Annotated in this window: 50 protein-coding genes and 1 pseudogene (2 of these 51 only partly in view); 31 read left to right on the plus strand and 20 right to left on the minus strand. The window is 66.2% G+C overall.

Annotation, left to right across the window (positions count from 1 at the left end):
* Positions 1-163, plus strand: the 3' end of a protein-coding gene (locus AAHS21_RS22960) for a nuclear transport factor 2 family protein (protein ID WP_342929946.1). The gene continues 218 nt to the left of window position 1, outside the view; 163 of the gene's 381 nt are visible here — the last part of the coding sequence; its start codon lies beyond the left edge, outside the window; its stop codon occupies positions 161-163.
* A complete protein-coding gene (locus AAHS21_RS22965) occupies positions 160-1,203 on the plus strand; it encodes a TIGR03857 family LLM class F420-dependent oxidoreductase (protein WP_342929853.1) in 1,044 nt (347 codons plus the stop codon). Before AAHS21_RS22960 ends, AAHS21_RS22965 begins: the two co-directional genes overlap by 4 nt.
* On the opposite strand, the gene AAHS21_RS22970 is transcribed toward AAHS21_RS22965, so the two are convergent.
* A complete protein-coding gene (locus tag AAHS21_RS22970) occupies positions 1,200-2,696 on the minus strand; it encodes a carboxyl transferase domain-containing protein (protein WP_342929854.1) in 1,497 nt (498 codons plus the stop codon). The genes AAHS21_RS22965 and AAHS21_RS22970 overlap by 4 nt on opposite strands.
* Before the next feature lie 141 nt (positions 2,697-2,837).
* On the opposite strand from AAHS21_RS22970, the gene AAHS21_RS22975 reads away from it, so the two are divergent.
* Entirely contained in the window at positions 2,838-3,857 is a 1,020-nt protein-coding gene (locus tag AAHS21_RS22975) for an LLM class F420-dependent oxidoreductase (RefSeq protein ID WP_342929855.1), read from the plus strand.
* 11 nt (positions 3,858-3,868) lie between these two features.
* Complete coding sequence (locus tag AAHS21_RS22980) at positions 3,869-5,089, plus strand: cytochrome P450 (protein WP_342929947.1); 1,221 nt, start codon at positions 3,869-3,871, stop codon at positions 5,087-5,089.
* Between the two features lie 7 nt (positions 5,090-5,096).
* On the opposite strand, the pseudogene AAHS21_RS22985 reads toward AAHS21_RS22980, so the two are convergent.
* Positions 5,097-5,648, minus strand: a pseudogene (locus tag AAHS21_RS22985) (zinc-binding dehydrogenase).
* A gap of 177 nt (positions 5,649-5,825) precedes the next feature.
* Here AAHS21_RS22985 and mdlC point away from each other — a divergent pair.
* The 7 genes from mdlC to AAHS21_RS23020 all read left to right on the plus strand — a co-directional run bounded on the left by mdlC (position 5,826) and on the right by AAHS21_RS23020 (position 13,198).
* On the plus strand, positions 5,826-7,439 hold the full coding sequence (mdlC, locus tag AAHS21_RS22990) for a benzoylformate decarboxylase (protein WP_342929856.1): 1,614 nt from the start codon (positions 5,826-5,828) through the stop codon (positions 7,437-7,439).
* A gap of 32 nt (positions 7,440-7,471) precedes the next feature.
* Positions 7,472-8,650, plus strand: coding sequence for a helix-turn-helix domain-containing protein (locus AAHS21_RS22995; RefSeq protein WP_342929857.1), 1,179 nt, complete (start codon positions 7,472-7,474; stop codon positions 8,648-8,650).
* A gap of 54 nt (positions 8,651-8,704) precedes the next feature.
* A complete protein-coding gene (locus AAHS21_RS23000) occupies positions 8,705-9,331 on the plus strand; it encodes a TetR/AcrR family transcriptional regulator (protein WP_342929858.1) in 627 nt (208 codons plus the stop codon).
* Between the two features lie 12 nt (positions 9,332-9,343).
* On the plus strand, positions 9,344-10,021 hold the full coding sequence (locus AAHS21_RS23005; protein ID WP_342929859.1) for a hypothetical protein: 678 nt from the start codon (positions 9,344-9,346) through the stop codon (positions 10,019-10,021).
* Positions 10,022-10,023: 2 nt separating this feature from the next.
* Positions 10,024-11,928 carry a YhgE/Pip domain-containing protein gene (locus AAHS21_RS23010; protein WP_342929860.1) on the plus strand — a complete coding sequence of 635 codons (1,905 nt, stop codon included), beginning with the start codon at positions 10,024-10,026 and terminating at the stop codon, positions 11,926-11,928.
* A 98-nt stretch (positions 11,929-12,026) separates the two neighbouring features.
* The gene (locus AAHS21_RS23015; RefSeq protein ID WP_342929861.1) at positions 12,027-12,467 is read left to right on the plus strand and encodes a VOC family protein; all 441 of its coding nucleotides are present in this window, start codon (positions 12,027-12,029) and stop codon (positions 12,465-12,467) included.
* Positions 12,464-13,198 (plus strand): SDR family oxidoreductase, encoded by a 735-nt coding sequence (locus AAHS21_RS23020; protein ID WP_342929862.1) that lies wholly within the window; start codon positions 12,464-12,466, stop codon positions 13,196-13,198. The genes AAHS21_RS23015 and AAHS21_RS23020 overlap by 4 nt, the downstream gene beginning before the upstream one ends.
* 3 nt (positions 13,199-13,201) lie before the next feature.
* Here AAHS21_RS23020 and AAHS21_RS23025 read toward each other — a convergent pair whose 3' ends face one another.
* Positions 13,202-14,359: a Zn-dependent alcohol dehydrogenase gene (locus tag AAHS21_RS23025; protein WP_342929863.1), complete on the minus strand. Its 1,158-nt coding sequence runs from the start codon at positions 14,357-14,359 to the stop codon at positions 13,202-13,204.
* Positions 14,356-15,582 (minus strand): cytochrome P450, encoded by a 1,227-nt coding sequence (locus AAHS21_RS23030; protein ID WP_342929864.1) that lies wholly within the window; start codon positions 15,580-15,582, stop codon positions 14,356-14,358. Before AAHS21_RS23030 ends, AAHS21_RS23025 begins: the two co-directional genes overlap by 4 nt.
* A 179-nt stretch (positions 15,583-15,761) precedes the next feature.
* On the opposite strand from AAHS21_RS23030, the gene AAHS21_RS23035 reads away from it, so the two are divergent.
* The 6 genes from AAHS21_RS23035 to AAHS21_RS23060 all read left to right on the plus strand — a co-directional run bounded on the left by AAHS21_RS23035 (position 15,762) and on the right by AAHS21_RS23060 (position 21,930).
* The gene (locus AAHS21_RS23035; protein WP_342929865.1) at positions 15,762-16,121 is read left to right on the plus strand and encodes a Rieske (2Fe-2S) protein; all 360 of its coding nucleotides are present in this window, start codon (positions 15,762-15,764) and stop codon (positions 16,119-16,121) included.
* Positions 16,118-17,164, plus strand: a complete 1,047-nt coding sequence (locus tag AAHS21_RS23040) for an amidohydrolase family protein (protein WP_342929866.1) — start codon at positions 16,118-16,120, stop codon at positions 17,162-17,164. Before AAHS21_RS23035 ends, AAHS21_RS23040 begins: the two co-directional genes overlap by 4 nt.
* Positions 17,161-18,324 (plus strand): amidohydrolase family protein, encoded by a 1,164-nt coding sequence (locus AAHS21_RS23045; protein ID WP_342929867.1) that lies wholly within the window; start codon positions 17,161-17,163, stop codon positions 18,322-18,324. The genes AAHS21_RS23040 and AAHS21_RS23045 overlap by 4 nt, the downstream gene beginning before the upstream one ends.
* A 136-nt stretch (positions 18,325-18,460) precedes the next feature.
* Positions 18,461-19,426 (plus strand): alpha/beta hydrolase, encoded by a 966-nt coding sequence (locus AAHS21_RS23050; RefSeq protein ID WP_342929868.1) that lies wholly within the window; start codon positions 18,461-18,463, stop codon positions 19,424-19,426.
* Positions 19,427-19,546: 120 nt separating this feature from the next.
* The gene (locus AAHS21_RS23055; protein ID WP_342929869.1) at positions 19,547-20,689 is read left to right on the plus strand and encodes an acyl-CoA dehydrogenase family protein; all 1,143 of its coding nucleotides are present in this window, start codon (positions 19,547-19,549) and stop codon (positions 20,687-20,689) included.
* The gene (locus tag AAHS21_RS23060; protein WP_342929870.1) at positions 20,686-21,930 is read left to right on the plus strand and encodes an acyl-CoA dehydrogenase family protein; all 1,245 of its coding nucleotides are present in this window, start codon (positions 20,686-20,688) and stop codon (positions 21,928-21,930) included. The genes AAHS21_RS23055 and AAHS21_RS23060 overlap by 4 nt, the downstream gene beginning before the upstream one ends.
* Here AAHS21_RS23060 and AAHS21_RS23065 read toward each other — a convergent pair.
* From AAHS21_RS23065 to AAHS21_RS23085, 5 genes are all read right to left on the minus strand, one after another.
* The gene (locus AAHS21_RS23065; protein WP_342929871.1) at positions 21,927-23,891 is read right to left on the minus strand and encodes a SpoIIE family protein phosphatase; all 1,965 of its coding nucleotides are present in this window, start codon (positions 23,889-23,891) and stop codon (positions 21,927-21,929) included. The genes AAHS21_RS23060 and AAHS21_RS23065 overlap by 4 nt on opposite strands.
* A gap of 160 nt (positions 23,892-24,051) precedes the next feature.
* Positions 24,052-24,483: an anti-sigma factor antagonist gene (locus AAHS21_RS23070; protein WP_342929872.1), complete on the minus strand. Its 432-nt coding sequence runs from the start codon at positions 24,481-24,483 to the stop codon at positions 24,052-24,054.
* Between the two features lie 155 nt (positions 24,484-24,638).
* Complete coding sequence (locus AAHS21_RS23075; protein WP_342929873.1) at positions 24,639-25,844, minus strand: amidohydrolase family protein; 1,206 nt, start codon at positions 25,842-25,844, stop codon at positions 24,639-24,641.
* Positions 25,845-25,920: 76 nt separating this feature from the next.
* Entirely contained in the window at positions 25,921-26,949 is a 1,029-nt protein-coding gene (locus AAHS21_RS23080; RefSeq protein ID WP_342929874.1) for a hotdog fold thioesterase, read from the minus strand.
* A 122-nt stretch (positions 26,950-27,071) separates the two neighbouring features.
* Complete coding sequence (locus AAHS21_RS23085) at positions 27,072-27,275, minus strand: hypothetical protein (protein WP_342929875.1); 204 nt, start codon at positions 27,273-27,275, stop codon at positions 27,072-27,074.
* A 458-nt stretch (positions 27,276-27,733) separates the two neighbouring features.
* On the opposite strand from AAHS21_RS23085, the gene AAHS21_RS23090 reads away from it, so the two are divergent.
* Together AAHS21_RS23090 and AAHS21_RS23095 are read left to right on the plus strand one after the other, a co-directional pair.
* Positions 27,734-32,038, plus strand: coding sequence for a cation-translocating P-type ATPase (locus AAHS21_RS23090; protein WP_342929876.1), 4,305 nt, complete (start codon positions 27,734-27,736; stop codon positions 32,036-32,038).
* 27 nt (positions 32,039-32,065) lie between these two features.
* Entirely contained in the window at positions 32,066-32,557 is a 492-nt protein-coding gene (locus tag AAHS21_RS23095; protein WP_342929877.1) for a hypothetical protein, read from the plus strand.
* On the opposite strand, the gene AAHS21_RS23100 is transcribed toward AAHS21_RS23095, so the two are convergent.
* On the minus strand, positions 32,554-33,999 hold the full coding sequence (locus tag AAHS21_RS23100) for an HNH endonuclease signature motif containing protein (protein WP_342929878.1): 1,446 nt from the start codon (positions 33,997-33,999) through the stop codon (positions 32,554-32,556). The genes AAHS21_RS23095 and AAHS21_RS23100 overlap by 4 nt on opposite strands.
* Positions 34,000-34,306: 307 nt before the next feature.
* Here AAHS21_RS23100 and AAHS21_RS23105 point away from each other — a divergent pair, with 307 nt between their 5' ends.
* Positions 34,307-34,705: an SdpI family protein gene (locus AAHS21_RS23105; RefSeq protein ID WP_342929879.1), complete on the plus strand. Its 399-nt coding sequence runs from the start codon at positions 34,307-34,309 to the stop codon at positions 34,703-34,705.
* 63 nt (positions 34,706-34,768) lie between these two features.
* On the opposite strand, the gene AAHS21_RS23110 is transcribed toward AAHS21_RS23105, so the two are convergent.
* From AAHS21_RS23110 to AAHS21_RS23130, 5 genes are read right to left on the minus strand one after another with little or no spacing between them, the layout of a single operon-like run.
* Entirely contained in the window at positions 34,769-36,268 is a 1,500-nt protein-coding gene (locus tag AAHS21_RS23110) for a class I adenylate-forming enzyme family protein (RefSeq protein WP_342929880.1), read from the minus strand.
* Positions 36,265-37,200, minus strand: coding sequence for an acyl-CoA dehydrogenase family protein (locus AAHS21_RS23115; RefSeq protein WP_342929881.1), 936 nt, complete (start codon positions 37,198-37,200; stop codon positions 36,265-36,267). Before AAHS21_RS23115 ends, AAHS21_RS23110 begins: the two co-directional genes overlap by 4 nt.
* A complete protein-coding gene (locus AAHS21_RS23120; protein WP_342929882.1) occupies positions 37,197-38,345 on the minus strand; it encodes an acyl-CoA dehydrogenase family protein in 1,149 nt (382 codons plus the stop codon). Before AAHS21_RS23120 ends, AAHS21_RS23115 begins: the two co-directional genes overlap by 4 nt.
* A 2-nt stretch (positions 38,346-38,347) precedes the next feature.
* On the minus strand, positions 38,348-39,463 hold the full coding sequence (locus AAHS21_RS23125; protein ID WP_342929883.1) for an acyl-CoA dehydrogenase family protein: 1,116 nt from the start codon (positions 39,461-39,463) through the stop codon (positions 38,348-38,350).
* Complete coding sequence (locus AAHS21_RS23130) at positions 39,460-40,524, minus strand: acyl-CoA dehydrogenase family protein (RefSeq protein WP_342929884.1); 1,065 nt, start codon at positions 40,522-40,524, stop codon at positions 39,460-39,462. The genes AAHS21_RS23125 and AAHS21_RS23130 overlap by 4 nt, the downstream gene beginning before the upstream one ends.
* 69 nt (positions 40,525-40,593) lie before the next feature.
* Between AAHS21_RS23130 and AAHS21_RS23135 the strand changes: the two genes are divergently transcribed.
* Positions 40,594-41,463: an LLM class flavin-dependent oxidoreductase gene (locus AAHS21_RS23135; RefSeq protein ID WP_342929885.1), complete on the plus strand. Its 870-nt coding sequence runs from the start codon at positions 40,594-40,596 to the stop codon at positions 41,461-41,463.
* Here the strand turns inward: AAHS21_RS23135 and AAHS21_RS23140 are convergent.
* Both AAHS21_RS23140 and AAHS21_RS23145 read right to left on the minus strand, forming a co-directional pair.
* The gene (locus AAHS21_RS23140; protein ID WP_342929886.1) at positions 41,426-42,145 is read right to left on the minus strand and encodes an SDR family oxidoreductase; all 720 of its coding nucleotides are present in this window, start codon (positions 42,143-42,145) and stop codon (positions 41,426-41,428) included. The genes AAHS21_RS23135 and AAHS21_RS23140 overlap by 38 nt on opposite strands.
* A gap of 6 nt (positions 42,146-42,151) precedes the next feature.
* Positions 42,152-42,985, minus strand: a complete 834-nt coding sequence (locus AAHS21_RS23145) for an FCD domain-containing protein (protein WP_342929887.1) — start codon at positions 42,983-42,985, stop codon at positions 42,152-42,154.
* Between the two features lie 116 nt (positions 42,986-43,101).
* On the opposite strand from AAHS21_RS23145, the gene AAHS21_RS23150 reads away from it, so the two are divergent.
* Positions 43,102-45,492, plus strand: coding sequence for a CoA transferase (locus tag AAHS21_RS23150; protein WP_342929888.1), 2,391 nt, complete (start codon positions 43,102-43,104; stop codon positions 45,490-45,492).
* Between the two features lie 11 nt (positions 45,493-45,503).
* Positions 45,504-45,695, plus strand: a complete 192-nt coding sequence (locus tag AAHS21_RS23155; RefSeq protein ID WP_342929889.1) for a ferredoxin — start codon at positions 45,504-45,506, stop codon at positions 45,693-45,695.
* Between the two features lies 1 nt (position 45,696).
* Here AAHS21_RS23155 and AAHS21_RS23160 read toward each other — a convergent pair whose 3' ends face one another.
* Positions 45,697-46,935, minus strand: a complete 1,239-nt coding sequence (locus AAHS21_RS23160; protein ID WP_342929890.1) for a cytochrome P450 — start codon at positions 46,933-46,935, stop codon at positions 45,697-45,699.
* Positions 46,936-47,079: 144 nt separating this feature from the next.
* On the opposite strand from AAHS21_RS23160, the gene AAHS21_RS23165 reads away from it, so the two are divergent.
* From AAHS21_RS23165 to AAHS21_RS23185, 5 genes are all read left to right on the plus strand, one after another.
* Positions 47,080-48,189 carry a Rieske 2Fe-2S domain-containing protein gene (locus AAHS21_RS23165; protein WP_342929891.1) on the plus strand — a complete coding sequence of 370 codons (1,110 nt, stop codon included), beginning with the start codon at positions 47,080-47,082 and terminating at the stop codon, positions 48,187-48,189.
* Between the two features lie 3 nt (positions 48,190-48,192).
* Positions 48,193-49,776: an AMP-binding protein gene (locus tag AAHS21_RS23170; RefSeq protein ID WP_342929892.1), complete on the plus strand. Its 1,584-nt coding sequence runs from the start codon at positions 48,193-48,195 to the stop codon at positions 49,774-49,776.
* 61 nt (positions 49,777-49,837) lie between these two features.
* Positions 49,838-50,263 carry a nuclear transport factor 2 family protein gene (locus tag AAHS21_RS23175; protein ID WP_342929893.1) on the plus strand — a complete coding sequence of 142 codons (426 nt, stop codon included), beginning with the start codon at positions 49,838-49,840 and terminating at the stop codon, positions 50,261-50,263.
* Positions 50,264-50,333: 70 nt separating this feature from the next.
* Complete coding sequence (locus AAHS21_RS23180; RefSeq protein WP_342929948.1) at positions 50,334-50,807, plus strand: MaoC family dehydratase N-terminal domain-containing protein; 474 nt, start codon at positions 50,334-50,336, stop codon at positions 50,805-50,807.
* A complete protein-coding gene (locus AAHS21_RS23185) occupies positions 50,804-51,250 on the plus strand; it encodes a MaoC family dehydratase (protein WP_342929894.1) in 447 nt (148 codons plus the stop codon). The genes AAHS21_RS23180 and AAHS21_RS23185 overlap by 4 nt, the downstream gene beginning before the upstream one ends.
* 3 nt (positions 51,251-51,253) lie before the next feature.
* Here the strand turns inward: AAHS21_RS23185 and AAHS21_RS23190 are convergent, their stop codons facing one another.
* Positions 51,254-52,726 (minus strand): aldehyde dehydrogenase, encoded by a 1,473-nt coding sequence (locus AAHS21_RS23190; RefSeq protein WP_342929895.1) that lies wholly within the window; start codon positions 52,724-52,726, stop codon positions 51,254-51,256.
* Between the two features lie 101 nt (positions 52,727-52,827).
* On the opposite strand from AAHS21_RS23190, the gene AAHS21_RS23195 reads away from it, so the two are divergent.
* Positions 52,828-54,180 (plus strand): secreted hydrolase, encoded by a 1,353-nt coding sequence (locus AAHS21_RS23195; protein ID WP_342929896.1) that lies wholly within the window; start codon positions 52,828-52,830, stop codon positions 54,178-54,180.
* Here AAHS21_RS23195 and AAHS21_RS23200 read toward each other — a convergent pair.
* Positions 54,163-55,314: an SRPBCC family protein gene (locus tag AAHS21_RS23200; RefSeq protein WP_342929897.1), complete on the minus strand. Its 1,152-nt coding sequence runs from the start codon at positions 55,312-55,314 to the stop codon at positions 54,163-54,165. The two genes, AAHS21_RS23195 and AAHS21_RS23200, sit on opposite strands and share 18 nt — an antisense overlap.
* Positions 55,315-55,609: 295 nt before the next feature.
* On the opposite strand from AAHS21_RS23200, the gene AAHS21_RS23205 reads away from it, so the two are divergent.
* Positions 55,610-56,329 carry a DUF1906 domain-containing protein gene (locus tag AAHS21_RS23205; protein ID WP_342929898.1) on the plus strand — a complete coding sequence of 240 codons (720 nt, stop codon included), beginning with the start codon at positions 55,610-55,612 and terminating at the stop codon, positions 56,327-56,329.
* 563 nt (positions 56,330-56,892) lie between these two features.
* On the plus strand, positions 56,893-57,671 hold the beginning of the coding sequence (locus AAHS21_RS23210) for a fatty acid synthase subunit beta domain-containing protein (RefSeq protein ID WP_342929899.1). The gene runs 8,440 nt beyond the window's last position; 779 of the gene's 9,219 nt are visible here — the first part of the coding sequence; the start codon lies at positions 56,893-56,895; the stop codon falls past the right edge of the window.

Consider the following 57,671-nt stretch of genomic DNA (forward strand, 5'->3'; position numbering starts at 1 on the left):
CGCCAATGACGATGGCGAGCATGTCGCCATTGTCTACGACTCGAAGATCACCACCATCGACGGCAACGAAACCCACATCGCCAGCATCGAGGTGTTCCGCGTGGTTGCCGGCCGGATTACTGAAGTCTGGAATTGTGGCTACCACCAAGGAGTTTGGAATTGACTGATCGTGTGCTCGGTGAATTGGGCTACTACCTGCTGGCCGGGGCCGGAGGTGAGGGCCCGGCGACGTTGATGGACGAAGCTCGCCGCGGCGAGGAGCTGGGCTTGGGCACCGCGTTCATCTCCGAACGCTGGAACGTCAAGGAAGCATCGTCACTGGTCGGGGCGGCCTGCGCGGTGACCAACCGGATGCAGATCGCCACTGCCGCAACCAATCACAACACCCGGCATCCGCTGATCACCGGATCGTGGGCGACCACGATGCACCGGCTGTCCCGTGGACGGTTCACGCTGGGCATCGGCCGTGGCATCGCCGCGATATATGGCGCGTTCGGCATCCCGGCGGTCACGACCGCACAGATGGAGGACTGGGCCCAGGTGATGCGCCGCCTGTTTCACGGCGAGCTGATCTTCAACCACGAAGGCCCGATGGGCAAATATCCGATCCTGTTCCTCGACCCGGATTTCAACGAGGACATCCGGCTCGCGCTGGTGGCGTTCGGACCCAACACCCTCGCGCTGGGCGGCCGAGCATTCGACGACGTCATCCTGCACACCTACTTCACACCGGAGACGTTGCAGCGCTGCGTCAAAACCGTCAAACGCGCGGCGGAGAAGGCGGGCCGCGACCCCGACAGCGTGCGGGTGTGGTCGTGTTTCGCGACGGTCGGTGACCATCTTCCCGAAGAGCTGCGGCTGAAGAAGACGGTCGCCCGGCTGGCCACCTACCTGCAGGGCTACGGCGACTTGATGGTGCAGACCAACGACTGGGATCCCGCTGTGCTGGAACGATTCCGGGCAGACTCCGTCGTCACCTCGATCGCCGGGGGGATCGACCACAAGGCCACGGCCGAGCAGATCGAGCACATCGCGACGCTGATTCCCGACGAGTGGCTGGAGCCCTCTGCCACCGGTTCGGCGAATCAGTGTGCGGATCGCATCCGCAAGGAGTTCGAATACGGGGCTGACGCGCTGATCATGCACGGCGCGACACCCGACGAGCTGGAGCCGGTCGTCACCGCCTACCGCGCGGGCGATTAGGGCAGAATCATCGTCCGGCTCACCGGCTGCGCGGCGGCCTGGCGGGCCGACAAACCCCGCAGCAGGGAAGCCAGCAACGCGTCGCGGGTCTCGCGGGGATCGATGAGTTCGTCGAATCCCATGCTTTCGGCCGACCGAAAGGATGCCTGCAACTCGGCGTCACGCAACTTCGCGGTGACGTCCTCGCCGGCGTGCGTCGCCCGGCCCAGCGCGGCCGCGCTCATCGCACCCATCGTCGCACCGGGGTAGGCGAAGGTCGCGGACTGGCTGTCGAAACCCAACAGCGACATGACCATTGAGCCGAACCCGTATGCCTTGCGCAGCGTCACATGCAGCTTGACCGTGGTGGCCGCCGTCTGGGCGGCGAACATCCGGGCGCCGGCGCGCAACACGCCGCTGCGCTCGGACCGGCTGCCGGGCAGCATGCCGGGGTTGTCCGCGAAGAAAACAAGTGGCAGATGGAATGAATCGGCCACCAGGATGAAATGCGCCGCCTTGTCCGCGGCGTCGGCGTCGATGGAGCCGGCGAGCACGTTGGGCTGGTTCGCAACGACCGCGACCGGATGACCACCGAGATGGGCCAGCGCGCAGATGATCGCCTTGCCATACTGCGGCTGAACCTCGAACCAGTCCGGCCGGTCGAAGACCACGTCGAGCACGGCGCGCATGTCATAGACGCGGCGGTTGTCGCGCGAAACGATGTCGAGTAGTTCCGGCGTCGGCCGTGGCTCGCTGTCTTCGTCGCGGGGCAGCGGGGTGGGGTAGGACCAGGCGCTGGGCGGGAAGTAGGACAGGTAACGCCGGATGTCGGCAATGACGGCCTCGTCGTCGTCCGCCAGGTTGTGGATCACCCCGCTAGGCAAGGCGGTGACGGGTCCGCCGAGGTCCTCCTTCGAAATGTCTTCTCCCGTGGACTCTTTCACGACCGGGGGTCCGGCGGTGAAGATCGCGCCGTGGGCGCTCATGATCCGGAAGTCGCATACCGGTGCCACCAGCGCGCCGTGTCCGGCCGAGGGACCCAACACCGCAGCGACCGTCGGAACCTTGCCCGAGCACTGCGCCTGGGCGAGCAGGTCGGTGGGGGCGCGGCCGTAGTGCCCCCCGCCGGGGCGGAAGCCGGCTCCTTCGAGCAGCATGATCAGCGGAGTCTTGTCGCGCAGCGCCAATTCGGCGATGCGGTAGCGCTTCGAGTTGCCGCCGGGCCCGATGCTGCCGGCCATCGTGGTGAAGTCCTCGGCCCCCAGCATCACCGGTGCGCCGTTGATCGAGCCCGAGCCCACGATCAGCCCGTCGGCCGCGACCTCGCCGCCCACCAGCGTGCCGATTTCGCGGAAGGTGCCCGGGTCGAGGAGCCGCTCGATGCGCGCGCGAGCGTCGAGCTTGCCCTTGGCGCGGTGCTTGTCGAGCCGCTCCGGGCCGCCCATGCCCCGCGCGTGCTGACGCCGACGGGCGAGGTCTTCGAGCGTTTCCTCCCAATCCGGGGGTTTTGTCATGCGTCAGTCCTACCTCTCGCGGATGCGATCGCGCGCGCCTGGTCCGATGTGGCGACCGGCTGCGCCCGGCTACGCCGCGCTCGCGATCATCACTCGATCTGCAGGGTCACATACTGGATTGCTTACTGTAAAGTTACCCGCATGCCTGACGGCCCCCGGCTCAAGATCGACGGCGGCATCCCCAACCGCCTCGAGCGCGTGGTGGAAGCAGCGGGCCACCTGGAACAACACGGTTACGACGGGGGTTGGACGGCCGAAACCAGTCACGACCCTTTTCTGCCACTGCTGCTGGCCGCCGAGCACACGTCGCGGCTCGATTTGGGCACCAACATCGCGGTGGCGTTCGCACGCAATCCGATGACCGTCGCCAACGTCGCATGGGATTTGCAGGCGTACTCCCACGGCCGCTTCATTCTCGGTTTGGGCACCCAGATCCAGCCGCACATCGAGAAGCGATTCAGCATGCCGTGGAGTCATCCGGCCCGCCGGATGCGCGAATTCGTCTCCGCGTTGCACGCCATCTGGTCGGCGTGGAACGGCGAAGCGAAGCTGAGTTTCGAGGGCGACTTCTATACCCACAAGATCATGACGCCGATGTTCACCCCGGAGCAGCACCCGTACCCGGTGCCGAAGGTGTTCATTGCGGCGGTCGGCGAAGTGATGACCGAGATGTGCGGCGAGGTCGGCGACGGCCACCTCGGTCACCCGATGGTTTCCCAGCGCTACCTCAACGACGTGACGGTGCCGGCACTGTTGCGCGGGGCGCAGCGCGCCGGGCGTAGTCGTTGCGATTTCGAGATCTCGGCCGAGGTCATGGTCGCGACCGGCGAGAACGACGCCGAACTGGAAGCGGCCAGCACGGCCGTCCGCAAACAGATCGCCTTCTACGGCTCCACGCCGGCCTACCGCAAGGTGCTCGAGTTGCACGGTTGGGGCGACCTGCACACCGAGCTGAATCGTCGGTCCAAGCAAGGCGAATGGGACGCAATGGGATCGCTGATCGACGACGACATGCTGGGTGCTTTCGCGGTCGTCGGTCCCGTCGACAGAGTTGGAGCCGCCTTGCGTAGCCGGTGTGCGGGCGTCGATCGCGTGCTGCCGATCTTCTACAACGCTTCCCAATCCTGTATTACCGCCGCAATGAAGGAGTTTCGCCAGTGACTGCAACGACGATGGACGACGCCGGAAAGTCTTTGGCAGATCCGTTGGCGTACACCGACGAGAAGCGGCTGCACACGGCGCTGGCTCACTTGCGTGCCACCGCGCCGGTGTCGTGGGTTGAGGTGCCGGACTACAAGCCGTTCTGGGCGATCACCAAACACGCCGACATCATGGACATCGAGCGCGAGAACATGAAGTTCACCAACTGGCCGCGCCCGGTGCTGACCACCACCGTGGGCGACGAGCTGCAGGCCAACGCCGGGGTGCGCACGCTGATTCACATGGACGACCCGCAGCACCGGGTGGTACGCGCGATCGGCTCGGACTGGTTTCGGCCAAAGGCCATGCGCGCGATGAAGCTCCGGGTCGACGAGCTCGCCAAGATCTACGTGGACAAGATGCTGGCCGTCGGGCCTGAATGCGATTTTGTGCAGCAGGTCGCGGTGAACTACCCATTGTTCGTGATCATGTCCTTGCTCGGCATCCCGGAGGCCGACTTCGCGCGCATGCTCAAGCTCACCCAGGAGCTGTTCGGAAGCGAAGACAGCGAATTCAAGCGCGGCACCTCGAATGAGGACCAGATCCCGGCACTGCTCGACATGTTCGGCTACTTCAACGAGGTGACGGCGTCGCGCCGTGAGCACCCGACCGAGGACCTGGCCTCGGCGATCGCCAACGCCCGGGTCGACGGCGAGCCGTTGTCCGACATCGACACCGTGTCCTACTACCTGATCGTGGCCACCGCGGGTCACGACACCACCAGCGCGACCATTTCCGGTGGCATGCAGGCACTTATCGAAAACCCGGACCAGCGCAGACGCCTGCGTGACAATCTCGACCTGATGCCGTTGGCCACCGAGGAGATGATCCGGTGGGTCACCCCGGTCAAGGAGTTCATGCGGACCGCCAACGAAGACACCACCGTGCGCGGCGTGCCGATTGCGGCGGGGGATTCCGTGCTGCTGTCCTATGTGTCGGGCAATCGTGACGAGGATGTCTTCGACGACCCGTTCCGCTTCGACGTGGGGCGCGAGCCCAACAAGCACCTCGCCTTCGGCTACGGCGTGCACTTCTGCATGGGTGCCGCGTTGGCCCGGATGGAAGTCAACAGCTTCTTCTCCGAGCTGCTGCCCAGGCTGAAATCCATTGAACTGAACGGTGATCCGGAGCTGGTCGCCACCACGTTCGTCGGCGGCCTCAAGCACCTGCCGGTGCGCTACTCGCTGGTCTGAGTCGGGGTCAGGGAGTCAGCACCACCGGCCCGGTGGTTTTACGGCCCTGCAGATCCCGGTGCGCTTTGGCCGCATCCGAAGGGCGTAATGCGCACTCGCCGTCACCTCGACGGTGCCCGTGGAGATCGCGTCGAATAATTCCCTGGTCCGCCAAGCGAATTCGTCGTGGCTGCGCACGAAATGCGACCTGAATGGTCTGGTCAGGTACACCGAGCCTGTTGCGTTGAGTCGCTGGGGGTCGACGGGAGGGACGGGCCCGCTAGCGGCACCGAACAGTGCCAGCGTGCCGCGGACCGCCAGGCTGGCCAGGCTCGCGTCGAACGTCGAGCGTCCCACACCGTCGTACACGGCGGCCACCCCGCCGGGAGCCAGCTCGCGGATTTTGGCGCCGAACCGCTGCGGGTCGATACAGCCCCGTCCGGAAATAGGTGTCGATGAAGTTGACGCCGATTGCCTCGGCCTTGATCAACACCTCACCGGCACCCGGTGACGGTGGTGAGATCTCAACGTAGGAGAGGACTTCCGGGCCGCCGAGTTCGCTGACTCGAATTCCATGCATGGCCACAGTGTGCGGCACTGGGGTCGGCCTGTCGATCTCGTTGTGCCGCGGCACAGCGGTCGCGGACCGGCGCTGTGCGTGATTACATCGACAGCGCCGGGCGCATCGGCGAGACTAGGTTGCGACGCACCGCGGTGACGTCCATGCCCTCGTGGATGAAAGAAAGTTGGGGAATTCATGACAACCGGGGAAACGATTCACAAGGTCACCTACGACTTGCTTCGCGAGTTGGGCTTGACGACGGTATTCGGCAACCCCGGTTCCACCGAGCAAACATTCCTGAAGAACTTCCCGGATGATTTTACGTATGTCCTTGGGCTGCAAGAGGCCTCGGTGCTGGCCATGGCCGACGGGTTCGCCCAGTCCACCGGCAAACCCACCCTGGTGAACCTGCACACCAGCGCCGGGACGGGTAACGCGATGGGCAGCCTGATGTCCGCCTACCGCGGCAACACCCCGCTCATCGTCACGGCGGGCCAGCAGACCCGGGAAATGGTGTTGTGCGAACCGTACCTGACCAATCCCAATGAGAATCTGCTGCCGTTGCCCTGGGTGAAGTGGGCGTACGAACCCAAGCGCGCCGAGGATGTACCCGCGGCCTTTATGCGCGCCTACACCGTCGCCTTGCAACCACCGGCTGGACCGGTGTACCTGTCGATCCCGCTGGACGATTGGGACAAGCCCGCGCTGGGGCCGGCGGTCGTTCGAACCGTCAGCCGCCGCGTGGCGCCCGATGCCGAACGGTTGCGGGAGTTCGCCGACCGAATCAATCGCGCGCAGCGGCCGCTGCTGGTCTTCGGTCCCGAGGTCGACCGCAGCGGCGGGTGGGACGCCGGCGTGGCGTTCGCCGAAAAGGTCGGCGCTCCCGTCCGTAACGGACCGCTACCCGACCGCGTGTCCTTCCCGGAAAACCACCCGCAGTATCGCGGCATGTTGCCGTTGACCATTGCCGGTGTCGCAGAGGTATTGCGCGGCCACGACCTGGTCGTGGTGATCGGCGCGCAGGTGTTCCGGTATTACCCGTACGTAGCCGGCGACTACCTGCCCGAAGGCAGCGAATTGTTGCAGATTACAGCCGATCCCGCACTGGCCGGTGCCGCACCGGTAGGTGACAGCCTGATCGGTGACCCCCGGTTAGCACTCGAACAACTGGTGCAATTGGTCGACCATCGTGGCGCCGCCGCACCCCCGGTGGCACCGGCCGATCGGGTGGAAATCGCCGACGCCGACTCGTCGCCACTGACTCCCGACGCGGCGTGGTCCACCCTGGCCACCGTCAAACTCGCGGATTCCCCGGTCGTCATGGAGTCGACGTCGACGATGGCGCAACAACTGCGCTGGTTGCCCACGACCCGCCCCGGTTCGTTCTTCGCGACGGCCAGCGGCGGCATCGGTTGGGGCGTACCGGGCGCGGTCGGTATCGCACTCGGCGATCGCGCTCGCGGTGTCAAGCGCAGCGTCATCGCCACGATCGGCGACGGCTCCTTCCAGTACTCGATCCAGGCGATCTATACCGCCGCCCAGCACAAGCTGCCCATCGTGTTCGTGGTGATGCGTAACGAGGAGTACGGGGTTCTCAAGGCGTTCGCATTGCTGGAAAAGACGCCGAATGTCCCTGGGCTCGATCTTCCCGGGCTCGACATAGCCTGCCTGGCAACGGGATTCGGATGTCGTGCCGTCAACGTTGACACCACCGCGAAGCTTGCCGAGGAGTTCAACACCGCGCTGACCGCCGACGGGCCCACGGTTATCGTGGTGCATACCAAGCCGCAGTTGGCGCACCTGGGCTGACCCGATTGCCCACGCGCTTCTACCTTTAACAGGTGAGCGCGGACAACACAGCTGAGCAGGTGTCGCTGATCGGGGCCGAGTTGGTCCGACGGACCGGCGAACTCGGTGCCTCGGTCGCCTCGGCGGTCCGGGCCGAGATTGACTTCTATCGGGACGCCGAGGTGGTCAGTCACGACGAGCTCGTCGAAAGCTGCACCGCAAACGTGCGTTTCATCTTCAGCGCACTGGCCCGGCCGCAATCGTTCGACACCACACCGGCCATCGCCACCGGTGAATCCCGCGCGCACAGCCGAGTGCCGCTGCCGGTGGTGATGGCGGCCTACCGGGTGGGCTCGCACCTCATCTGGCAAGCGCTCCTCGAGATCATCGAGTCCCACGCCGACGTCTCGCGGCGGGCGTTGCTCGCCGTGACCGAACGCATCTGGGAGGCGCAGGACGTCTACACCAACGCCATGACGAGCGGCTACCGCCGCCGCGCAACCCAACAGGCCGTCGACGACGAGGCCGAACGCGCGGCACTCACCGAGGCGTTGTTCTCCGGCGCGGCGGCGGCCGGCCACAGTCCATGGGAAATCGCCGACCTGCTCGGCCTGCCTACCCACGGCCCCTACGTCGTGGTCGCCGCCCGCACCCCGAACCTGGGCAAGCACGCTCTGCCCGGCATCGTCGACAAGCTGCTCAGCACCGGCGTCTACTCCGCGTGGCGGCTGTTGCCCGAGCTGCAGATCGGCATCGTGGCGCTGCCGTCCGATGCTGCCCGCGCCTCGCTGATCGCGACGCTGAAACGGGCGAGCGGCCATGGCGCCGGTGTCAGTCCACCGTTCGATTCGTTGTCGGAGATCGCCACCGCGCTGCGCTACGCGCGGATCGCCGTCGCCGGAACGTCCGACAGCCACCCCGTCGTGCAATTCGGGGACAGCGTGCTGGGCGTGGCGGCGGTGACCGCGCCCGATGTCAATCTGCGCCTGGCCGACGCGGTGCTGGGCGGCCTGGACGGCGCCTCGGACCGCGACGTCTTGTTCCAGACGTTTCGGGTGTGGGCGGCGCATCGCGGTTCGGTACCCGAGGCGGCGGCCGCGCTGTTCTGCCACCCCAACACGGTGCGGCACCGGCTGCGCCGGATCGAGGAACACACCGGGCGATCGACGAGCGTTCCGCTCGAGCTCGCCGAGTTGTGTTTGGCCTTCGAAATCGATGGCAGGCTGCGCTGACGGCCGCGGCAGTGACCTTCGATACTCATTAGTATCAGTTGGATACCGGCGAGTATGCTGTTGGGCATGTCACCGGTGAAGCCGCTTCGCACCCGCCCGACCCGGGGCGAGGTGCGCGACCGGATCCTGGATGCGGCCTCGAAGGTGTTCGCGTCGGAGGGCTTTGCCGGTGCCACCATCGACGCGATCGGCCAGGCCGCGGGCTTCACCAAGGGGGCGGTCTACTCGAACTTCGAGTCCAAGGACGAACTGTTCCTGGCGCTGGTCGACCGCGAGTTCGAGTTGCGCGGCGAACAGATCGCGATAGCGCTGGACAGTAGCGGCGGCGACACGGCCGCGGCCGCACGGGAGGTGAGCCGGTCGGTGCTCGACTCGGTTCGCGAACATTCGGACTACTACGTGCTGCTCGTGGAGTACTGGCTGCGCGCCCAGCGTGATCCGCTGCTTCGCGAGCGGCTGATCGGGCGTCGTCGCGCCGCGGCCGACCAAGCCCTGCACATCGTCGAATCGACCGACGCCGTGCCGTCGGACCGGCGGCTGGCCGATGTCGCCCAGCTCGTCGTCACCCTCAATCTCGGCGTCGCGATGGAAGAGGTCCTGCGGCCCGGCAGCATCGACCCCGACCTGCTCGCGCAACTGATCACCGCACTGCTGGAATCGATTTCGGCCTCGGGCAGATAGGAAGAGCCGCACATGGACACCAATGACGAGCCGGACACCAGCGCGCCGGTGATCACCGCCACCGGATTAGGGGTCGACGGCGAGCACGGGCCCATCTTCTCCGGCGTGGACCTCGCCCTGGCGCCAGGTTTCCAGGCGATCCAGATGCCCGGGGGCCCGGGACAGACCACGCTGCTGTTGACGCTCGCGGGCCGCTTCAAGGCCACGCACGGCTCGCTGAGCGTGCTCGGCGAAACGACGCCGCGCGCGATCCGCCGGCACTGCGCGATCGCCGCTTTCGACGACATCGATGAGCTGGAGGAGTCGGTGACCGTGGCGACGGTGCTCGCCGAGCAGCGCCGGTGGTTGGCGCCGTGGTATTCAGTGGTGCCGCCGCAAGCGGGTCAGGCCGAGCTGACGGAGGTTTTCGGCGACACACCCGCGCCGTCCGCGGACACCTACATCGTCGAATTGTCGGATTTGGAGCTGTTTTTGCTGCGCATCACCCTGGCGCTGCTGTCGGATCGCCCAATCCTGGTGGTCGGCGACCTCGAGCAAGTCCGCGACAACGCCCGGCGAGCGATCGCGGTGGAGCGGCTCGGCGTGATCGCAGCGCAGCGCACCGTCGTGGTCGGCGTCACCAACCCCCTGGGCACCGACGCACCCGAGCACGAACTTCACGATCAACGTGTCCTGACCGGAGGGGATTGAAGATGTTGGCTGGACTCGCATTCGGCTCGGAGATCAAACGGTTCGGTCGCAGCCGTTTGACACGCGTGGCGATCGTCGTGCTGATGTTGCTGCCGCTGGTGTATGGGGCGCTGTACTTATGGGCGTATTGGGATCCCTTCGGCCACACCAACAAAATGCCGGTGGCACTGGTCAATTCCGACCGCGGCGCCGTCGTTTCCGGTGAGCAGTTCAACGCCGGGGACGAGATCGCCAAGAGCCTCACCGCGGACGGCGGTTTGGACTGGCACGTCGTGAACTTGGCGGAAGCGCGCAACGGGGTCGACCACGGCAAGTACTACTTCATGGTCGAGTTGCCGCCGGACTTCAGCGCGGCGATCGCGTCGCCGGTGACCGGGCAGCCGAAGAAGGCCAGCCTGATTGCCGTCTACAACGACGCCAACAACTACATCTCCACGAGCATCGGTCGTACCGCCATCAGCCAGGTGCTCAACGCCGTGTCCAGCCGGATCTCCGGACAGGCCGTCAATCACTTGCTGTCGGTGGTGATTTCGTCCGGTGCGGGTATCAAGCAGGCCGCCGACGGTGCCGCCCGACTCGATGACGGCGCCGGCCAGCTGGTCAACGGCCTCGACTCCGCACGCTCCGGGTCCGCGCGGCTTGCCACCGGTGCCCAGCAACTCTCCGACGGGATCAACCAGGCCACCGACCCGTTGCTCACGGTCACCAGGGCGCTGTCGCAGATCGGCGGCAACACGCAGCAGCTGCAGCAGGGCGCGGCCGCGCTGCAGCAGGCTAACGACCAGATCGGCGCCATCGCCACGGCACAGGACGGCGCCGCGGACTCGCTGTCGCCGGTGATCGATCAGCTCTCCGCACGAGGGGACCCATTGGCGAACAACCTGCGCGGCATCCAGGACCAGCTGCGGGGCCATCAGTTCACGCCGCAGATCCGCCAGCACCTCACCGACGCGCAAAATGCGGCGATCGCGATGACCTCCGCACTGCGCGCACCCGGCAGCCCGCTGGGATCGGCCCTCGACCAGGTTGGCAACAAGGGCCAAGAGCTGACGAACAAGCTGACCCAGCTGCGCGACGGAGCCCAGCAGCTCGCGTCGGGTAACGCCGAATTAGCAAGCGGGATAGCAAAACTCGATGACGGCGCACACCAGATCAAGGCCGGATCGGGCGAGCTGGCGACGAAGCTGGCCGACGGGGCCAAGCAGCTGCCCAACTGGAACACCCAGCAGAAGGATGCGGTCGCCGACACTATCGGCGGACCGGTGCATCTCGAAGCCTCGCATGAGAACGCCGCGCCCAACTTCGGCACCGGCATGGCGCCGTTCTTCCTGACGTTGGCCCTGTTCTTCGGCGCATTGGTGCTGTGGATGGTGTTGCGACCCTTGCAGAGTCGTGCGATTGCCGCGGAGGTGCTCGAGATCCGCGTGGTGCTCGCCAGCTACCTGCCGGCGGCCGCGATCGCGTTGTTCCAGGCGATCATTCTCTACTGCGTGGTCCGGTTTGCCCTCGGCGTGCACGCGGTGCACCCGGTAGCGATGCTCGGGTTCATGATTCTCATTTCTGCCGCATTCGTGGCCGCAACTCAAGCGATCAACGCGCTCATGGGCCCGGCGGTCGGGCGCGTGCTGATCATGGCCCTGCTGATGCTGCAGCTCGTCAGTGCCGGCGGTCTGTACCCCGTTGAAACCACGTCACGACCGTTCCAGATCCTGCATCGTTTCGACCCGATGACATACGGCGTCAACGGATTACGTCAGCTCATCCTCGGCGGGATCGACGCGCGGCTCTGGCAGGCGGTCACGGTGCTGGTCGCGATAACAGCTGTGGCGCTGGCGATCTCGTCGCTGTCCGCGCGGCGAGACCGTGTCTGGAATCTCAGCCGGTTGATCCCTGCGATCAAGATGTAGCGGCTCGGCGGCCCCTGCGATCCCGGCATGCTGCGCTCGCTACACTTACGGGTAGCCTTCGGCCAGAATCATCTCGGTTGAAACGCGGGAGGTAACTCGTGCTCGGTGTCCACCATTCGGCGATCTGCACCTCCGATGTCGAACGCTCGCTTCGGTTCTGGCGCGACGGCCTCGGCTTGACCCAATTGATGGACTACCAATTCACCGGCGATTGGCCAACGCTGTTCGGCGCCACGTCCGATCGGCTGCGGTCGATCTTTCTGGGCGATCCGGACAAACCGGGCAGCGGGAGCGTTGAACTCGTGGAATTGGCGGGCGCCGATACGGCATCACCGGAATCCACTGCGCTGCGGCACGGCTTCATGTTGCTCTCGTTGCAGCGCGAGGTCGACGAGACGCTCGAGACGTTGGCGGCATTGGGTTTCACCGACGGCGTCCGTCGCATCGACGTCGTCGCCCCGGACGGAAGGACCGTCGCGATGGCGGTGATCACCGCACCCGATGGTGTGCTTGTCGAGTTGATCGGGCGGGCGAAATGAGCACCGCACTGGTGACCGGTGGTGCGTCCGGCATCGGTCGTGAAGTCGCAAAGCAGCTGAGCGACGTGGGCCACGACGTCGTGGTGTGGGACCTGGCCGACGGCGACATCGATTGCGACATAAGCGATCCCGACGCAGTCTCATCGGCGATGGAACGAACTGTCCAGGAACACAGTGTGCCCACCCGCGTGGTGACCTGTGCCGCGATCGGGGCGGCGGGAGTTCTGCTCGAACAGTCGCCCGCGCAGTGGCAACGGGTGCTCGGGGTCAATCTCACCGGCACCTGGTTGACGATCCGCGCGGCGGCCCAAGCCATGATCGACGCCGGTGCGGGCGGTTCGATTGTCGCGGTGTCCAGCATCAGCGGTTCTATCGCTGATCGTGACATGGGCGCCTATTGCGTATCGAAGGCAGGCGTGGACATGTTGGTCAAGGTCGCCGCCGTGGAGTGGGGGGCATACGGCATCAGGGTGAACGCCGTCGGGCCCGGTGTCACCCGGACGCCGATGCTGCCCAACCCGGAAGCACTGCCGGGCTGGGTGGAGGGGTTGACCGAACGCACCGCGCTCGGCGGACTGGGCCAGGCCGACGAGGTGGCGGAGGCCATCGTCGGTGTGCTCGAATTGCCCTGGGTGACAGGCCAGGTCGTGCATGCCGACGGTGGCCTGTCCTTGCACAGCCCGATCGACTCCTACGGCCAGATGCGGCGAGTGGCGGGCCGTCGAAAATAGCAGCTATTCGATCTCGAAATCGATGACGCCCCGCACGATTCGGCCGTTTCGCAGGTCGTCGTACGCGTCGTTGATGTCATCGAGGTGATAGCGCCGGGTGATCATCTCGTCGAGCAGCAGCCGGCCGGTTTGGTAGAGCCGGGCCAGCCGAAAGACGTCGGCTTTCGGATTGCACGAACCGAATACGGTGCCGGCGAGGGATTTGTTGGACAGGATGAAATCCTGCAGATCGATCTTGACCGAGCTGGTCAGCTGCGAGGTCATACCGGTCAGCACACAGGTCCCGCCCTTGCGGGTGAGCCGCACCGCGTCGCGGACGTCGTCGGGAGTGATCAGCGACGGCGAGACCACGACAGCGTCGGCCATGATTCCGTAGCTCAGTTCGCGCACCAGATCCATTGCCTCGACCGCGGATGCGGCGGTGTGGGTGGCGCCGAACTGCAACGCCGACTTTTGTTTGAACTCCACCGGGTCGACCGCGACGATGTGTGCGGCACCACCGACCCGGGCGCCCTGAATCGCGCCCGTGCCGATCCCTCCTGCACCGATTACGACGACGGTGTCGCCCGGTCGCATATTGGAGCGGTTGGCCACCGAGCCGAACCCGGTGGGTATCGCGCAGGACAACAGCGCGCTCGGTACCAGCGGCAGGTGCGGCTCGATTTTCACTAACGAATTCGTCGACACCACAGTATGTTTGGAAAACGCGCCGACCTTGGCCAGATGGCCAAGCGGCTTGCCGTCGGCCGTGTGGTGGCGGTAGGTGCCGTCGGTCGGCATGCCCGGGGTCAGCACGCCAGCCCCCATGTCGCAGATGTACTCCATGCCGCTTGCGCACCAGCGGCACTGCCCGCACACGGCGACGAACGACATGACCACGTGGTCACCGGGCACGAACTCCGTTACGCCGGGGCCGACTTCGCGTACCACGCCCGAGCCTTCGTGACCTCCGATCATCGGAAACATGGTGGGCAATCCCAGCGAACGCAGCATCTCGTTGGGTGCCGACATGTCGCCGGACAGGATGTGGTCGTCGGAGTGGCACATCCCGGCCGCGGCCATCTCGACCAGCACCTCGCCGGCCCGCGGTGCGTCCAGTTCGAAATCCTCGACAGACCACGGCCCGCCGACGTCGTGCAGGATCGCCGCGCGGCTTTTCATGCGGCGGGTGTGAACGTGACGGGAAGCTTGTTCGGCGACCGGAAGGTGAGGCCGATGATCTTGGACTCCTCGCCGGTGCCGTCGTCCTGAACAAAGGCGAGGTTCGAAACCCGGTCGAGCAGGCTGTTCAACATGACCCGGGTTTCCAACCGCGCCAAGTGCATTCCTAGGCACATGTGGATGCCGCCCGCGAATGCGATGTGGGCTTGACGCGGCCGAAGGATGTCGAAGCGATTGGGGTCGGGCCAACGGCTTTCGTCGCGGTTGGCCGAGCCCATGCACATGTCGATCTGCGCGTCGGCGGGGATTGTCTTGCCGCCGATTTCGACTTCTTCGGTGGTGGTGCGCATGACCATGGTCAGCGGCGTTTCGAACCGCAGGCCTTCTTCGATGGCGGCAGGGATCAGTGACCGGTCCTGCCGGACCATCTCCAGTTGTTCGGGGTGGGTCAGCAGTAGGTACAACAGGTTGCCCGACGAGCGGTAGGTCGTCTCCAGCCCGGCGGGCAGCAGCAGCCGCAAGAACGCGATGATCGCGTCGTCGGTGAGCTTCTCGCCGTCGATCTCGGCGGCGACCAAGTCGCCGATGATGTCGTTGGTGAGCTTGCGGCGCCGCTGCTCGACCTGCTCGAGGAAGTAGCCGTGCAGCTCGCTCGCGGCATTGAGCCCCGCCATGATGTCGGTCGGAATCGAGATGAGGTCAAGCGACAGCCGCCGGAACATGTCGAGATCCTCCGGAGGAAGCCCGAGCAGCACCGAGATGATCCGGGTCGGGAACTCGAACGTCAGCGCCTTGACCAGGTCGGCGTGACAGTCGTTTTTGATTTCGTCGATCAGTTGATCGCACACCGGCCCGATGACCGACGGCTCCCACCGTTCAAGTGCGGTGGCCCGAAATGCCTTGGCCACCAGGCTGCGGTGGTCGTGATGTTCCTTGCCGCCCATCGCCAGAATGGTGTGCCCCATCACCAATCCGATGGTCTTCTCGTAGGCGGCCGACGTGAAGATCCGGTCGTCGCGGAAGGCCTGGAACACGCCGTCATAGCCGAACAGCACCCACTCGTCGTTCGGCCGCAGCTCCTCGGGCATCTGCGAGGGGTCGCCCAGCGCGCCGTGCCAGACCGGGTCGGTGCGTCGCATGTATTCGTAGAACGGATAGGGGCTGGTTTCACCGGTGAAATCGAGGGTGACGGGCTGGCCGACGTTGTCGGTGCTTAACGGCATCAGCGCTCCTCCTGAGCAACCGGTAAGGCCGTTGACGCGGGCCGGTGCTGACCGCCCCGGCGTCTTCGGCGGGTGTTTCGAGCGGATTTTCGCTATCATAGTATAAATAGCAAGGCTTGTGATGGTTACCGTAACGGGCTCAGTATTGATCCGGTAGGTCAACGAGGCGGTGATTCTCAGTGGCCCAGCGGAGATTCGTGTGCTCGGTCGACGAGCTGCCGCCCGGCGGGATGAAACTCGTCGATGTCGGCAAGTTCGGCGTGGGCGTGTACAACGTGCACGGCGCGCTGTACGCGATCGTGAATTACTGCTCCCACGAGGGCGCCCCGTTATGCCTGGGCCTGCTCGGGGGCACTAACGAAGCGGCGCCGGAGGAGCCCGGCGGGATACGCCGGGTGCGCGACGGGCAGATCGTCCGATGCCCTTGGCATAACTGGGAATTCGACGTCACCACGGGTCAAAGCCTCGCCGATCCGCGTCGTCGCGTCCGCACCTACGCAGTCGATGTCACCGACGGTGAGGTGTACGTGACCGCATGATTATCGACACGAACGTGCAACCGCACTTCCGCTACAACGCCGAGATCCGGCGCTACCTACCGCAAGCCCACCAACTGCGTGCGATCCCCGACGTCGAGCAGCAGTGGTACCAAGCACCCGGTGGCGACTACCGCCAAGACCTCTACGGAGAGCACTACCCGGGCTCGGATCCCGACACCGTGAGCCGCCACTTGTTCGAGGACGCCGGAGTCGACTACGCCATCCTGAATCCGTTGACGCGTGGCAACATCGCCGACTATTTGCTCAACACCAGCATCTGCGCCGCCGTCAACGACTGGCTGCTGGACCGGTGGCTCGACCCCGATATCACCGGCCGGTTCCGGGGCACGATCAAGGTCAACCCCGAAGACCCGCGCGGCGCCGTCGCCGAGATCGAACGCCTGGCCGGCCATCCCAAGCTGGTACAGGTCGGCGTTCCGATGCAGTCCCGCGAGCCGTACGGCAAGCCCATGTTCGAACCCATCTGGGAGGCGGCCGCCGCGCATGGGCTGCCGGTCGCGGTGCATATCAACGGTGGCAACGGCGTCGACCATGCCCCGACATTCGCCGGGCACGCACACACCTATCCCGGCTACGCGTCGTTCATGCCGCTGAACTACTTCGTGCATCTGGCCACGCTGATCATCGAGGGCGTGTTCGGCCGGCTTCCCGGCCTCAAATTCGTCTTCGCCGACGGCGGCTACGACATCCTCACCCCGCTGATGTGGCGGCTGGACACCTTCTGGTTGTCGATGCGCGACCAGACCCCCTGGGTCGATCGCTATCCCAGCGAATACCTGCCCGGCCATGTCCGGTTCTGCTCGTCGGCATTCGACGGCCCGGTCGAGCCGGCCCACGTGCAGCGCTGGATGGAGTTCACCGGCAAGACCGACCTGCTGATGTACGGATCGAGTTACCCCCACTGGTCGACGTCGTCGCCCGAGGTGGCGGCCCAGGGGCTCGACGCCGCGCAGCGCGAGCAGGTGTTGTGGCGAAACGCCAGCGAGCTTTACGGTCTGGGAGCAAAGGAGCGAGCGCAATGACCACGATCGAACGGGTTGAATCGCAGGTCCGCCGCGACGACCACATCGCCGTCACGATCGTCGACACCGACGTCCACCCGTTGCCCGTGTCGACCGATGTGCTCAAGTCCTACGCGCCGGCCGAATGGGTGGACAAGATCTGGCCGACAGGCAATGCGGTGAGCCCGATGTCGTATTTCTACGACACCCCGGATTCGTTCAAGACGTCGTCGCTGCGGATGGACTCGTGGCCCCCTGGCGGCGGGGTCGCCGGCAGCGACCCGGACTACGCCGCAAAGCAACTGCTCATCGACGCCGGCGTGAGCATCGCGTCGCTGGAGCCGATGTGCGATGCGCAGCTGCCGCAGGCCGAACACGTGCTCAAGTCCACCTACAACGACTGGCTCGCCGACGTGTGGCTGGACAAGCACAACGCGCACGGTCGCTGGCGCGGGTCGATCAGTGTCAGCGCGCAGACCCCGGAGCAGGCGGCGCGCGAGGTCGAGCGCTGGGCCGGGCATCCGTACATGGCCCAGGTGCTGATGACACCGCAGACCCGCGGAATCCCGTTCGGCAACCCGCATTTCGATCCGCTGTACGAGGCGGCATCGCGCAACGGGCTACCGATCTCTACGCATCTGATGGGTCAGACACCGTTCGAATTGATCCCGCTGTATCCCGTCGGCAATCCCGCGCACTGGCACGACTTTTTCGCGTCCTGGCCGCTGCTGTACGTCTCGCACCTGATGAGCCTGGTTTTCGACGGCGCCTTCGATCGGCACCCCGACCTGCGGGTGGTGTTCATCGAGGGCGGCTTCACCTGGGCGATGCCGGTGATGTCACGGATGGACCGGATCTGGGAGGCCCGCCGCGCCGACTTGCCGCAGGTACGACGGCGTCCGTCGGACTACGTACGCGAGCATGTCCGCTTCACCACTCAGCCCCTGGAAGACGTCGACACCGTAGAGTTCCGCGAGTATCTGGAAATGATGGACCTGGGAGACAATCTCATGTTCTCGACGGACTATCCGCACTGGAGCTATGACTCGCCGACGTACGCGATCAACAGGTTCCCCGCCGACCAGCGGGAGCGGATCATGCGCGGGAACGCGACGGCTCTGTACGGGTTGCCGGCTACGGTCCAGGCACTCCCGGGCGAGGGTGCCACACCGGGCAGCTGAGCCGCCCCGGGCCAGTTTCCGGTTACCCGCAGCTGCGGCAGTGTGACGGCTCGGGGCTGACCGGGTCTACCTTGACTATGGTTTCCGACAGGGCCTCCCGCCAGGCCCGCACCATAAGCCCGGGAGTTGAGAGGGTATGACGCAAACGGATCTGACCCGCCCGCAAGGCATTAACCGCCTCGACCCGGTGCTCCGCGACGCCGCCAGCGAGGTGGGCATCGTCGAATTCCGTACCGAGACACTGGCCGCCGAGCGAGAGCAGGCCAACCGGGCCGCCGCCGAGCGTGCCGTGGCAGTCGACACCGAGGGGGTCGCCGTCGAAACCCGCTCGATCTCCGGCCCGGGTGGCCAGCAGCTGAACCTCCGCTTCTATCGGGGCCGCATTGAAGGTGACTCGGGGGCGCCGTTGCTGGTTTACGCCCACGGCGGGGGCTTCGTGTCCGGCAACCTAGACACGGACCACGCGGCATGCGTGGAGCTGGCTCGCGACGGTGGTTGCCTGGTGGTTTCGGTCGACTACCGGCTGGCCCCGGAGAATCCGGCCCCTGCGGCGATCGACGACGTCGAGGCGGGTTTGTATTACGCGATCCGAAACTGTGCCGAGCTGAACGTCGACACCAGCCGGCTGGCCGTGATGGGCCGGGATGCGGGTGCCGCCCTGGTCGCGAGCCTGGCCCAGCGGATGTTCGACGCCGAGGGCCCACAGATCCGGATGCAGATCCTGCACCAGCCGATGCTGGACAGCGATGCCACGCCGTCGCGGCGCGAGTTTCAGCGCACACCGGGGCTCAACGGTCCGGCGGTGAGCCGGGCCTGGGGTCACTACCTGGGCCCGGCCAGCGCCAGCGGTCAGCATGTTCCGGCGCACCGGGCCAACCTGGAGGGCCTGCCGCCCACGTTCATCAGCTGCTCGGAGATCGACCCGTGCCGCGACGAAGCCATCGACTACGCCAACCGGCTGCTGCATGCCTTCGTACACACCGAATTGCATGTCATCGCAGCCACATTCAACGGCTTCGATTCGCTGGTGCCGGACTGGGTCGTCTCACAAGAGAACCGCGCTTTGCACGCGCAGTCGGTGCGCCGCGTGTTCGCGATGTAACACCTCGATCGGGGCTATTCGGCGAACTCCGGTAGCGCTTGCGGTATTGTCATTTGTTAATATCGAGAACGTGATTCTTGGCGGCGGCGACCGAATGTTGCGGAAAGGCCGGTCGGTGTCATGACGGCCGTGGACTCGCCTGAAAAGGCGCTCTTCGTCTCGACAACCCAATCGTTTCTGCAGAAGGAAGCGCCGCTGTCGCGCGTGCGGGAGCTGCATGCGGCAGGGGTTTCCTTCGACCCGGCCTGGTGGCAGCGCGCCGCGGAGCTCGGCTGGGCCGGTCTGCTGGTTCCGGAGGAGTTGGGCGGCGGCAGCGTCTCGGAGAGTGGCGTCGCGGATCTGGCGTCGGTCGCCGAATTGCTCGGCAAGACCGTCGCACCCGGCCCGCTGTACCCGGTCAGCGTCGTGCTCACCGCGCTCGCCGAATGTGCCGATGCGCATTCCCACGCGGCGGTCATCGAGGCGTTGATCTCCGGCGAAACCGTGGCTTCGTGGGCGGTCTCCGAACCGGGCCGTGGCTGGGAGCCGTTGAATCCGTCAGTGACAGCCACCCAGACCGATGCCGGATATCGCATTGACGGCACCAAGGATCGCGTCGAGGCCGGCGCCCAGAGCGGCCTGCTGCTCGTGGTGGCGCGCTGCGGTGACGAGGTCCGTCAGTTCCTGGTCCCGACGGACGCGCCCGGGGTTCGGGTCGAGCCCCAGCAGTCGGTCGATCTGGTCAAGCAATACGCGCGAGTGCATTTCGACGGAGTGGTCGTGGACTCGTCCGCGGCCATCGGCAGCGCCGCTGAGACCCCCGCGCTGGTCGACCGGCAAAGCCAGATCGCTGCGGTTCTGCAGTGCGCCGAGGTGGTCGGCATCGTGCAAACGGTATTCGACTTCACCGTCCAGTGGGCGCTGGACCGGCACACATTCGGCCGTCCGCTGGCGTCCTACCAAGCGCTCAAACACGGCTTCGCCGACATGAAGCTGTGGCTGGAAGCGTGCCGCGCCACCACGGCGGCGGCGGTTGCCGATGTCGCCGACCGCGCACCTGCCGCAGGCCTGTCGGCCAGCGTCGCGAAATCCTATGTCTCAGAGATGGCGGGGCGGATCGTCCAGGGCTGCGTGCAGATGCACGGCGGCATCGGTGTCACCTGGGAACATGACCTGCACCTCTACCTCAGGCGAGTTACCTTGTACCGCGCCATGTTCGGCACCCCGGAAGAACACAACTTGCGGGTGTATGACTCAGAGAAAGCCGGCCGCACCACCAAATGACGCACGACCAGACGCCGACGGAATCCGTCGCAGAATTCGCCGCCCGCGCCCGAGTGTGGTTGGCGGACAACATGCCGCCCATCGACCCCGATTCGCCGCCGGCTGCTCCCCGCGACGACGAGGACGCCTGGAAACGCGCTCGGGAACTGCAAAAGCGGCTCTACGAAGGCGGATTCGCCGGCATCTGCTTCCCGCGCGAATACGGCGGTCTGGGTCTGGATTACGCCTACCAGAAGGCGTTCGACGACGAATCCCTGTGCTACGAGATGCCGTTGATTCTCAATATCCCGACGTTCACCATTTGCTGTGCCACCCTGCTCGACACCGGTACCGAAGCGCAGAAGAAGCAGCACATCGCCGCCGCACTGCGTGGCGACGAGGTGCTGGTGCAATTGCTCAGCGAACCCGGCGGCGGATCGGATCTGGCCGGCGTCATCACCCGGGCCGAACGGCGCGGTGACCGATGGGTGATCGACGGCGCCAAGACCTGGAGTACCAGCGCGTTCGCCGCCGACTACGGCCTGTGCCTGGCCCGCACCAACTGGGATGTGCCCAAGCATGAAGGTTTGACCATGTTCCTGGTCCCGATCGATCACCCGGGCATCACGATGCGCCGCATCACCATGCTCAGCGGCTCCACGGAGTTCTGCGAGGAGTTCTTCGACGGTGTGGACGTCGGCGACGACGCCGTGGTGGGGGAGGTCAACGGCGGCTGGGCGGTGGCCTCACGTCAGCTGTACCACGAGCGGCGGGCAGTCGGCCAGGGTTCGGAGTTCGCCAGCGGCAGCGGCAGCGAGGGCGGCAGCGCCAATCCCATTGACTACGTTGCGCTTTTGACTAAGACCGGTCAGGCCGACAACGAACGTTTGCGGGAGATGGCCGGCCGGGCGTTGGTGCATCGGATGGTGGCCGAGCAGCTGATCGAACACGTGTCGCGCAACGTCGGTGACGGTGTGCTGCCTGCGGCGGCCGGCACGCTGATTCGGCTGTTCCACGCCGAGACCGTGCAGGTGGACGTCGACACCGCGATGGCGGTCGCGGGAGCGGCTGGTGTGGTCGGGGAGACCGGCGATGGCCTGGAGGCCGGACTGCGGTACCTGGTGCGCCAAAGCGTCGCCATCGGCGGCGGCACAACGGAGATGGCGCGCAACGTGATCGGGGAGCGGGTGCTGGGCTTCCCGCGTGAGTACGCCGCCGACCGAGGGGTGCCGTTCAACCAGGTGCGACACGGCAAGGACTAGTCCTCGGCGAAGACGTCCTCGCTATCGCCGCTGTTGACGGGTATCTGGACCATCGACAAGATGTGATGGGCGGGGCTGCCGGGCGGGGCGATCAGCACGCAATCGCCGCCCTGTCGCAACGCCCGGTCACGGGCGGCCGCAAGCGCGCTGACGCCCGCGGACCCCAGGTGGGTGACGGCGCTGAGATCGATCGCCAAAGGGGCTATGCCCGAACGGCTTTCGACGGCAATCAGGCGGTCGAGCGTGGACGCGGTGTTGGAGTCGACGTCACCGCTGACGACGATCTGGCCGGGTTCGCGGACGGTCGAGACGAATTCGTTGTCACTGGCCCGGCGGTAGGTTGCCCGACTGACGATCGTGTCGGTGACGAAGTTGGCCGGTCGCGATAGCCGGTGCGTCACGCTGGCCGTCGTGCCGTTGTCGCTGCGGGTGATGAGGGCCTGGGAAACCAACGCCTCTGCCATCGCGAGCCCGCGCCCGCGACCCTGTTCGCCTTCACGGTGATCCTTCCAGTGTCCGCGGTCGATCACCGCGGCGTACATGTTGCCATCGCCGGACAGCGATGCTTCGACAACGACGCCGTCGGAAACCTCGGTGCCGTAACCATGTTCGACCGCGTTCTCGACGAACTCGGAGATCGCGTGCACGACATCAGAGATGTCGTCGGCGTCGGCGCCGACATCGGAAAGCCAGCCGCGAAGCCGGGAGCGCACGGTCCGTGCGGCGTGGATCGTCGCGTCCAGCGTCATGTGCAGCGGAGCCGGGGGAGTGCGGCGCTGCGCGGCCAGCAGCGTGACGTCGTCGCTGTAACCGGTTGACCGGAGCAGCAATTCGAGCGTCTCCGAACAGATACGGTCGATGGTTCGCGTCGGCGCATCGATGACGAACCCGCCGGCACCGGCGGAGATGTTGGCGGCCAGGTCGGCGAATTCCGCGGTGCTGGCGCCCAATGGGCGCCCGGGCCGCTCGATCAGGCCGTCGGAATAGAACAGGATCGAATCGCCGACGTCCAGCATTTCGCTGCGAACCGGAAAACCGACGCGGCTGCCGAGCGGACCGGCGCCCGACGGCTCGACGTAGTGTGCGCTCGAGGCTGCGCTCACCACCAGCGGCGGTGGATGCCCGGCGGTGCAGTACTGGAGTTCACCGGTGTCGTAGTCGAGTGAGCCCACGCACAACGTGGCGGACTTCGACCCGGGCACCTGTTCGTGGAACCGGTCGACGGCCTCGAGCGCTTCGGTGATGCTGTAGCCCTGCGATATCTGCATTCGCAGCGCGGTGCGCAACTGCGACATGACCGCCGCCGCTTCGACGCCGTGGCCGACCACGTCGCCGACCACGAGCACCAGCCGGTCCCCGAGGGGTATCGCGTCAAACCAGTCGCCGCCGGCCGCGGTGTCTTCGGTGGCGACCAGGTACTGCGCGGTGATGTCGGCGCCGGGAACCACGGGGACCGACGAGGCCAGCAGCGCCTGCTGCATGACGATGGCGGAATCGCGGACGTTGCGATAGCGCTCGGAGAGTTCCTCGATGCGGGCCTCGGCGGCCAACCGCGCCTGCACCCGATCCGTGACGTCGTCGAAGATGATCTGGACGCCCTCGATCGCTCCGCCCTCGCGGCGACGAGCGGTGACGAGGAAGTCGAAGTAGCGCTCCTCGAGTCCGGTTCCTTCGAAGTCGGCCTGCAGGCGCCACTCGGCCCCGGATTGCGGCTCGCCGGTCTCATAGACCCGGTCGAGCATCTGGAAGATTTGCTGGCTCTCCAGCTCGGGATAGATTTCGCGCGCCAGCATTCCTACCGGGTTGAGCGCCGGATTCAGGGCGCGGTAGGCGGCGTTGGCCGCGACAAAGCGATGTTGCGGCCCTTCCAGACCGATCAGCATCGCGGGGACCTTTTCGAAGATGCGACGCACGTCGTCGGCCGCACCAACGATCTTGTCCCAGTCCTTTTCGGCCACCATCTGGCCGTCCCTCCTGAGCCTCCCGGCGGGCCTTTCCATGGACCGAGAAATCCACCAACGCGCGGTTCTATTCGACACGCGTAAGTAATCAGATTAGCAATGGCTCGAGGGTGCTTCGAGCATCAGTTTGCTAACGTCCGGGGAACTCGGTAACCCGTTCTCAACCCACCGACGTGGCCAGCGCGGTGTCGATGGTCGGATGCAGGGGCAATGCGCTGCCGAGATTGCACGCCTGGATGACCCGGGCAACGCCGGGATCGCAGCTGACCAGCCGTAGTGCGATGCCGCGAGACCGGCAGCGTTCGGATGCGGCGGCCAGGACCGCGAACGCGCCGCAACCCATGAAATCGAGGCCGTTGATGTCGACGATGAAGGGTCCCGGCGCGGTGGCGACCGCGGCCGCCTCCGTGACCAGCCCGCGCCAGGTGTGCTCGTTGGAGGCGTCGACCTCGCCGCCCGCGCGAATGATCACGACCGGGCCGCTGCGCTGGGTTGCCGCCCGTAGCGTGCTGTGCGGATCGCCCAGCTCGGAAACCAGCCGGGGGCTCAGCGTGACTCTGGTTACTGACGACTCGACCGGAGCAAGATTCACGTGCGCTCCTAACCCGCAGGGAAGATTCTTTTCTATAGCAAGGTCGAAGGCCGCGTCTATAGTCCGGCTTTCGACCAGGACATACCAAAGTGCCCGCCTCCGAGCGACAACGCAGACGGGATGTCGCTCGGAGGCGGGCAGTGCTTGGTACCGGATCAGGCCGAGACGGGCTTCTTGGCCGGCTTGGAGACCTTCATCAGCTCCATTAGGTTGCCGCCCATGATCTTCGCCTTGTCCTCGTCGCTGAAGCCGTCGAGCTCGTCGACGAAGCTGATCGGGTCCTTCAGGCCCTCAGGGTGCGGCCAGTCCGATCCGAACACCACCCGGTCGGTGCCGACCATGTTGACGATCTCGGTGAATCGGTCCTCCCAGAACGGGCTGACGTAGACGCACCGCTTGAAGGTCTCGATCGGGTCCTCGGTGAATGCCTGCGGCATCTTCTTGTAAACGCCTTTAAGGCCTTTGAACAACGTCGGCACCCAGTCGGCGCCGTTCTCGATGGACAGGATCCGCAGGTCGGGGTTGCGCGATAGGGCGCCGTGGCAGATCAGGGCACCGAACGCGTCCTCAATCGGCCGGTGGCCCATCGCCAGGCTGCGGAAGGCGGTCGGCTTGAACGGCAGGAACTCGTCGCCGGGCTCCCAGATGTTGAGCAGCTCGGAGTAGCCGCTGTCCGAGGCGTGCATCGAGACCGGGATCTCGGCGCGCACACAGGCCTGCCAGAACGGATCGAATTCCTCCAGGCCGAACGACCGGCTGCCGCGGTATCCGGGCACCGGCGCCGGGCGGACCAGCACGGTGCGAGCGCCGCGCTCCAGGCACCATTCCAGCTCTTCGAGCGCGCGGTCGATGATCGGCAGGGTGATCACCGGGGTGGCGAATATGCGGTCCTGGTAGTTAAACGACCACTGCTCGTGCATCCACTCGTTGAGCGCGTGGATGACGTCGTGGGTCATCTCCGGGTCGTCCTTCATGCGTTCTTCGACCAGGCTGGCCAGCGTCGGGAACATCAGGGCATAGTCGATGCCCAGCTCGTCCATCACCTCGAGGCGCGCGCCCGGCTCGCGAAATGCGGGGATGGCCTTCATCGGCTCGCCGAGGATCTCGCGGTAGCTCTTGCCCTGCGAGCCGTTGCGGAAGTAGTCCTCCTGGGCGCCCGGACGAGCCACCACCTCGAAGGTGGGGTTGGGGATGTAGTCACTGATGTGTCCGCGCACCACGATCTTGGTGCGGCCGCGAACCTGCACGTAGTCGATGACGTTTTTGCGCTTCTCCGGCAGGAATTTGGTCAGCGCCTCCTGCGGCTCGTACATGTGGTTATCGGCGTCGAATACGGGAAAGGGAAGCTCGCGAGACGGCATAGCGATCTCCTTGAAGGCTGGATTCTCTTTGGGCGGTAATGACGTTACCACCGCTGTGCAATAACGTGTATCGGCGTTAGGTGTACGCCCGGAGACCCTTGGGTGTTTCGCCGTTGATGATGGCGAAATTCACCGTCGCCGTCGCGGCCACCTCGTCGTCGCCGTCGCCGTAGATGTCGATTTGCATGACCATCGCCCGCCGGCCGGCGCGCAGCATCCGGGGCACCGCGAACGCGGCGCCCTGCCGGATAGGACGCAGGTAGCGGACGAACAGATCCGCGGTCGTCATGGTGGTGCCCGGCTCCAGAAAATCCAGCCCGTACTGGCCGCCCGCGACGTCGACGAGGGTGGCGATCAGGCCGCCCTGCAGCGCCCCAGAAGTGTTGACCACGTTCGGACTTACCGGCATCGTCATCGCGAATTCGCCGTTGCGGGAGCCCGCGCGCAAGCCGATCTGGGCGAACAGCTCGGCCAGCGAGGGCGTGCCGGCTTCGTCGTCGACGTCGCGGATGCCCAGCGCGCGACTGAGGAAGTCGTACAGCTGGCCGGCGTCGATCGGGGTCCCGTTCAATTCGGTGCCCAGCCAATGCAACCGCTGCGCCCCGACCATCGTCTGCATGACGATGGCCGCCGACGCCGCGACATCGAGCCCCGGATTGAACACGCCTTCGGTGATTCCTTGGCCGACGATGTCGCGAACCAGTTGATGCAATGGGGACAGCACGCGGGCATATTCGCGGGGACGCGTCTCGGCCAGATGTTGGTTATACAGACCCAGCGCCCGGTTGAGGCTGTCCTGGGTGGTGGATTCCGGTTGCTGGCTGATGCGGTCGAGCAGCAGCTTCAGGGCGGATGTGCTGTCCAGCCCGTTGATCTCGGCGCGCCAGCTGCGCACCGATTGCGAAATGGTCCTGTCGAAAAGCGCCAGCAACAGTTCGTCCTTGCTGCTGAAGTGCTGGTAGAAGGCCCGCAGCGAAGTCTTGGAGCGGGCGACGATCTCCTGCACGGTGAAGTCGGTGCGCCCCGTCTCGCGCAGGATCTCCACTGCTGTCTTGATGAAGCGGTCGCCGCGTGTTACCTCGGCTTCATCGCTGGGGGCGGTCATGTGCGCTAGGTCCCCTTCCGTCGCGCATGCGTGCGCGTCGAGAATGAGGTTACCGCGCGGGCCGGCGTGTCGTGAGGTGTCGGCCGGCCGGTACGCCCGGCCGCCAGGGGTCGGGCGGAAACCTATTCAGGGGTTTCGGTCTCGACGTCGATCGTCTCGACCTCGGCTGCGCCGTCGCTTTCGGCCTCGGGGGACCGCTTCTTCAGTTTGCTGGCCAGCACCGCGACACCGCCTGCCGCGAGCAGCAGCGGCCATTCGACGACGGCGATCAGGCCAACTGCCGCGGCGACGACGGCGGTCCGAGGGCGGATGTGGCCTTCCCGCATTCCAGTGCGAATGTCCCTCGTTGTAACAACGACGCCCTCGGCGACCGCGGTCCCGATCTGGCTAACTGTTGAAACCGTTTGGTCGGCAACCGAGTTCGCCGATTTAGTGGCTCGTTCGATGAGCGTCACTGTGCCCTCCCAAGATTCGAGTTGTTGTGTGCGTGGCCAATAATTTGTCGTCCGTTTGCTTTTCAGAAGCTCTAAGTGGCGCTCTTAGATCCTCTCAGTCCTTACGGTGTAGCACGCACGTACTACTTCGACGAGTCTGCTGCGTGAATCTGCAATGTCAAAGCTAACTATCGTGAGAGGGCGTAAAGCGCAATATGGTCATCGAGCCGATCGTCTCGGGGCTTCGAATGGTGGTCGCAGGCGGCGCAGCCGCGGCAGCTGAGTTGTTGGGCGGGGACCGTCCCCGCCGCCGCTGGTCCGGCAATGGCCGGGGGTGGATTGAGCTGCGTATGCCCGAGGCGACCCGCTCGTCCGAGTACGAGACCGTCCTGGAAAGGACGATCGGCAGCACCCTTGGTGTCACACGCACCCAGGTGAACTGGCCGCTCGCGCGCCTGATTGTCGACATCGACGAAAACGGGCCTACCGTAGACGATTTGGCGCTGATGGTGGAGGCGATCGAGCGGGCCTTCACCGCCAAAGCCGATCGAAGCAAGTCGGCTGACGAGTTCGGTTCGCAGACCCCGGACCGGCTGCCGGTGATCGACATCCCCGGGGATGGCGCGGAAGTCGTCAATCGGATGAGCCTGCTGGGAGCCAAGGCCATCTCGCTCGGTGTGACCACGTTCTTGCAGGTGACGCGGACGCCGAGACTGCCGCGGGCCTTTGCCGCCGCGACCACTTTCGCCGAGGCGCAGCCCGACGTCCGCCGGGTGTTCGAGCGGGCCCTCGGGCGCGGGCGCGCCGACGCACTGCTCGCGTTGGGCACCGCCGTCACACAGTCGCTCGGCCACACCCCGTCGGTGATCGCCGCGGACATGTGCCTTCGCAGCCTGCGCCTCATCGAGGCGCTGTCAGCCGTGGAGGCCTGGAACGAGCACGAACCCAACCTCGCGCTCAGCGCGCAGTGCGAGCCGCACCCGGAAACGTCGCGGCCCCGCCCGGTGCCGGACACCGCGTCGGAGAACTACGCCCGCGCGGCTACCGCGGCCGGCCTTGCCGGCGCCATCGCCCTGACCGTCAGCGGCGGCGCGATGCTCGCGAGCGAGGCGGTCATCGTTGCCGCGCCGCGGGCGCTGAACTACGCGCGCGAGTCGTTCGCCACCACGTTCTGCGCCGGCTTGAACCGCTACCACCACACCCTGGTGATGCGACCCGACGCGATCCGCCGCCTGGACGGTGTCGACGTGCTGATCGTCGAGCCCGCGGTGCTGATCGGTGAGGCCCTGCGCGTCGCCGAGATCAGCGGCGTCGACGGTGAACTGCGCACCAAGGTATGGCAGTGTGCCCAAACGGATGTCAACGACGGCCTGCTCGGCCCGGGTGTCCACGCCGGCTGCTCGCTGTCGCCCGCGCATCAGCTGCCCGAGCTGGAGGACCTCGAGGTCGTGGTGGCGCGCAATGCCGACCCGTACGCCGAACCGCTGATGGCCGCCGCGCGTGCCGCCGATCTCAAGCTCATCTCGGTGGATCAGGCCGATGCCGGCCACCTGCGGGGGACATTCGACGAACTGCTGCCGTTCGACGACGCCGACGTGGACCTGACCATCTTCGGAGCGGTCCGGCAATTGCAGGCCGACGGAAAGATCGTCGCCGTGATCGGGCGTGATCTTCGGCTTGCCTTCGCGGCCGCGGACCTCGCGCTGGGGGTTTGGCCTGCCGGGCGCGCGGCGCCCGCGTGGACGGCCGACGTCCTGATCCCGAATCTGAAGGTTGCCTGCCGGATCATCGATGCCATCCCCGCGGCCAAATCGGCCGCGCGTCGAGGCGTCGAGTTAGCCGCTGCCGGAACGCTTCTCGGCTCACTGACGCTGCTGCCCGGAGTTCGGGCAGCGGGCGTGCGCCCCAGCATCGCGGCTGCCGCCATCGCACTCATCCCCGGATACGTGATCGGGCGGGGTGTGGCGATGCAGCCCGATCCGGCGGCTGCCTCCGACACCGAATGGCATGCCCTGGATGCCGACCAGGCGCAGGAACAGATTCGGGTGCTGTGGCCCGAGCTCGCCGACTCCACCGGTCCCGTCGCCCCGGCAGCGCAGCTGCCGAAGACCCGGATGCAGGCGCTGGCCGCCAAATTCGCGGACAGCGGCAAGGATGTCGTGGACGCGATGTGGCATGAGATGCAGGATCCGCTCACGCCGATCCTTGCCACCGGCGCCATGGCGAGCGCGCTTGTCGGTTCGCCGATGGACGGTGTGCTGGTCGGGATCGTGCTCGTCGGTAGCGCCGCGATCGCCGCGGCGCAGCGACTCAGCTCGGATCGTCAGCTGAACAGACTGCTCAGCGCCCAGACGCCGCCTGCGCGCGTCCTGACCGGCCCCGACCAGTTCGAGCTCATTGCCACCGAGCACCTGACGCCGGGGAGGATCATCGAGGTCCGGTCCGGCGAGCTGGTCCCCGCCGACGCCCGCGTGCTGAGCGCGGTCGCCGTGGAGGTGGACGAATCGTCGCTGACCGGTGAGTCGTTGCCGGTGACCAAGAACCCCGCGCCGACGCCGGGCCGACCGCTGGCCGAACGTGCCTGCATGATCTACGAGGGCTCGACCGTGCTCAGTGGGGTGTGCCGCGCGGTGGTCATCGCGGTCGGTGACTCGACCGCCGCGGGCCGGGCCATGGCGCTGGCTCCGCGCCGGCGCGACGAGGTGGGGCTGCACGCGCAGCTGGCCGCGGTGACCGCGAAAGTGCTGCCGTGGACCCTCACCGGTGGCGTGGGCGTGATCGCCACCGCGTTGCTGCGAGGCTCGGGCATCAAAGAGGCCGTCACCAGCGGTGTGTACTGTGCGGTCGCCGCGGTGCCGGAAGGCCTTCCGTTGGTGGCGACGCTGGCTCAGCGCGAGGCGGCCAGGCGATTGACCGAGCGCAATGTTCTGGTCCGCGCGCCGCGGTCGGTCGAGACGCTCGGTCGTGTCGAGGTGGTCTGCTTCGACAAGACCGGAACGCTCAGCGAAAACCGGTTGGTGGTAACGAACATCTCCGCACAACCAGGTTTCGACGAGGACGTGATTCTCGAGCGTGCGGCGCTGGCGACCCCGGTGGCGCTGACCGAGCACGCTCCGCTGCAGGCGACGGATGCCGCGGTGGTCAACCGGGCCGGAAGCCAGCCCAAGCGCGACCGCGAGTTGCCGTTCCGCGCCGGCCGGGCCTACGCGGCGGGACTGGACGGCGACACCCTGGCGGTCAAGGGCGGACCGGAAATCGTCCTATCCGCGTGCGTCGAGGGTCAAGACGACGACCTTCGCGAGGAGCTGTTGGCACACGTCCACGGGATGGCGACCCAAGGCCTTCGGGTGATCGCGGTCGCCGACAAGACGCTGACCGACGATGAGCTTGAGATCGCGCAGGACAAGGGCCTGGAACCGTTGTGCCGCAACGGCCTTCGCCTGCTGGGCTTCCTCGGGATCACCGATACCCCCCGGCCCGACGCGCGGGAGCTCCTGCTCGGCTTGGCCAAACGGGACATCGGCGTACGCGTGATCACCGGTGACCACCCGGCCACCGCCCGCGCCATTGCCCGCGAGATCGGGCTCGACGTGCCCGAGGACTGCATCATCACCGGAGCGCGCTGGGAGCGGTTGTCGATCGCCGAACGGGCCGAGGTCGTCAAGACCAACGTGATCTATGCGCGTATGTCGCCGGAGCAGAAGGTCCAGATCGTGCAGCAGATCAGCAATTCCGGGGTGGTGACGGCGATGGTGGGCGACGGTGCCAACGACGCCGCGGCCATCCGTGCCGCCGCGGTGGGCGTGGGCGTGTCCTCGCACGGCAGCGACCCGGCGCGCGGCGCCGCGGACGTGGTGCTGACCGAGGGCCGCGTCGGAAGTCTTCTCGAGGCGATCGAGGAAGGGCATCGGCTGTGGCAGCAAGCACAGGCCGCGGTTGGAATGTTGTTGGGCGGCAACGCCGGTGAAGTGGCTTTCAACATGTACGGGACGATGGTCCGCGGCATGGCGCCGCTGACGGCACGGCAGATCCTGCTGGTGAACATCCTGACCGACGTGTTCCCCACGACGGCCGTCGCGGTGAGCGCGGTGCGCAACATGCGACCGCCGTCGGAGCGTGGGATCAACATGGACGATCTGATGGAGACCGTGGCTATCCGCGGGGCCGCCACCACGATTGGAGCAAGCACCTCGTGGAGTCTGGCCACCTTTACCCGCGCCGCCCCGCAGCGTGCGGCAACGGTCGGTCTGGTCGGCCTGGTCACCACGCAGCTCGGGCAGACGTTGCTGGATTCGCGCGATCCGCTCGTGGTCAGCACTGTCGTCGGCACATTCGTCGCGATGGGCGCCCTGATCACGACCCCCGGCCTTAGCCAACTCGTCGGTTGCGTGCCGCTGGGTCCGCTGGGGTGGATCGAAGGTGTGGCCCCGGCCGTGGCGCTGACCGTGCTCACGGCCGCCAAGCCCGACCTGTTGATCCGGATGGCGGCGATGATCGGGAAACGCGTCTCAAAGTACGGCGGGGAGGCTGACAACGTCTTGAACAACATGGTGGGCTCGCTCACGACGTGGGCCCAGGAGCTCCCGGGTATGGACAGCGGCAATGGCGCCAAGGGGGAGCGGGCACCACAACTGGAACTCACACCAGCCGGTTAACCGACGACACAACAGAGAGAGACAGACATGACCACGCTGGACGAAGAACAAAACGGCTCGGCTGCAACGGATTCCGACTCGGACAAGCTCCATGACGAGCTGCACGACGAGTTGCACGAAGAGCTCCATGACGAGCTACACGATGAGCTCCATGACGAGTTGCACGAAGAGCTCCACGAAGAGCTGCAGGAAGAGCTGCGGTTCGGACCGAGTTTCGCGCAGCGGTGGGCGGCCTACGCCGAGGCGCACCCGAACTCCAAGCGCGCCCGTACCCTGCGCACCCTGCGTGAGTTGGAGTCACGGGCGATCGATTTGCCGGTCATCGGGAAGTTCCACCGGCCTGACAAGCACGATGTCGTCTACGTCGCGGGACTGACCGCGCTGCTGGTGTTCGGGGCGGTCGAGCTGCCGATCGCACTCGTCGTCCTGGGCGGCCACGTACTGGTCAAGCAACACTCCAGCCGTTCGCTGGCGGCGGTCGGTGAAGTCATGGAAGACGTCTTCGGCCACCACGTCTAGAAGGGTGGTGGCTCGCCGTCCGGCGGTCCGCCCTGCGAGGTGAGTTGTGTTGCGGCCGAAGCCGTCTGGAGCTGGTTGCGGGCTTGCCGGTTTCGCCGCCGTTCGGCGGTGAGGTAGTCAGCGCGGCTTTGGGCTCGGGTGCGGCGCCGCTGCGGCATCATGGCGTAGCGATCGGTGCACCCGTCGGGAGGGATGTCCGGAGTCACCTCACCGGTGGGAGCGCACAACTGCGGGAATAGCAGTGCGCTACCGGGAGCGGTCACATGCGTGCGCCCGGACGGCGAAGTCCAGAGCACCGTGCCGTCGGCAAGCTGCCGATCTCGCCAGCCCCAGAAGGTCTTGACCAAATGATGTTGGCGGCAAAGGCATTTCAGATTCGACGCGTGGGTAGCTCCGCCTTGGGAGTGCGGGACGGTGTGGTCGAGATCGCTTGCGGTGGCCGGGTGGTCACATCCGGGGAATCGACAGGTCAGGTCACGGCAACGCACGAAATCAGCCAGCGCCCGCGACGGGACGTAACCACGTTCGGGCGGTGCGTCGCCGGGATGCACCAGCGGCCGAAGCTTCGCCGTGTCGGCCAGTTGTGCGATCAGCTCGGCGGGGATGAGCACATCGGTGCCGATGAGTGCGCCGGGCTCCGGTGCCGTGCCGTCGACGGTGGACTGGTTGGCGACAACATGGATGACCACCGGGCTCGGCACCGGCGTCGTGCCCGCGTGGCAGGTCGGCTGCCCGCAGCGGCACTGCAATCTGTCCGATCCGGCTGCCAATGCGCCCAACGCATCGGCGCGGCGCTGTTTGACGGTGCGCGGGTCTCGCTCGCACACGGTGCGCGCCAACGTATTCAAGCGCGCGTCCACCCCGCGCGCATCAGTGGTGACGAGGCGGCCGAACACCTCTGTCAACCCGTTACCGCCGTCCCAGAGCGAGAACTCGCGATCGGCCTGGTGTTCGCGGGTTCGCCGAACGGCGTCGCGGTCCGCTCGGGCCACGACGCGGTCCACCGCGGCGCCCAATCGGCCCCGCGTCATCGATGGCCACTCACGAACTTTCATCGCCAGTTTGGTGTCCACCGCGGCCACGACCTCGGGGTCGGTGATCAAGTCAGTGCGGTACACGATGGTCTGGAATGTCGAGTAACTGATGTCGCCGGCGACCAACGCGGCGCCTATGCGCGGCAACCGATTTCGCATGGCGCGCGAATAGTTCAGATAACTCGACGCCAGCGCTTGGCTGATGTGCAGGGCCGCGGCGATCTCCGCGGAGATGGCGTCCCACGTGTCGGTCGCCCAGGACTCCCGTTCCCCGCACTCGCGCAGCCGCAGTGAATCGAGTTCGCCGATCGCCGCGAGCCGCGCCCCCGCCGACTGGTTCTCCGCACGTGACGCCGCGCAGATCCGGTCGATGATCCGCGCAGCGAACCGAGGCGATTCTTCGAACATACATTCGATTATAATGGACAGGTCCGACCGCGTTGGCTCGTCTGAAATACGCGCGAAAGGGTGCTTCGTTGCCTCACTGGAAATGCGCGCGTACAGGCCCAGTGGATGGGGTTGACGTTGGCACAGCGCAGAGCAATCACCGAGACGGCGTCTTCCCGCTACCAGCAGGCGAGCAAGCGTGCTAAGAGTCGGATCCTCGTCGGCGCCGTCGACGTCTCCTATTGCCGCGAGGGCGGGATCGCGCACTCCGTTCGACGTTTCACCATCTGCACGCATGCCGGAGATAAGGACTGCAAAGGTAGGACGAATGGAAAGTGAACGCTACCTCATGTCGGCGTTTTGGGCTGTCTGCCAGATCGCTGCGGCCGTCGTTCTCATCACCGTAAACTGGCGAGCCGCCAACGGTCGGCTAAAGCGCAACCAGTGGACCGGAATCCGCACACCATCGACGATGAGCAGCGATCAGGCTTGGGTGGCGGGCCACCGCGCCGCGTTGCGACTGACGCCGCTGTACATCTTTTTCACTGCGACAACGCTTGTCGCGCTTCTGGTCGCCACCTTGTGGGGGTGGTCGTTCGGCGTCACCATGCTTGTCGGAGTCGGTGGCCTACTAGTTTCGGTTCCTGTCGCGCTCTACAGTGCCATCGTCGCCGGCCGAGCCGCGAAATCGATAGGCGGCGATCCCGGGGATCGGCGACCGCGTTGAGGATTCGCCTCCTGGTCGGTTTGGCCGCCATCGCGGTGTCCGCGAGTATTAGCGTCGCGACGCTCAGCCCTCGCGGGCCTTGATCATCGCCGAGCGATTGACCTTGGTGGCCGCCGTGCGGGGAATCTCGTCAACGAACTCGACCGTCTTGGGTGCCTTGTAGGGCGCCAGCCGGTTTTTGGCGTACTCGATCACATGTTCTTCGGTGACCTCCACGCCGTCGGCGGCTTGCACGACCGCGTGTACGCGGCGGCCCCACCGCTCGTCGGCGAGTCCGATGACCACGACATCGGCGATGCCGGGGTGTCCCGCGAGCGCCGATTCGACTTCGGCGGGAAAGACATTCGCGCCGCCGCTGACGATCATGTCGACGCGGCGGTCGACGATGTAGAGAAAGCCGTCCTCGTCGAGGTGGCCGATGTCGCCGGCGGACCGGAACCCGTCGTCGGTCGACGGCAGCGGCGGCGCCCCACCGAGGTAGCGGTAGCCCGCACTCATCACCGAACGCAGGTAGACCTCACCGTGTTCGCCGGGGCCCAGCGGGTTCTTGTCGGCATCCAGGATCCGGATCTCGGTGTCGCGGAAGCCGCGACCCACACTGCCGGGATGCGCCAGCCATTCGTCGCCGCGCAATGCGGTCAGGCCGAGATTCTCGGTCATGCCGTAGGCCGTCACGATCTGCTCGGGGCTGAGCAGTTCGAACCAGGTGTGCAGCAGCGACGGCGGCATCACCGCGGCGCCCTGCAGGATGAACACGACGCTGGACAGGTCGCGTTGCGCGATGTCGGGCAGGGCCGCGATGCGCGCCAGCATCGTCGGCGTGGCCGTGAAATTGGTGATCCGGTAACGCTCGATCGCGTCGACAAACACTGCCGCGTCGAACTTTTCGAGGATCACCAGATGGTCGCCGCTGAGCAGCATCAGGAAGGTCGCGAAGCCGTTGGTGTGATACATCGGCGCGGGGACCAGGATCGTCTGCGGCTTGTCCACCGGCGTCCAGTTGGACAGAAACGGTTCGCCGTGCTGCGGTATCCACAGCGACGGAGCCAAGCTGAGGATCACCTTGGGTACGCCCGTCGACCCACTGCTACAGATTCCGTTGGCATGCGGGGAAACGGCTTCGGGCAGCGGGCCGGTCGATTCCGCGGCGGCCCGGGCCTCCAGCTCCCACCGGCTTGTCTCGTCGACGACGACGGCGGGATCGATCACCGCGCGCACTCGGTCCCGCTCCCATTCGGGCAGATCCCAGTGCATGGGGATCGGGACCGCGCCGATTTTCCAACACCCCAGCGTGGCCAGTACCAGGTGCTGTGAGTTTGGGATAGCAAGCGCGACAAGTGAACCCGTTTCGGCCCCGCTGGCGGCAAGGGCCCGTCCCCACTGGTTGGCGCGGGCGTCGAGCTCGCGAAAGCTCAGCGTCTGCGTGGTGCCGTCCAGCGCGACGATCGTCACCGCCGGCTGGTCGCCGAGCTCCTCGGCGAGCTCGGCCAGTTTGGTTCCGAACGGGACCCCGTCCTCGAACGGGTTCGGCGTCGCCGAGGCTTCGGCGGGCTGGGTGCTCACGCTGATACCGGCTCCGTGAACAGGGTTTCCAGAGAGCCGTCGCGGACGTCGGAGATCAACCGCAGCCCGAGCGCCTCGGCGCCCAGCGGAAGACGGATCAGCGGCTGGGTGTGCCGGTCGAGCACGCTGACATCGGACTCGTCGCAGAACCCCAGGGCACCGAGCAACTGATGCGAGGTGCGCAGCACTTGCCGTGCGGTGTCGGCGGCCTTGAACCGCAACACCAGCGCGTCGGCGGAATGCACCCGCACCGGCAGTGATTCGGGGCGGCAAATGGTGTATTTCGCCAGTTCGTGCAGGCCGCGTATCGCGACGGAGGCATCCGCGACGGCGAACCGGACAGCCTGGAAGTCCGCCAGCGGCTTGCCGAACTGGATGCGTGCTTGCACATGGTCAGTGACGATCTGCAGCGAGCGCTGCATCGCACCCAGAATCCGCCATGATCCCAGCACGAGATGAAGATTAATGTCGGCGACCGGAACTGTCCCGTCGGGTGTGCTGATTGAGGCCGGCACCAGGAACGGCCCCAATTTGGCGTTGGTCCGCGACGCGATCCGCAGCCGGTAGCGATTACCGTCCAAGTCCGCGGCGATCCAGTCGCCGGGCAGGTCGCCGTGGTCGATGCGCGGCGCCTCGGGGTCGACCAGGGCCAGCCGGGCACCGTCGATCGCCAGCAGCTCCTCGACGAGGGGATAGGGCAACGCGTGCGCACCGGCGCTTTGGCACAGCACCGCCGCGGCCAGCATGTCGTCGGGACCGGACCGGACGTCGAGTTCGAACGCGCCGAGCTCGCTCAGCGCCACGCGCGCCGCGTCCCGGACGCTGTCGTCTCGCTCGGCCCGCAGGGCGGCCGCTGGCCCGCCCAGCCGATCGAACCTTTTGGCCGCGACCGCCGCGAAGTCACTAATATCTTGTGGCAGTGTGGTTTTCACCGGCGTTCTCCCAGAGCGTCTCGTGCCACCAGCATCCGCTGCACCTCGATGGTGCCCGATGCCACAGTGGCCGCTTGTGCGTATCGCCAATGGTCTTCAATCGCCCCGTGCAGTGCCGACGACGCCCCGCTGTCCAGCGCCACCGGTCCCAGCACGTCGAACAGCAACTCGGCGACCTGTTGATCGCAGGTCGTGGTCGCGATGCGGGCGGCGCTGGCCGCCGCCCCCGCCGACGGATCGTCCTGCAGCGACACCGCGCGGTAGGCCAGCAGCCTGGCCACTCGCAAGTCGACAAGTGCCCGGACCCACCGGGCCCGAAGCGTTTCGGGCAACCGGTCCCAGTCCTCGCCGAGCTCGCTTTGCATGCGGTGCAGCAGCGACTCGCAGCGTGCGTAGCGCGCGATTCCGACCCGCTCGAACGCGAGCGCTTCACGCATCACCCGCCAGCCGTCACCGACCTCACCGAGCACATCGCCGGGGTACGCCGGTACGCCGTCGAGGAACATCTCGTTGAGGTGATGCGGGCCCAGCATCGACGGGATCGGCCGTACCGTGAAGCCGGGCCGATCCATCGGGATCAGAAAGAGAGTGAGCCGCTTGTGCTTTGGCGCGTCGGGGTCGGTGCACGTCGCCAGTACACACCACGACGCCATCTGGGCGTACGACGTCCACACCTTCTGGCCGGTGATGCGCCACCCCTGGGCGTCGGCCACGGCGCGAGTACGCAACGAGACGAGGTCGGATCCGGCCTCCGGCTCGGAAAAGCCTTGGCACCAAATCACATCGCCGGAGGCAATGGCGCCCAGGTGTTTGGCCTTCTGCTCTTCGGTGCCGTAGCGCATCAGTGCCGGACCGACCCAGTTGATGCCCATGTATTGCGGACCGCGCGGCTCGTGCTGAGCCCACATCTCCTCGCGTAGTACGGTCTGCTGCCAGACCGAACCACCGCCGCCGCCATGCTCTTTCGGCCAGGCCAGCGCCAGCAGCCCCTCGACGGCGAGCAGCTTGCAGAACGTCTCGGTGGTGGCGAGGTCCTCGGGATCCTCCGTGCAGGCCCCGAGGAAGTCGGGTGGCACGTGATGAGCGATCAACTCTCGCAGCCGGTGTCGCAATTCGACGGCGTCGTCGCCGAGGTCGTAATCCATCATTATCCCTTCGGCAGCCCGAGTAGTCGCTCGGCGATGATGTTGCGCTGCACCTCCGAGGTCCCGCCGTAGATGGTGGCGGCGAGCGCGTCCTGGCGTTCGAACAGCAGATCCGGGTCGCTGGCCGAGCCCGGTCCTTCGGCGGCGGCGGCGAGTTCCCAAACCCGTTGCAAGGTAACCGATCCGAGTAGTTTCATGATGTCGGCTTCCGGGCTGCCGCGGCCTGCCAGTTCGTTGCCCAGCGCACGGTATCCGGTGGCCCGCAGTGCTTCGGCATCGGCGAGCAGCGACCCGAGTTCGGCGCACAAGCCCTGGTCTTCGGCGCCGTTGCCGGCCTTGCGCACCGCGTCGAGTCCGCGCTTGATTTCAACCCAGTTCATGATCCAGATCATCTGGCGCTCGTGGTGCAACGACGACAGCGCAACGTTCCAGCCGCCGTTGACCGGGCCCAGCAGGTTCTGCACCGGGATCTCGACGTCGTCGAGGAAGACTTCGCAGAACGTCTCATCGGAGATCGACGACATCCGGATGGGTTCGATGCGCACACCAGGGGAGTGCAGGTCGAGGATCAGGCACGAGATGCCACGGTGCTTGGGCGCGTCCGGATCGGTGCGGGCATACAGCGTGCACCACCGTGATTCGTGGGCCTGTGTGGTCCAGATCTTGTGGCCGTTGACACCGAAGACGTCACCATCGCGCTCGGCGCGGGTGCGCAGTCCGGCGAAATCCGATCCGGCTTCCGGTTCGGACATGCCCAGTGCCCACCACTCGTCGCCGCGCAGCAGGGGCACGAGCAGGCGTTCGATCTGGGCTGGCGTGCCGAACTGGCGGATGCCGGGTGCGGCGACACCCGGCCCTTGAATGTTGGGCAGCTTGGGCGCCGACCGCAGCGCGCCCTCGATTCGTATCTCCATCGCGTCGCGCAGGCCCAGCGATCGGCCGCCATGCTCACGCGGCCAGGTCGGCTGGATCCACCCGGCCTCGAACGCGGCCCGTTGGTGGTCGCGGCGCAGCGCGATGTCCCAGCGATAGCGGCGGTAGTTCTCGTAGTAGTCGTCGGGCAGGAATGCGGCTAACCAGTCGACGTACTCGGCGACCACCTCGGATGGAGTCGTCATGCCGCGCCTCCGGCGAGGAAGCGGCAGCCCACCTCGTGGTAGAGCGCGCGACTGTCTCCCAGCTGCGCCGCACCCTGCCAGGCATGCCGGACATAGAGGTGGGCGTCGTGCTCCCAGGTCTGTCCGAGTGCGCCGTGCACCTGGACGGCGGTGCGGGCACAGTTGGCCGCAGCATCACCGGCCGCCGCCTTGGCTAGCGCCGCGGCCGTCCAGGCGGCCGCGGGTGCGGTGTTCGCCACCGCGAGGCGGGCTGCCGCCGCGTAGGTGAGGCTGCGGGCGCGCTCGACGCCGACGTAGTTGTCGGCCAGCGCGTGCTTGATGCCCTGAAACGCCCCGATCGGCGTGCCGAACTGACGGCGGGACTTCGCGTGCTCGACGGACAGGTGCAAGGCGGCGCCAGCAGTCCCGACCAGATCGGCGGCGACGGCCACCATCGGAGCGGTCAGTGCCGACTCGAGGTCGACGGGCGCCGAGGCCACGGGTTCGGCGTCGATCTCGACGTCGGCTACCGGGTGCGCGGGGTCGGTGGACTCGCCCGCGGTGATCGTCATACCGTCCCCGGTGCGCACCGCCACAGCGACATAGCCGTCGAGGGATTTGGCCAGCGTGACAATCAGCTCTGCGCGGGCCGCGTCGGGGACCGCGACCGCCCGGCCGCGCACCCGTCCGCCGCGCAGTGTCAACGGTGGCTCGGGTAGCCGAGATCCCTTGGCGTGCACCGCCAGGGTGGCGACGACGCCGCCGGCGATGTCGGTGAGCAGCTTGTCCAGACCACAGGCCCGCAAGACGCCCGCGGCCAAACCGACGCTGCTGAGCAACGGAATTGGGGCCAGCGCGGCACCGCATTCCTCGAGAACCAGTGCTTGCTCGACGGGCCCGAAGTCACCGCCGGGTGCGGCGAGTTCGGTCCAGCCCAAGTCGACTACGGTCTTCCACAGAACGCGCCAGCGCTCCGGGTCCGTCAAGGCCTGCCGGGCGGCATCGGGAGGACATTCGGTACGCAGAATGTCGCGCACGGTGTCGCGCAGCGACAGTTGATCCGAAGTCAGTCCGACATCCATAAGACCCCTAACATAATAAAGATAGTAAACTAGCCGCACTGTTGCAATCGGCACGAGCATAGGTGGCGCATGGTCGAGTGGTATCTGTTCCTGCCGCAGGTGCGGTTGTCAGTGGCCGACATCACGGAACGCGCGCGGGCTGCCGAAGCTACTGGCTTCGACGGAATCGCGTTCATCGATCACCTCGAGGCTCCCGGGTTGCCGGGCGAAAGCATTTGGGAGGCAATGGCCGTCGCGACCTGGGTGGCGGCCAACACCGAGCGGTTGCGGGTCGGACACCTGGTGCTGTGCGACGCCTTTCGGCATCCCGCCGTGCTCGCCAAGCAAGCCGTCACCTTGTCGGACGCATCGGGCGGCCGCTTCGATCTGGGCCTCGGTTCGGGCTCCTGGCCCGCCGAGTTCAGCCGATTCGATGTCGGTCAGCAGGATCCGGTGGCCCGCGTCGCGCAGCTTGGCCGTCACCTGGCCCTGATCAGGCAGTACTGGGGCGACGGTGCCGACGACGGCGTGGCTCAGTCACCCCAGCGCAACCATCCGATACCGCTGGTCCTGGGCGGCAGCGGGCCTCGCATGATGGAACTTGTTCGCAATCATGCGGATTGGTGGAACCTGCAGGCCGACTACATCGATCGGCTGGCCACCTTGGCCCCGTCGGCGGGCGACGCCCGAATCTCGGTGCAGCAGATGATCGGGTTCGCGCACTCGGGTGCCGACCCCGAGACCGTGCGCGAAGTCAGCACCCGGCGCTTCGGCGTGCTCGGGGCGGGTCTGGTGTGCGGTGACGCCGACGACCTGACCCGGCATTTCGCGGGCCTGGCCGCCCAGCGGGTGGAGCGCTTCTATGTGTGGTTCGCCGATTTCGCGAAGCCGGAATCGCTGCACCAGTTCGGCGAAACGGTCATCAAGCCGTTCCCTGACGGCGGCGGCGCGCTTCGTTAGGAACGACCGGCGGCCGGGCGTACGGGCCGCGCTGCACCGCGGAAAGCCGGATCTCCGGCAGATCCACCGACGGGTCCACGGTGTCCAGCCAGGCGACCGCCTCGGCGACATCGGAGATCTGAATCGCGAACATCTCGAAGGGAACGTCCTGCAGCATCTCGGTTTCCACCGGGCCCGGCGTCACGATGTGCACGGCGATGCCGTCGCGATCGACTTCGAGCGCCAGGGCGCGGGCGAACGCGTTCATGCCGGCCTTCGACGCGGAGTAGGCGGTGCGGGCCATCATCGGCTCGTGTGCGGCCGACGACGAGATGAAAACGAAGCGGGACCCGGGGCGCATCCGCGGCAGCACAGCGGCGGTCACCACGAAGCACGAATCCAGGTTGGCCGAGATGATGGTCTGCCACTGCTGGAAGGTCTGTTTACGCGCATACGTTCCGCCGAGCGCGCCGGCGGCGTGGACGACCAGGTCGATCGTCTCCAAAGTGCTTATCGCAGTGGAAAATCCGTCTGGATCGGATGCGTCGGCCACGATGTGATGGGCCCCGATCTCCTCGGCCGCCGCGCGTAACGGACCCTCGCGCCGGGCCACCAGGACCACCTCGTAACCGAGTTCGGCGAGCTTGCGCCCGCACCCTTTTCCAATCCCGCCGCTGCCGCCGGTGACCAACGCGGTTCGCATAGGGACTTAGGACTGCCGCAGACCGCGCGGGCGTGACCCCGAACGAGAAAGAGACTGCGGCGACAGGGCGTAGATCCGTTGGCTGGGGCGACCGGCCAGCACATAGGTCTGCGTATCGGCGAGGTGACGTCCCGCGATGCGCCGAGCCCGGTCGACGTCGCCCTCGGCAATCGTCTCGGCGAGTTTGACGTGTGTGTTGAGGACGGCCCGCCGCTGGGTCAGCGAGGGGTAGGTGCCGCGCGCCGCGCTCTCGTCTGCCCATTGACGTTCGTGGCTGCTCCACAGCGTCTCCAGGCTGCCGACGACCGCGATGATGGTGTGGTTTCCGCAGCCCTGCACGATGAGATCGTGGAACTGGCGGCCGATTTCGGTGAACAGTCGCCCGTCGTCGAGGTGCTCGGCCATGGAATCGTTGACCTGCTTGAGTTCCGGCACCAGGGTGTCCGCCCGGTCCGGACGCTGAGCCGCCAGCGCGGCGCACGCGGGCTCCAGCTCCTGCAACGCCATGCCGAGGTCGGCGACCTGAACGGACTCGCTCTGCAGCAACAGCCCGAGCATGTAGGCCGCGCTGGTCTTGGCCGGCGCATGCACGACGGCGCCGCCACGGTTACCGCGGCGCACCGACACCAGCCCCTCGGTTTCCAGGATGCGCAGCGCTTCGCGCAGCGAGACCAGGCTGACGTTGAACTGTTCGACCAGGACTTCCTGGCGCGGCAGGAGATCGCCGTCGGCAAGCTCGCCGTCGATGATTTGCCGGCGCAGTTCGTCGGCTACGATTTCGGCGATCCTCGGCGCCGACAACCGGCGACGGGCATCGGGCCCAATTCCCAGGGTGGTCATCCATTCCTCGCAGGAGCAGCGCCAGAGCGGCGAACCCGCCACACTCAGCTGGCTTAGCTATTTTAGCAGTAATGATATAAATAGCATCTCTGATCGCGTGTCGATCGGAAGGGCGGATGCAATTGAGCCAGGGGTCTGACGACCGTCCGACACCGCTGCACGGGCTGCGGGTCGTCGAGATCAGCGACCGGATAGCTGGCAGCTACTGCGGCAAGTTGCTGGTCGACGCCGGGGCGCGGGTGTGCAAAATCGAACCGCCGCAAGGCGATTGGCTGCGGCGTTATTCGGCGTCATGTTCCAACGTGCCCGACGACGAGCCGTCGCCGTTCTACTGTTATCTCAACGCCGGCAAGCACAGCATGACCTTCGCGCCCGGCTCGCAGCGATTGCGTGCCGAATTGGCCGGCGCCGACGTGATCATCCTCACCGCCGGCCCGTCGCGTGCCGCAGCGCTGGGTATAGATCCGCGCCGGCTGCTCGCGGACGTGCCGCAAGCCGTCGTCGTCACGATCTCCGACTTCGGCTGGACCGGACCATATGCCGACCGTCCCGCCAGCGAGTTCACCCTGCAGGCCTGGGCCGGCTCGCCCGGTTTCCGGGGTGATCCGGCCGGGCCCCCGATCTCGATCGGCGGCGACCTGGGGGAGTACATGGGCGGTGTGTTCGCCGCGTTCGGTGCGCTGGCCGTGCGTCGTCGCGTCGAGCACGGCGGTCCCGGTGAGCATCTGGATCTTTCGATGCTCGAGGCGATGACGTTGATGCAGAGCAGCGAATGGCTGCATTCGCAGTTACTGCGGGTGCCGCCGATCAGCCGCACCACCGAAGTCCCGTCGATCGAGCCGGCCAAGGACGGTTACGTCGGGATCACCATGGTGACCGGTCAGCAGTGGCTCGACTTCCTGGCGATGGTGGAATGCCCGCAGCTGGAAGAGATTGAGCAGCTGCGTTTTCAGATCGGCCGGTGGGGCTATCGTGACCTGATCCGCGAACAGATCGGCCCGTGGCTGGCCGAACGCACCGTCGCGGAGATCGTCGAACTCGGCCAGCTGTTCCGGCTGCCGATCGCGGCATTGGGTAACGGTGCCACGATCCGGGACACGGATTACGCGACCGAACGCGGGGTATTCCAGCCCAACCCCGCCGGCTTTCATCAGCCCCGCCCGCCGTGGCTGATGTCGGCGTGCGCGGCGGCTCCGGTGGGCCAGACCGCTGCTTTGGGCGCCGACAACGACGAGCCGGCTTGGCGCACAAGCGAACACGAGCGCGCACTGGCGCCCGGCGCTAGGCCATTGGAGGGTGTGCGGATCGTTGACTTGACGGCCTTTTGGGCGGGGCCGGCGGCAACCCATCTGCTGGCGGCGTTCGGCGCGGACGTGATCAAGGTCGAGTCGATCCAGCGTCCCGACGGTATTCGGTACTCCGGCGGGATGCGCAAAGACGTGGACGACTGGTGGGAGTACGGCTGGGTGTTTCACGCGATGAACACCAACAAGCGTTCAGTCACCTTGGATTTGGGCTCCGAAGAGGGACGGCGTCTGTTCAAGAAACTGGCGGCCGGCGCCGACGTCGTGATCGAGAACTTCTCACCGCGCGTGATGGACCAGTTCGGGCTGACCGCCGACGTGCTGCTCGAAGTCAATCCGAAACTCGTCGTCGCCCGGATGCCCGCGTTCGGTCTGGACGGCCCGTGGCGCGACCGGGTCGGATTCGCCCCCACGATGGAACAGCTCGCCGGGCTGGCCTGGGTGACCGGACTGCCGGATGCCCCGCCGGTGACGCCGCGCGGCGCCTGCGATCCGCTGGCCGGGGTGCATGCCGCCTTCGCCGTGCTGGCCGCGCTGAACTTCACCGAACGCACCGGAACGGGTCAGCAGCTGGAGCTGCCGATGCTCGAGACAGTGCTCAACGCCGCCGCGATACAGCCGATCGAGTATGAAGTATACGGAAAGACGCTGAGCCGCAACGGCAATCGTGGTTTCGGGGGGTTGATCCAGAACCTCTACCGGTGTACCGGAGACGACGATTGGATCGCGGTCACCGTGCGTGACGACCAGCAGTGGGCCGCGCTCGTCGAGGTGATGGGGCAGCCGGCCTGGTGTGACGATTCTCTGGGCACCGCCGCCGGGCGACGCGAGCGTGACGACGACATCGATGACCGGCTGCGGCAGTGGTTTGCCGGACAGCCCCTGGGGCCGACGGTGGAGCGGCTGGCGAGCGCGGGTGTGCCTGCGGCGCCGGTGATCTCGCCGTCGCTGGTGACCGAGAACCCCCAACTGCGCGACCGGGGCTTTTTCGAAGAGCTGCGGCATTCGAGCATCGGGTCAGCGGAGTATCCGTGCCCGCCGTTCGCTTCGCTTACCGGACAGGATCGGTGGCTGCTGCGCCCACCGCCGACCCTCGGCGAGCACAACGCGGAAGTACTGCGCGATCGGTGCGGGCTGACCGACGAAGAACTGGCGAACCTCGCTGCCGGCGGGGTGATCGGAACCCGCCCGAAGGGCCTATGAGGAGGCAACTGATGCGCGTGACCGTCGACGAGACCTTGTGCGAGGCCAACGGCTTTTGTGAATCGCTCGCCCCCGACGTGTTCGAACTCGGCGACGAGGACGTCGTGCAGATCGCGGACGGCGAGGTGGCGCCGGACCGGGAGATCGACGTCCGCGCCGCGGTGGAGCAATGCCCCAAGGCCGCACTGCGCTTGCAGGACTGACTCAGCGCCGGTCGGACAACGAGATCGGCATCTCGTCGTAGATCGACATGTTGGTGGTCAGGTTCGGATACGACACGGTAGCGGGCCCGATTTCGATGCGATCGCAGCGCAGCAGCAGTTCGTCGAGCACGGCCCGCAGTTCGGCGCGCGCCAGCATCGCGCCCAGGCAGTGGTGTGGCCCGCCACCGCCGAATGCCACGTGCGGGTTGGGTTGCCGCCCGATGTCGAAGGTGAACGGCGACTCGAAGACCTCCTCGTCGCGATTGGCAGAACGCAGCATCGACACCACGCGGTCGCCCGCGGGGATGTGCTGACCGTCCATCTCTACGTCGACCTTCGCGGTGCGGGTCCAGTACGCCACTGGGGAGGCCCAGCGCAGCACCTCCTCAACGGCGCCGGGCCGCACCGCTTCGTCCGCGCGATAGCGTTCGATCTGCTCGGGGTCGGCGACGAACGCCTGTAGCCCCATGGCCAGTGCGTTCTTGGTGGTGTCGCTGCCGGCGAACGCGAGCACGAAGAAGAAGAACTCCAGCTCGTTTTCGGGCAGGCGGAATTCCTCGCCGTCGTCGCCGGTGATCACCGCGGTCGCCAGCGTGCTCCAGATGTCACCGGTCGGGTTGTCGCGCTTGTCCGCCGTCAGCTCCATCGCGTATGCGAAGACCGAACCGAACAGCTCGAGCTCTACTTGTCCGCTCGGGCCTGCCTCGGGCGCAAGCGCCTTCAGGATGCGGTCGAAGATGTCGAAGATTCGCGGCCGGTCTTCGTCTGGGATGCCGATGATGTCGCCGATCACCGTCATCGGCAACGCGTCGGCAACATCTTCGATCCAGTCCCCACCGCCCCTGGCGAGCAGCGCGCCGATCAGCTGCGCCGCCCGCGCCCGGATGCCGGCTTCCAGCTTGGCGATCGCGCGTGGGTTGAAGGCGCCTGCGATGAGTTTGCGGCGCTTGTTCAGCTCCGGTGGGTCCAGCGTGATGATCGTCGGAGACGATGCGAACAGGGCGACCGGCTGGATGAGCGGGCCGTCGGCGGCGGTGAACGATTCGGTGTCGCGGTGCAGGCGAACCGCATGCCGGTGCCTGGTCGCGACCCAGAATTGGCGCTTGACCGTGTCGGCGACACCCGGTGTCAGTTCGTGCCGGAAAAGGGGTCTGGTGTGCCGTAAGTCGGCGAACAATTCGTCGGGAAAACCGTTACGCCACAAGGCGAAATCGGATAGGTCCACTGCAGCAGCAGTCATGCGCAACCCCGCTCGCTCTCCTATCGTGCGGCAACCCGCCTGGTGCCGCGTTGACGTTCAATGCTTAAGATAGTAAAAATAGACTCTAGTCGTCGAAACGCGGTGAGGTAAGAGCGGCTCGGCCGCGTGGGAAACGGAGTTCTCGTGACGCATACGATTTCAGAGCAAGATCCATCGGAACGCGAGTTCGGACAGTCCGGCATCGCGCTGTCCACCTATCGATTCCCGACCGGGTGGTTCATCGTCGCCTTCGCCAGCGACGTCAAGCCCGGTGACGTCAAGCGCCTGCACTACTTCGGTGAGGAGTTGGTGCTGTTCCGCACCGCGTCCGGCAACGTCAATGTGCTGGACGCCTACTGCCAGCACCTCGGCGCAAACATGGGCGTCGGCGGCACCGTCGACAACGAGAACATCGTCTGCCCCTGGCACGGCTGGCAATGGCGCGGCGACGGCAGCAACGCGCTGATCCCCTACAGCAAGATCGGCTGCAAGAACAACGTTCGCATCCGCACCTATCCGACCATGGAGTGGTACGGCTTCATCCTGGTCTGGCACGAACGACACGGCCGGGCGCCTTACTGGCAGCCGCCGGCGCTGCCCGAATTGGAGACCGGCGAGTACTACCCGCTGCACCCGCACAGCCGGATGCTCAATCGGGTCAAGGTGCACGCGCAGATGATCATCGAGAACGCGGCCGACCCGTATCACGTGCAGTACGTGCACAAGGCCGCCAACCCCGCCAACACCGCCTCGTTCGAGGTGGCGGGCTATCACCTGCATGCCACCGTCAACGCTCACTTCGGTGGGGGCCGGGCCAAGACGTGGCTGACCCCTAACGGGCCGGTCGACGCGAAGATCATCTACGACAACTATTCGTTGGGGCTGGGGCTCGTCCGCTTCCCGAGTGACCTGGTGGCCACCATCGAGGTCACCGGGCAGACGCCGGTCGATGAGGACTACACCGACTACTTCTACACGCAGGCTTCCGTCCGCGAACCCGGCGACACCGGCGACAAGCCCACTGGCCGGGCCGCGAAATTCCTGGCGCTGCAACAAGAAGTCATCAAACAGGACTTCTTCACCTGGGAGAACATGAAGTACCTGGAGAAGCCGAACCTGGCTCCCGAGGAGGCGCGCGACTACGCGGCACTGCGGCGCTGGGCACACCGCTTCTACCCCGACGCCGAGCCGTCGCCAGACGACTTCGGGTACACCGCCGGTGGCGAGCCCGACCCGGCGGCCGCGAAAGCCTAAGTGATGCATTCGGTTCGGAGTAAGCCTCTGGGGCCCTCCGATTTCGGCGTGGAGCGGTTCAGCGTTGCGGACGTGCTGGACCGGCGGGCCGAGCAATACCCGGATCGAGTGATGATGTCGATCGCCGGGACCGATGTGACGTTCGAGCAGATGCGGCAGCGCGCGTGCGCGGCGGCGAACATGCTCACCGAATTGGGGGTGGGCCGCGGTGACGGGGTGGCGTTGTTCACCGGAACCTGCCCCGAATGGGTGTACTTCTGGTTGGGCGCGGCCCGCATCGGCGCGGTGAGTGCGGCGGTCAACGCCGCGAACAAGGGAGACTTTCTGCTGCACACCCTGCAGTTGGCGCGGCCCAAGGTGATTCTCACCGACGCCGAGCGGCTTGCCCGCGTCGATGAGGTTGCCGACCGGCTGGACACGGTGACCGACATTGTGGTGCAGGATGATTCGCTTCATGCGGCTTTGAACGCCGGAGCTATCCGCTGCGCGGACAACCCGGCACGGGAGGGGGAGGTGGGGGCGTTGTTCTACACGTCGGGCACCACCGGGCCGTCGAAAGCCGTTGCCACGAGCTGGGATTACCTGTTTTCGGTGGCAGCGACCGTTGCGGCGGCCTGGGAGTTGCGAGCGGGGGAGGCGTTGTGGACGGCGATGCCGTTGTTTCACCTGAGCGCCGCGCCCAGCGTGCTGGCGCCGATGCTGGTGGGCGCGACGACTGTGCTGGCGCAATCGTTCCATCCTGCTCAGGTGTGGGATGACATCCGCGCCCACGACGCGGTCGGCTTTGCCGGAGCCGGCGCGATGGTGTCGATGCTGTACAACCAGCCCGCCGAGCCGAGCGATGCGGCATTGCCGCTGCGGTTCATCTCCGCCGCGCCGATCGACGCCGGCTGCTATCACGACATCGAAAAGCGTTACGGCTGCCGCATTGTCACGATGTACGGGATGACCGAGGCCTTCCCGATCGCGGTCAAGGGCGTGGCCGACGAGGGGGTGCCCGGGACATCGGGGCGGCCCAACCCAAACTTCGACGTGCGCATTGTCGACGACGACGGGAACCCGCTGCCCGCCGGGGCCGTGGGCGAGATCGCCTGCCGGCCCCGGCACCCGCACGTGATGAGCGAGGGCTACCTGGGCCGGGATGCTCGGGTGGACCCGCACCCGGAATGGTTTCGCACCGGTGATCTCGGCCGGCTCGACGCCGATCAGAACCTGACGTATGTGGACCGGATCAAGGATTCGCTGCGCAGGCGCGGCGAGAACATCTCCTCGGTCGAAGTGGAGCGCGTCGTGATGGGCCACCCCGCGGTCGCCGAGGCTGCAGCGATCGGGGTGCCCAGCGAATTGGGCGAGGACGACATCCTGGTCGTGGTCGCGCTGCGGCCGGACGCGGTGCTGGATTGCGCCGAGTTGCTCGACTTCTGTGCCGACCGGATGCCCTACTTCTGTGTGCCTCGCTACGTCGAGGAGGTCAACGAACTCCCGAAGAACGTTATCGGGCGGGTACGTAAAGATTTATTGCGAGCCAAAGGTTTGACTTCGGGGGTCTGGGATCGGGAAGAATACGGATATATTGTTAAGCGGTAAGTAAAGTCCATGTTACGTAGTTCGTTTCTTTTTTCCTTCGGGGAGAGGCTGGCGAGTAGAGATGACGTTGTCCTACCAGCAGGAACAGTTCTTGCAGGCCGCTACCGGCCGCGATGCGATCTTGAATTTGAACGCCCGGCACAATCGCGCATACTCCGACGGTGACCGCGATAGCTGGATCGCGACGTTTCGTCATTCCGGTGCCAGCTTCGTCCGCGACGGCGAACTGTTCGCCGACTTGCGTCTGGCCTTCGACGGGGGCGAGGGACAGCGGTTGGTGACCGTCGATCACGAGATCGCGGTCGACGGTGTCCACGCGATGCAGCGTTGTATCGCGGTGCTGTTCTCCGCCGCCTTCGGCGACACCACGCTGCGCGCCACCGGGACATACCGGGATGAGCTGATCTACGAGCGCGGCGGCTGGTACTACACGTCGCGTAATCTCTCCTGGGATCTGGTGCCGAGCCGGCACCCGCTTGTCATGTAAGCGGCACCGATACGTGGATTCGGACCTCAGCTACCAATTGGCCTTCGGCACCTATGAAGACGCGCTGCGGATGGTTGGCGCGGCAAGCGAACCGCGGACCGCGGTGAATCCGGTCAGCGGTGCGCGTATTCAGTTGTATGCCTCGATGATTCACGATGGCAATCGTTCCTACTGGGACCCGGAATTCGCGCGCCGGCAGTGGGGTGCCCTGGTGGCCCCGCCCGGTCTGCTGATGGGATGGCTGATACCCCCGCCGTGGGAGCCCGGCGGCCGGCGGCCCGCGGTGTCGCTGATCTTGCGAGTGCCGTTGCCGGGCAACACATTCATCAATGCCGCCAACGACGTCGAGTTCACCGAACCCATCGTCGAGGGTGACGTGCTCACCAGTGTCGAGGAACTGGTCTCGGTATCACCGGAGAAGCAGACCCGGCTGGGTACCGGCCATTTCATCGAGACGCTGGAGACCTATCGCCGCCAGGACGGAACGGTCGTTGCCCGATCGCGAAATACGTTGTTCCGCTTCACCCCGGCGGCGTCAGCATGAACCTTGCCGAATTGGAGTGGAACGAGATCACGGTTCCCGTCGAGCTGCCAGAGGTGATCGACGAAATCAGCTACCAGCGGGTGGTCGAGAACGCTGGCGCGACCTGGGACTACTTCCCGGGCCACTTTGATCCCGCATACGCCCAAAGTCAGGGCAGCCCAACGATTTACCTCAACACCATGCATCTCGCCGGGTTCGCCGATCGCGTCGCGACCGATTGGGCCGGGCCGAGCAGCCGGGTCGTGCGCCGCTCGCTGCGGCTGGTCGGTTCGATCTACGCGGGTGACACGATGATCGGCCGGGGCCGGGCGGTGGCCAAGCGGCTGGACACTTCGGTGGACCCACCGCGCCGGCTGGTCGACATCACGATCGAAGTGACCAACCAACATGGCGTTCTGTGCTGCCCGGTCGAGCTCACCTTGCAGATGCCCCAAAGTGGCTGATTATCAATCGGTTAACGGCGGCAGTTGCCCTTTGCACACCAACGTCTGAAGCTCGACGTACTCGTGCAGGCCCTCGGGGCCGAATTCGCGTCCGATGCCCGACTGCTTGAAGCCGCCGAACGGGGCGCCGATATCGAGTGTGTACATGTTGATGCCGTACGTGCCGGTGCGCACACCGGCGGCGACCTCGAGGCCGTGGGCGATGTCGGACGTCCACACGGAACCGGCCAATCCGTAGTCGGTCTCGTTGGCGATCCGGATCGCGTCGGCCTCGTCGCGGTAGCGCAGCACCGTCAAGACCGGGCCGAAGATCTCCTCCCGCGAGATGCGCATGTCATTGGTGGCGTCGGCGAATAGCGTTGGCTGCACGTACCATCCGCGATCGGACGGGCTGGCCTCGCCGCCGAGCACGACGCGCGCACCCTCGCTTTGCCCGGACTTGATGTAGTCCTGGACCCGGTGTTGTTGCCGTTGGGCGACCAGCGGGCCGATGTCGGTGGCCTCATCGGCCGGGTCGCCGACCGTCAGCGACGACATCATGGCGGCCAGGGCGTCGACGACGTCGTCGTGACGCTTGTCGCTGACCAGGATGCGGGTCTGGGCGACGCAGGCCTGCCCGTTGTTCATCAGGCCGGCCGACTTCAGCCCGGCGACGGTCTTGTCGATGTCCGCATCGTCCAGGACGATGGCCGCGGACTTACCGCCCAGCTCCAGGCTCACTCGCTTGAGCTGCTCGCCGCACAAGGTGGCGATGCGGCGCCCGACCGCGCTGGAACCGGTGAACGCGATCTTGTCCACGCCGGGGTGGCGCACCAGGGCCTCGCCGATGTCGGGTCCGCCGGGCAGCACCGAGACCACGCCTTCGGGCAGGTCCAGCTGCTCGATCATTTCGGCCAACCACAAAGCGTCCAAAGGTGTCTCGGGCGCGGGCTTGATGATGACCGGGCATCCCGCGATCAGCGCCGGGATCAACTTGGGCATGATCAAAAATTGCGGCACGTTCCACGGCACGATCGCGCCGACCACCCCGACCGGAGCCCTGCGCAGGTGCACCTCGCCGAGAACGCCTTGGCGCCGTTCCGTCCAGGGGAAGTCGCGGGCGGCGGCCAGCGTGAGGTGGATCAGCGCCGCCGCCGCCGCACCCTGGCCCATCCGGCTGAAGGTGCGCGGCGACCCCATCTCGTCGGTGATCAGATCGGCCATCTCGTCGACGTGGCCGCCGTAGATCCCGGCCAGCTGTTCGACCTTGGCCATCCGTTCGGCGTGGGCCATGCGTGGCCACGGGCCGTGATCGAAAGCCTGCCGCGCGGCGGCAACTGCGGCATCGAGGTCCTCGGGTCCGGCCACCTGTACGTGCCCGACCGGCTCCTCGGTATGCGGCGAAATCACGGCGAGCTGTTGCGGATTGGCCGGCTTGCGCCACTGCCCTCCGATGAACAGTTCGGCGTAGGTCCGATGGTCGGATTTTTCTGTCATCGGGACACTTCCTTGGGCCGGGGATGAGGTCGTGGCCGTAACTTCGCTATTGACGCTAACATAGCAAAGAATAAGGATAGCGCCGTGGCAAGGAAGCCGAAATGAACACCGATTGGCGCCGTTACCCGTATCAGTTGGTGCCCGGTGACAGCCAGCTGGATTTCCCCGAGGCCGAGGGTGAACATCCCGACCAGGAGTCCGACACCTGGTTCATCGCCGGGCAACTGCAGGCCGTCGAGAGCGACCGGTCGTTTGCGTTCCTGACCATCTTCAATAAGAACCAACCCGGTGCAACGGTCATCGCCGACTTCTACACGATGGCGCTGTTCGACCTGGATACCGGTGACTACGGCACGTACACCGATTACGACATGCCGCCGAAGAACATGGAACCCGGCGCGCAGCGCAAATTGTCCATGGCCGCAGGCTATCTCGACATCAGCTATCAGAGCAGTGCCGGTACCGCGTCGTGGACGACGTGCCGCGACGGCGATGGTGGATTGCTGCCCTACACCTATCGAGTCAGCCTGGTGGGCCAGGATCACCAGGGCCGGTCCATGCGGCTGGATTTGGTCGTTACCCCGACGCGCGCGCCGACACCGGTCGGGGCGTCGACCTACAACGGCAAGATCGTCTGCTTCGGTCAGGACGACACATACTCGTATTTCCAGACCGGCATGTCGATGACCGGAACGTTGCGCTGGGGCGAGACGATCGAGGAGGTCTCCGGTAGCGCCGGACATGTCGACCGGCAGTGGTTCCCCAAGTACGCGGGCGGCGGCGGATCCGGAGGAGACCCGCGGGCCCGCTCGCACGAATGGCGCACGATCAATTTCGACAACGGTGTCGACCTGAGTATTTGGCGGCAGTTCGACCGCACGAACGGCAATGCGCTGCAACCATTTACCGGTGTGACGACGAGTCATCCCGACCCTGCCATCGCGCCGGAGTGCGCCGAGGACGTGGAGGTCACCGTAAGCAGCTACGTGCGATGGCCGGAAACCGTGCGGCCGTTGGTGCGTCCGCCGGCCCCGGCCCGGTACATGCCCGATCGGCACCGAATTACCTGTGCCACACTACAACTCGATCTCATCGGTGAACCGCTGGTGCCGGCCCCGGCGCACGGTTTGCCGATCGAATACATGGAAGGCCCGTACCGCTACCAGGGCACGCTGTGGGGTAAGCCGGTGAGCGGCTTCGCGTTCAACGAGCGCTCGTTCGCGCTGTATCGGGACTGGGAGCTGGTCGAGGTGCTGGCCACCACCGTCGCCGACGTCGATCCGGGCTTGCAGTCGATGGTCGACGAGCTGGTGCCGTTGGTTGCGGCAGGCCGTCGCGGCGCGGCGGCCGAACTGCTGGCCGGGGCTCGTCCCGCCCAAAATAGTGCTCTTGCAACGCTTGTCGACGATCTGATCGCGGTATTGTCCGAGGTCCAGTCAGCCGACGGCAGCTGAGGCGGCGAGCGCATCGGCCCACGCGATGTGGCGATGTTGCAGTCCCGGCTCGTTGCGGCCGAACAGCAGGTGGTCGCGTGCGCCCGAGTTGAGATTGGCCTGCAGCCCCTCAACCAGCTTGTAGTCCTCGTCGCGCACCGTCGCGTGCGCGTACTCGAACACGGCTTGAGCGCCGGCCGCTACGGATTCCTCGGAAAGATCCAGCGGCGTCGAGTTTTGGTGCACGGTGATCGACCTGCCGGGCTCCTCGCCGGGGTAGATCCGGAAGAGCTCGCCGTTGGCGATCGTCACCGAGATCACGATGTTGGGGAACAACGCATAGATCACCACCATGTTGTGGAACGGGTCCCATTGCTCCTCGGGAACATTCTCCAGCTCCAGGATCGCGTTGAGCGGGAAGATCAACCGGTGGTGCGGCCCATACGAATCGAACACCGTGCAGTTGCTGCGGGCGATCGTGGCGAAGGTGTCCCGGTGCACGGTGGCGAAGTGGTAGTTCTCCGCGAAGGTGTCGACGGCCAACTTCCAGTTGATCGGGGCGTCGAGGACCTTCTCGCCCAACGGAGACCACCGGCCGATGCCCCACGAGTCGAGCTCGTCGGCCAGCGGTCCCAGGTGCGCGGCGACGTCCAGGGTGGCGTCTTTGTCCAGCGACACCCAGAGGAACCCGGCGAACTCGGCAGCAGGGAGTTCGGTCAGCGAAGCGGACTTGACCGTCGTGTCCGGGAAGCCCCCGCGGCCCGGCAGGCCGACCAGCTTGCCGGAGTTGTCGTAAGTCCAGGCGTGGTAGGGACAGCTGAACCGCTTCGCGGAGCCACACCCCGTCACGACCGGCGATTGGCGGTGCAGGCAGACATTGTCGAAGGCGCGCACCGACCCCTCGGACGTCCGCGTCACCAGGATCGATCGCCCCATCACGGTCTTGGTGCAATAGGCGCCGGGCGCGGGCAGCTCGCTGACGTAGCCGACCAGCTGCGGGCTGGCCAGCAGCAACGCCCGTTCACTGAGGTGTCGATCAAGCGATGTGTAATCGCCGGCGTCGACGGTGTGTGGCCGCGGGGCCAGGTCGGTGGTCTTGTCGCGGGCCAACTTCAAAGCCCGCCGGGTCAGGTCGATGAGCTGGTCACGATCCATTGCAAGCCCCCTGTGGTTTCCGCACTCTCCGACGTTAACTTTATAAACTTAGTAGTGACAACAACAATTGGGCCGGGACCTGGATTGGTTTGGGGGTGCGCTCACGGTTTTCGGCGTGCGCGCACGGCGGCCCGGCCCGGCGCGTCGCCACCCTGAGCGCACAGTCATTGGCGTAACCGCACACTCGATCCTCCGCGGAGTCGCCGCGGACTAAACACGAGATGTCCAGACGTGACAAAGCTGTGACCCGTGTGACTGATGTGTCTGATGAGGTTCGTGCCGTACCCTTTCTGATGTGTCGTTTTCGCGCCGTGACGTGCTCAAATTCGCCGCCGCGACCCCGGCTCTGGTCGGCCTGGGCGTTGCGGCGTCTTCGATGTGCGCGCCGACGGCCTCGGCATCGCTGGGCACTCTGCTGGACTACGCCGCGGGCGTCATCCCGGCCAGCCAGATACGCGCCGCGGGCGCGGTGGGCTCGATCCGTTATGTCTCGGACCGGCGGCCGGGGGGCAACTGGATGCTGGGCAAGCCGATCCAGCTCTCCGAAGCGCGTGACCTGCACAGCGGCGGGCTCAAGATTGTCTCCTGCTACCAGTACGGCAAGGCCAGCTCCGCCGACTGGCTGGGCGGCGCCAATGCCGGGCTGCAGCACGCCAAGCGGGGGATGGAGCTGCACGAGGCGGCCGGCGGACCCCCCGACGCGCCGATTTACGCATCGATCGACGACGACCCGTCCTATGAGCAGTACAAAACCCAGATCGCTCCATACCTGCGGTCCTGGGAGTCGGTGATCGGGCACCAGCGGACGGGCGTTTACGCCAACTCCAAAACCATCGACTGGGCGCTGCACGACGGCCTGGGCTGCTGCTTTTGGCAGCACAACTGGGGATCGCCCAAGGGCTATGCCCATCCGGCGGCCAATCTGCACCAGGTCGAGATCGATAAGCGCAGCGTGGGCGGCGTTGGGGTGGACGTCAACGAGATCCTCAAGCCGCAATTCGGGCAGTGGGCCTAGCAATCGCGCGGCGTCGCGAACATCTCTGACCCTCTAGCGCATCCGGCCGCGCTTTCGCAACTCGACTCCAGCAAACACTTGTTCGCCGTTCGTCGTGACGCGCGGACGCCTCCGAGTGCGAGACGCCGCGGCCATGGCGGCGCGAAGGGCGGCACGCACTACGAATTCTTAACATAACGATTTGATAACAATGACGCCTTGAACAGCGCAGTTATAGCTACTCGACCGTAACCACCTGCATGCAGGACGTTTGTTCTGGATACCCGGAAGGCCGGTTAATCCGGGTGTTACCCACGACACGGTTACCCGTGCGTAGAACTCATCAGTAACCGATCAGCGCAGAAAAATGACCCGAATCCTTATGACACTCTTAGTACAGCCGATGCAGTCCGCCGCGCCGCTTGGTCGACATGAGTGGCCCGCCGACAACACACCGGTCAGCCGCTATTCGGGCTGCGATTCAAAGCGGAATCGACCCAGAGCCGGCTGGGGCCCGGCCCGCCGGGACTGTCAGCAGGCCGAACGAACCGATACGTGAAGACGCATACAGGGAGATATACAAGGTGACGATCCACGAGCACGACCGGGTGTCCGCTGACCGCGACGGGAATGGCCCGCACAACACCCATGCTCTGGTCGACCGTCTCGCGGCCGGTGAGCCGTACGCTGTCGCGTTCGGTGGGCAGGGCAGCGCCTGGCTCGAAACTCTGGAAGAGCTGGTGTCGTCGGCGGGCATCGAGACCGATATCGCCACGCTGGTCGGCGAAGCGGAGCTGCTGCTCGAGCCGGTGGCCAAGGAGCTGGTCGTGGTGCGTCCGATCGGCTTCGAGCCGCTGCAGTGGGTGCGCGCGCTGGCGGCCGAGGACCCGACGCCGGCGGACAAGCACCTGACGTCGGCCGCGGTGTCGATGCCCGGCGTGCTGCTCACCCAGATCGCGGCCGGGCGTGCCCTGGCGCGACAGGGCATGGACTGGACCGCGACCCCGCCGGTCGCCGTAGCCGGGCACTCGCAGGGCGTACTCGCCGTCGAGGCGTTCAAAGCCGAGGGGGCTCGCGACGTCGAGCTGCTGGCGCTGGCCCAGCTGATCGGCGCGGCCGGAACGCTGGTGGCCCGTCGCCGCGGCATCTCCGTGCTCGGCGACCGCCCGCCGATGGTGTCGGTCACCAACGCCGACCCGGAACGCATCGTCGCGCTGCTCGACGAGTTCTCCCAGGACGTTCGCACCGTGCTGCCCCCGGTGCTGTCCATCCGCAACGGCCGGCGCTCGGTCGTCATCACCGGCACGCCGGAGCAACTCTCCCGCTTCGAGCTGTACTGCCAGCAGATCTCCGAGAAGGAAGA

This window comes from Mycobacterium sp. 050272 (genome assembly GCF_039023525.1).
Lineage (GTDB): Bacteria > Actinomycetota > Actinomycetes > Mycobacteriales > Mycobacteriaceae > Mycobacterium.

Bases quoted from the DNA above. Each gene is read 5' to 3' on its own strand.
- AAHS21_RS22970 (WP_342929854.1), bottom strand. From the start codon at position 2,696: ATGACAAAACCCCCGGATTGGGAGGAAACGCTCGAAGACCTCGCCCGT.
- AAHS21_RS22975 (WP_342929855.1), top strand. From the start codon at position 2,838: ATGCCTGACGGCCCCCGGCTCAAGATCGACGGCGGCATCCCCAACCGC.
- AAHS21_RS22980 (WP_342929947.1), top strand. From the start codon at position 3,869: ATGGACGACGCCGGAAAGTCTTTGGCAGATCCGTTGGCGTACACCGAC.
- mdlC (WP_342929856.1), top strand. From the start codon at position 5,826: ATGACAACCGGGGAAACGATTCACAAGGTCACCTACGACTTGCTTCGC.
- AAHS21_RS23000 (WP_342929858.1), top strand. From the start codon at position 8,705: ATGCTGTTGGGCATGTCACCGGTGAAGCCGCTTCGCACCCGCCCGACC.
- AAHS21_RS23005 (WP_342929859.1), top strand. From the start codon at position 9,344: ATGGACACCAATGACGAGCCGGACACCAGCGCGCCGGTGATCACCGCC.
- AAHS21_RS23010 (WP_342929860.1), top strand. From the start codon at position 10,024: ATGTTGGCTGGACTCGCATTCGGCTCGGAGATCAAACGGTTCGGTCGC.
- AAHS21_RS23020 (WP_342929862.1), top strand. From the start codon at position 12,464: ATGAGCACCGCACTGGTGACCGGTGGTGCGTCCGGCATCGGTCGTGAA.
- AAHS21_RS23025 (WP_342929863.1), bottom strand. From the start codon at position 14,359: ATGAAAAGCCGCGCGGCGATCCTGCACGACGTCGGCGGGCCGTGGTCT.
- AAHS21_RS23030 (WP_342929864.1), bottom strand. From the start codon at position 15,582: ATGCCGTTAAGCACCGACAACGTCGGCCAGCCCGTCACCCTCGATTTC.
- AAHS21_RS23040 (WP_342929866.1), top strand. From the start codon at position 16,118: ATGATTATCGACACGAACGTGCAACCGCACTTCCGCTACAACGCCGAG.
- AAHS21_RS23045 (WP_342929867.1), top strand. From the start codon at position 17,161: ATGACCACGATCGAACGGGTTGAATCGCAGGTCCGCCGCGACGACCAC.
- AAHS21_RS23050 (WP_342929868.1), top strand. From the start codon at position 18,461: ATGACGCAAACGGATCTGACCCGCCCGCAAGGCATTAACCGCCTCGAC.
- AAHS21_RS23055 (WP_342929869.1), top strand. From the start codon at position 19,547: ATGACGGCCGTGGACTCGCCTGAAAAGGCGCTCTTCGTCTCGACAACC.
- AAHS21_RS23060 (WP_342929870.1), top strand. From the start codon at position 20,686: ATGACGCACGACCAGACGCCGACGGAATCCGTCGCAGAATTCGCCGCC.
- AAHS21_RS23065 (WP_342929871.1), bottom strand. From the start codon at position 23,891: ATGGTGGCCGAAAAGGACTGGGACAAGATCGTTGGTGCGGCCGACGAC.
- AAHS21_RS23075 (WP_342929873.1), bottom strand. From the start codon at position 25,844: ATGCCGTCTCGCGAGCTTCCCTTTCCCGTATTCGACGCCGATAACCAC.
- AAHS21_RS23080 (WP_342929874.1), bottom strand. From the start codon at position 26,949: ATGACCGCCCCCAGCGATGAAGCCGAGGTAACACGCGGCGACCGCTTC.
- AAHS21_RS23085 (WP_342929875.1), bottom strand. From the start codon at position 27,275: ATGCGGGAAGGCCACATCCGCCCTCGGACCGCCGTCGTCGCCGCGGCA.
- AAHS21_RS23090 (WP_342929876.1), top strand. From the start codon at position 27,734: ATGCCCGAGGCGACCCGCTCGTCCGAGTACGAGACCGTCCTGGAAAGG.
- AAHS21_RS23095 (WP_342929877.1), top strand. From the start codon at position 32,066: ATGACCACGCTGGACGAAGAACAAAACGGCTCGGCTGCAACGGATTCC.
- AAHS21_RS23100 (WP_342929878.1), bottom strand. From the start codon at position 33,999: ATGTTCGAAGAATCGCCTCGGTTCGCTGCGCGGATCATCGACCGGATC.
- AAHS21_RS23105 (WP_342929879.1), top strand. From the start codon at position 34,307: ATGGAAAGTGAACGCTACCTCATGTCGGCGTTTTGGGCTGTCTGCCAG.
- AAHS21_RS23120 (WP_342929882.1), bottom strand. From the start codon at position 38,345: ATGGATTACGACCTCGGCGACGACGCCGTCGAATTGCGACACCGGCTG.
- AAHS21_RS23125 (WP_342929883.1), bottom strand. From the start codon at position 39,463: ATGACGACTCCATCCGAGGTGGTCGCCGAGTACGTCGACTGGTTAGCC.
- AAHS21_RS23130 (WP_342929884.1), bottom strand. From the start codon at position 40,524: ATGGATGTCGGACTGACTTCGGATCAACTGTCGCTGCGCGACACCGTG.
- AAHS21_RS23135 (WP_342929885.1), top strand. From the start codon at position 40,594: ATGGTCGAGTGGTATCTGTTCCTGCCGCAGGTGCGGTTGTCAGTGGCC.
- AAHS21_RS23140 (WP_342929886.1), bottom strand. From the start codon at position 42,145: ATGCGAACCGCGTTGGTCACCGGCGGCAGCGGCGGGATTGGAAAAGGG.
- AAHS21_RS23145 (WP_342929887.1), bottom strand. From the start codon at position 42,985: ATGACCACCCTGGGAATTGGGCCCGATGCCCGTCGCCGGTTGTCGGCG.
- AAHS21_RS23150 (WP_342929888.1), top strand. From the start codon at position 43,102: ATGCAATTGAGCCAGGGGTCTGACGACCGTCCGACACCGCTGCACGGG.
- AAHS21_RS23155 (WP_342929889.1), top strand. From the start codon at position 45,504: ATGCGCGTGACCGTCGACGAGACCTTGTGCGAGGCCAACGGCTTTTGT.
- AAHS21_RS23160 (WP_342929890.1), bottom strand. From the start codon at position 46,935: ATGACTGCTGCTGCAGTGGACCTATCCGATTTCGCCTTGTGGCGTAAC.
- AAHS21_RS23170 (WP_342929892.1), top strand. From the start codon at position 48,193: ATGCATTCGGTTCGGAGTAAGCCTCTGGGGCCCTCCGATTTCGGCGTG.
- AAHS21_RS23175 (WP_342929893.1), top strand. From the start codon at position 49,838: ATGACGTTGTCCTACCAGCAGGAACAGTTCTTGCAGGCCGCTACCGGC.
- AAHS21_RS23180 (WP_342929948.1), top strand. From the start codon at position 50,334: ATGGTTGGCGCGGCAAGCGAACCGCGGACCGCGGTGAATCCGGTCAGC.
- AAHS21_RS23185 (WP_342929894.1), top strand. From the start codon at position 50,804: ATGAACCTTGCCGAATTGGAGTGGAACGAGATCACGGTTCCCGTCGAG.
- AAHS21_RS23190 (WP_342929895.1), bottom strand. From the start codon at position 52,726: ATGACAGAAAAATCCGACCATCGGACCTACGCCGAACTGTTCATCGGA.
- AAHS21_RS23195 (WP_342929896.1), top strand. From the start codon at position 52,828: ATGAACACCGATTGGCGCCGTTACCCGTATCAGTTGGTGCCCGGTGAC.
- AAHS21_RS23200 (WP_342929897.1), bottom strand. From the start codon at position 55,314: ATGGATCGTGACCAGCTCATCGACCTGACCCGGCGGGCTTTGAAGTTG.